General features: G+C 62.0%; 28 protein-coding genes and 3 pseudogenes (1 of these 31 cut by a window edge). 15 read left to right on the forward strand and 16 right to left on the reverse strand.

Annotated features, from left to right (window positions below; genetic code table 11):
* Together LJX92_RS14740 and LJX92_RS14745 are read right to left on the reverse strand one after the other, a co-directional pair.
* Nucleotides 1-392, reverse strand: partial view of a mechanosensitive ion channel family protein gene (locus LJX92_RS14740; protein ID WP_032880754.1) — the 5' portion only. It extends 1,054 nt beyond the left edge of the window; only the first 392 of its 1,446 coding nucleotides appear in the window; the start codon lies at nucleotides 390-392; the stop codon falls past the left edge of the window.
* A gap of 180 nt (nucleotides 393-572) precedes the next feature.
* Nucleotides 573-1,439, reverse strand: a complete 867-nt coding sequence (locus LJX92_RS14745) for a pirin family protein (protein WP_032880753.1) — start codon at nucleotides 1,437-1,439, stop codon at nucleotides 573-575.
* A gap of 722 nt (nucleotides 1,440-2,161) precedes the next feature.
* Between LJX92_RS14745 and LJX92_RS14750 the strand changes: the two genes are divergently transcribed.
* The 6 genes from LJX92_RS14750 (at nucleotide 2,162) to LJX92_RS14775 (ending at nucleotide 12,379) form a co-directional block, all read left to right on the forward strand.
* Nucleotides 2,162-3,265, forward strand: a complete 1,104-nt coding sequence (locus tag LJX92_RS14750) for an efflux RND transporter periplasmic adaptor subunit (protein WP_103734944.1) — start codon at nucleotides 2,162-2,164, stop codon at nucleotides 3,263-3,265.
* Nucleotides 3,266-3,267: 2 nt separating this feature from the next.
* Nucleotides 3,268-6,342: an efflux RND transporter permease subunit gene (locus tag LJX92_RS14755; protein ID WP_228308488.1), complete on the forward strand. Its 3,075-nt coding sequence runs from the start codon at nucleotides 3,268-3,270 to the stop codon at nucleotides 6,340-6,342.
* Nucleotides 6,343-6,452: 110 nt separating this feature from the next.
* The gene (locus LJX92_RS14760) at nucleotides 6,453-11,279 is read left to right on the forward strand and encodes an RHS repeat-associated core domain-containing protein (RefSeq protein WP_416309117.1); all 4,827 of its coding nucleotides are present in this window, start codon (nucleotides 6,453-6,455) and stop codon (nucleotides 11,277-11,279) included.
* A gap of 23 nt (nucleotides 11,280-11,302) precedes the next feature.
* A complete protein-coding gene (locus tag LJX92_RS14765; protein WP_228309908.1) occupies nucleotides 11,303-11,641 on the forward strand; it encodes a hypothetical protein in 339 nt (112 codons plus the stop codon).
* Nucleotides 11,631-11,969 (forward strand): hypothetical protein, encoded by a 339-nt coding sequence (locus LJX92_RS14770; protein ID WP_228308489.1) that lies wholly within the window; start codon nucleotides 11,631-11,633, stop codon nucleotides 11,967-11,969. Before LJX92_RS14765 ends, LJX92_RS14770 begins: the two co-directional genes overlap by 11 nt.
* Nucleotides 11,963-12,379, forward strand: a complete 417-nt coding sequence (locus LJX92_RS14775) for a hypothetical protein (RefSeq protein ID WP_032880747.1) — start codon at nucleotides 11,963-11,965, stop codon at nucleotides 12,377-12,379. Before LJX92_RS14770 ends, LJX92_RS14775 begins: the two co-directional genes overlap by 7 nt.
* 155 nt (nucleotides 12,380-12,534) lie before the next feature.
* On the opposite strand, the gene LJX92_RS14780 is transcribed toward LJX92_RS14775, so the two are convergent.
* The 3 genes from LJX92_RS14780 to LJX92_RS14790 form a co-directional block, all read right to left on the reverse strand.
* Nucleotides 12,535-13,764 (reverse strand): M20/M25/M40 family metallo-hydrolase, encoded by a 1,230-nt coding sequence (locus LJX92_RS14780; protein WP_032880746.1) that lies wholly within the window; start codon nucleotides 13,762-13,764, stop codon nucleotides 12,535-12,537.
* Between the two features lie 46 nt (nucleotides 13,765-13,810).
* Nucleotides 13,811-14,869 (reverse strand): diguanylate cyclase, encoded by a 1,059-nt coding sequence (locus tag LJX92_RS14785; RefSeq protein ID WP_103734597.1) that lies wholly within the window; start codon nucleotides 14,867-14,869, stop codon nucleotides 13,811-13,813.
* A gap of 80 nt (nucleotides 14,870-14,949) precedes the next feature.
* Nucleotides 14,950-15,582 (reverse strand): LysE family translocator, encoded by a 633-nt coding sequence (locus LJX92_RS14790; protein ID WP_228308490.1) that lies wholly within the window; start codon nucleotides 15,580-15,582, stop codon nucleotides 14,950-14,952.
* Nucleotides 15,583-15,754: 172 nt separating this feature from the next.
* On the opposite strand from LJX92_RS14790, the gene LJX92_RS14795 reads away from it, so the two are divergent.
* A complete protein-coding gene (locus tag LJX92_RS14795) occupies nucleotides 15,755-17,191 on the forward strand; it encodes a PLP-dependent aminotransferase family protein (protein ID WP_228308491.1) in 1,437 nt (478 codons plus the stop codon).
* A pseudogene (locus LJX92_RS27020) lies at nucleotides 17,182-17,286 on the forward strand (outer membrane lipoprotein carrier protein LolA); the annotation flags it as partial. The gene LJX92_RS14795 and the pseudogene LJX92_RS27020, both read left to right, overlap by 10 nt.
* Nucleotides 17,287-17,315: 29 nt before the next feature.
* Here LJX92_RS27020 and LJX92_RS14800 read toward each other — a convergent pair.
* Entirely contained in the window at nucleotides 17,316-17,786 is a 471-nt protein-coding gene (locus LJX92_RS14800; protein WP_228308492.1) for an Lrp/AsnC family transcriptional regulator, read from the reverse strand.
* Between the two features lie 123 nt (nucleotides 17,787-17,909).
* Here LJX92_RS14800 and LJX92_RS14805 point away from each other — a divergent pair, with 123 nt between their 5' ends.
* Nucleotides 17,910-19,154 carry a methionine gamma-lyase gene (locus LJX92_RS14805; RefSeq protein WP_032880742.1) on the forward strand — a complete coding sequence of 415 codons (1,245 nt, stop codon included), beginning with the start codon at nucleotides 17,910-17,912 and terminating at the stop codon, nucleotides 19,152-19,154.
* Nucleotides 19,155-19,382: 228 nt separating this feature from the next.
* On the forward strand, nucleotides 19,383-20,054 hold the full coding sequence (locus LJX92_RS14810) for a helix-turn-helix transcriptional regulator (RefSeq protein WP_228309909.1): 672 nt from the start codon (nucleotides 19,383-19,385) through the stop codon (nucleotides 20,052-20,054).
* 131 nt (nucleotides 20,055-20,185) lie between these two features.
* Here LJX92_RS14810 and LJX92_RS14815 read toward each other — a convergent pair whose 3' ends face one another.
* The 4 genes from LJX92_RS14815 to LJX92_RS14830 form a co-directional block, all read right to left on the reverse strand.
* Complete coding sequence (locus LJX92_RS14815) at nucleotides 20,186-22,144, reverse strand: MacB family efflux pump subunit (protein ID WP_228308493.1); 1,959 nt, start codon at nucleotides 22,142-22,144, stop codon at nucleotides 20,186-20,188.
* A gap of 3 nt (nucleotides 22,145-22,147) precedes the next feature.
* On the reverse strand, nucleotides 22,148-23,299 hold the full coding sequence (gene macA / locus LJX92_RS14820) for a macrolide transporter subunit MacA (protein ID WP_005788987.1): 1,152 nt from the start codon (nucleotides 23,297-23,299) through the stop codon (nucleotides 22,148-22,150).
* Between the two features lie 891 nt (nucleotides 23,300-24,190).
* A complete protein-coding gene (locus LJX92_RS14825) occupies nucleotides 24,191-35,518 on the reverse strand; it encodes a non-ribosomal peptide synthetase (protein ID WP_228308494.1) in 11,328 nt (3,775 codons plus the stop codon).
* Nucleotides 35,515-48,432, reverse strand: coding sequence for a non-ribosomal peptide synthetase (locus LJX92_RS14830; RefSeq protein WP_228308495.1), 12,918 nt, complete (start codon nucleotides 48,430-48,432; stop codon nucleotides 35,515-35,517). Before LJX92_RS14830 ends, LJX92_RS14825 begins: the two co-directional genes overlap by 4 nt.
* Nucleotides 48,433-48,897: 465 nt before the next feature.
* Between LJX92_RS14830 and LJX92_RS14835 the strand changes: the two are divergent.
* The 3 genes and pseudogenes from LJX92_RS14835 to LJX92_RS14845 all read left to right on the forward strand — a co-directional run.
* A pseudogene (locus tag LJX92_RS14835) lies at nucleotides 48,898-49,044 on the forward strand (ABC transporter substrate-binding protein); the annotation flags it as partial.
* Between the two features lie 35 nt (nucleotides 49,045-49,079).
* Nucleotides 49,080-49,232 (forward strand): annotated as a pseudogene (locus LJX92_RS14840) (NAD(P)/FAD-dependent oxidoreductase); the annotation flags it as partial.
* 248 nt (nucleotides 49,233-49,480) lie between these two features.
* Nucleotides 49,481-49,702: a hypothetical protein gene (locus LJX92_RS14845; RefSeq protein WP_032880737.1), complete on the forward strand. Its 222-nt coding sequence runs from the start codon at nucleotides 49,481-49,483 to the stop codon at nucleotides 49,700-49,702.
* A 152-nt stretch (nucleotides 49,703-49,854) separates the two neighbouring features.
* Here LJX92_RS14845 and LJX92_RS14850 read toward each other — a convergent pair whose 3' ends face one another.
* From LJX92_RS14850 to LJX92_RS14860, 3 genes are all read right to left on the reverse strand, one after another.
* The gene (locus tag LJX92_RS14850) at nucleotides 49,855-51,039 is read right to left on the reverse strand and encodes a sugar transporter (RefSeq protein ID WP_228308496.1); all 1,185 of its coding nucleotides are present in this window, start codon (nucleotides 51,037-51,039) and stop codon (nucleotides 49,855-49,857) included.
* A 112-nt stretch (nucleotides 51,040-51,151) separates the two neighbouring features.
* The gene (locus LJX92_RS14855) at nucleotides 51,152-51,514 is read right to left on the reverse strand and encodes a type 1 fimbrial protein (RefSeq protein ID WP_228308497.1); all 363 of its coding nucleotides are present in this window, start codon (nucleotides 51,512-51,514) and stop codon (nucleotides 51,152-51,154) included.
* 86 nt (nucleotides 51,515-51,600) lie between these two features.
* Complete coding sequence (locus tag LJX92_RS14860) at nucleotides 51,601-52,599, reverse strand: bile acid:sodium symporter family protein (RefSeq protein WP_148853876.1); 999 nt, start codon at nucleotides 52,597-52,599, stop codon at nucleotides 51,601-51,603.
* 85 nt (nucleotides 52,600-52,684) lie between these two features.
* Between LJX92_RS14860 and LJX92_RS14865 the strand changes: the two genes are divergently transcribed.
* Together LJX92_RS14865 and LJX92_RS14870 are read left to right on the forward strand one after the other, a co-directional pair.
* On the forward strand, nucleotides 52,685-53,473 hold the full coding sequence (locus tag LJX92_RS14865) for an AraC family transcriptional regulator (RefSeq protein ID WP_228308498.1): 789 nt from the start codon (nucleotides 52,685-52,687) through the stop codon (nucleotides 53,471-53,473).
* A gap of 92 nt (nucleotides 53,474-53,565) precedes the next feature.
* Complete coding sequence (locus LJX92_RS14870) at nucleotides 53,566-53,997, forward strand: hypothetical protein (RefSeq protein WP_228308499.1); 432 nt, start codon at nucleotides 53,566-53,568, stop codon at nucleotides 53,995-53,997.
* Between the two features lie 29 nt (nucleotides 53,998-54,026).
* Here the strand turns inward: LJX92_RS14870 and LJX92_RS14875 are convergent, their stop codons facing one another.
* Genes LJX92_RS14875 through LJX92_RS14885 form a run of 3 tightly spaced genes read right to left on the reverse strand, consistent with a single transcriptional unit; the run spans nucleotide 54,027 to nucleotide 57,487 of the window.
* Nucleotides 54,027-55,145 (reverse strand): carboxylate-amine ligase, encoded by a 1,119-nt coding sequence (locus LJX92_RS14875; RefSeq protein ID WP_228308500.1) that lies wholly within the window; start codon nucleotides 55,143-55,145, stop codon nucleotides 54,027-54,029.
* 6 nt (nucleotides 55,146-55,151) lie between these two features.
* Nucleotides 55,152-56,096 carry a methyltransferase gene (locus LJX92_RS14880; RefSeq protein WP_228308501.1) on the reverse strand — a complete coding sequence of 315 codons (945 nt, stop codon included), beginning with the start codon at nucleotides 56,094-56,096 and terminating at the stop codon, nucleotides 55,152-55,154.
* An 11-nt stretch (nucleotides 56,097-56,107) separates the two neighbouring features.
* Complete coding sequence (locus tag LJX92_RS14885; protein ID WP_228308502.1) at nucleotides 56,108-57,487, reverse strand: iron-containing redox enzyme family protein; 1,380 nt, start codon at nucleotides 57,485-57,487, stop codon at nucleotides 56,108-56,110.
* Between the last annotated feature and the right edge of the window lie 184 nt (nucleotides 57,488-57,671).

The following is a 57,671-nucleotide window of genomic DNA, read 5'->3' on the forward strand; positions in this document are numbered from 1 at the left end:
GGCAGGTCGAGCACATAGGCCATGGCGGCGATGATCGCGATCAGGAAAATCACCGCGCCCAGCAGGTCCTGCAATAAACGCCCGGTATGGCCGACCCGCTGCATCATCACCGCGCCGAGCAACACCGTAAGGGTGCGCGCCGCGAACAGCCACCAGCCGATCTGCAACGCCGTGGCGGCGAGGTGCAAGGTGGTGTCGTCGGCATAGGGCGCCGCTTGCATGGGGTTCATGCCGTCGTTGAACAACACGGCACTGAATACCGCAAAGATCACCAGCCGCGCCGCCAGTTTCCAGTTGGCCAGGCTGGGGGAAATAAGGCGCCACACGGCAATGTCGATAAGGATCAACGCCACGGCGCACAACATCGGGTGATCAGCGATAAATGAGGGCATCCAGGCGACTCCAGGGCGAATGCCGAGAAGATCGCATGAAATAAGAACCCTGGGAACAAAATGTAGGAGCGAGCTTGCTCGCGAAAAACCACAACGATAACGCGTTCTGTCTGATTGAACGCAGTATGTTGAAGTTCTTCGCGAGCAAGCTCGCTCCTACAGGTTTTTTGCGGTGAACCGTCAGGCGTGCATCTGCCCGAACTTGCCCGATTGGAAGTCGGCGAACGCCTGGTGAATCTCCTGCTCGGTGTTCATCACGAACGGACCGTGGCCGACGATGGGCTCGTCGATGGGTTCACCGCTGAGCAGCAGCACCTTGGCGTCGTCATTGGACTCCAGGGTGATCTGATCACCGTCACGCTCGAACAACGCCAGTTGCCCTTGGCGCGCGACTTCTTTGCCGTTGACCAGCACAGTGCCGCTGAGGATCACCAAGGCCGTGTTGCGCCCGGCGTGCAGGTCCAGCGTGACCGCCTTACCGGCGTTGAGGCGCAAGTCCCACACGTCAATCGGCGTAAAGGTGCGGGCCGGGCCCTGAGTACCGGCGAACTCACCGGCGATCAGGCGCAATTGCCCCGCGTCGTTAGCCAATGGCAGCACCGGGATATCGCCATCCACGATGGTCTGGTAACCGGCATCCGCCATTTTGTCCTTGGCCGGCAGGTTGACCCACAGTTGCACCATTTCCAGCGCCCCGCCGCTACGAGCGAAAGCTTGGGAGTGAAATTCCTCGTGGAGAATGCCCTTGGCTGCAGTCATCCATTGCACATCGCCCGGGCCGATTTTGCCGCCGGCACCGGTGGAATCGCGGTGCTCGACTTCGCCGTCGTAGACGATGGTCACGGTTTCAAAACCGCGATGCGGGTGTTGGCCGACGCCGCGACGCTGTTCAGTCGGGGTGAATTCAGCCGGGCCTGCGTGATCCAGCAACAGGAATGGGCTGATGTGCTTGCCCATGGTGTCGTAGGAAAACAGCGTGCGTACCGGGAAACCATCGCCGACCCAGTGGGCGCGGGGGCTGGTGTAGATACCAATTAGCTTTTTCATGATGTACCTCCAAAGTGAGTACAGCTTAATTCGCCTCACCTCTGAGCACTAGAGGGCAAAACTGGCCCTGATCGTTCTACATATAGAACAATTCTTTAGCCTGTAGGCGGGCTTGCCTGCGATGGTGGCTTGCCAGCCGACACCTACCTACCTGACACCCCGCGATCCAACTGTGGGAGGGGCGGTGCGACGATTCGACTTGCTCGCGAAGGCGGCCTGACAGGCGACGCAGTTATACCGGGTGCATATCCATTCCTGCGGTAACGGCCACTTAGGGTTCCGCCCTTACGGCGGCTCCTGGGCTCGGTGTGCCCGTAATCCGACAGGGATTTGGGGGGCCGCCGCCACGCGCCATCCATGGCGCGGGGCGGCTAAACCGGCATCCCTGCCGGTTTACCCCCCAAATCCCTGTCGAATTCCGGCCAGCGTGGTTTAACGGGGCGCCTGAGAGCAAGAGCAGATCAAGATCAAGAGCGGCTCGCTTCGCATCGTGGTTACGGGGCGTGCGGCAGCTACAAAGTTGTGTAGATGCCTATGCTGCGATAGTGGTGGTTCGGTTGACTCATCAGTGACTGGCACTGCGCTTTCGCGAACAAGCCCACAGGAGATCTGCACATAGCTGACTGGGATTATCGGGGGGCTGGATTAATTTATATTTCAACCATAATATAAGCAAAAAATTACGACCGTAATTTTTTGCACAATGGTTTCCGGAGTTCGCCATGCCCCCTCTCCCCCTGCGTTTTCTCATGCCCCTGGCCCTGTTGATGTTCCTCAATGGCTGCAACAGCAAGGCCGATACCGCCCAGGTGCCAGTGCCGCGCCCGGTACTCGCCGCCAAGGTCGAAGCAGCCGGCACCCAGCAAAGCGCCTATACCGGTGTAGTGGCCGCGCGCACGGTAAGCGACCTGGGCTTTCGGGTCAGCGGCAAGGTGATCGAACGCAAGGTCGACCCCGGCCAGCACGTCTCCCGTGGCGACACCCTGTTGGTGCTGGACATTGGCGACTTCGAACTGGCGCTGCGCTCGGCAAAAAACCGCGTCAACGCCGCCCAGGCCCAACTGCGCCAGCGCCGCGATGACGAAAACCGTTACCAGCGCCTGGCCAGTACCGGCGCGGTGTCGCGGCAGATCTTCGATCAGTCGGCCACTAACCTGCGCGTCGCCCAGGCCGAACTGGCCGCGGCGCAATCGGATGCCAGCCAGATCGAAAACCGTCGCACTTATTCAGTACTCAAGGCCGATGGCGACGGCATCATCACCGACGTGCTGGCCGATCGCGGCCAGGTGGTAGCCGAAGGGCAAATCGTGGCGCGCCTGGCCCATGACGGCGCCCGCGAAGCCATCGTCAATCTGCCGGAGAACCAGCGTGACCTGGCTACGCAAAAAGCCCTGGCGCTTCCCTTTGGCGCAGCGGACCAAGCCGTGACCGCCACCCTGCGCGAACTGTCCGCCAGCGCCGACCCCGTCACCCGCACCTACCGCGCACGTTATGTGCTGCAGGGTGCGGTCGAACGTTTCGCCCTCGGTTCCACCATCACCGTGCGCCTGCAAGGCAACGGCCAGCCCCTGCAAACCCGCGTGCCCATTGGCGCCTTGCAGGATGCAGGGCAAGGCACGGGCGTATGGGTGATTGGCGACGATTTCAAACTCAGCTTCGCCCCGGTGAAGGTCGCCAGCCTCGGCCAGGAGGACGCCTTGCTCGACAGCGGCGTAACACCCGGCCAAACCATCGTCGCCCTCGGCGCTCACCTGTTGCACAGCGGCGATACGGTGCGCTTGCTGCCCTCCCAAGCGCTGGCCCTCAACCGTAAGCAGGATCAATGAGTATGCGCGGGATCAACCTCTCCGAACTGGCCGTCAAACACCGCGCTGTCACCCTGTTTTTGCTGATTGCGATCCTCGTCGCCGGGGTCTTCGCGTTCGGCAAGCTGGGCCGCGCCGAAGACCCTTCGTTCACCGTCAAGGTCATGACCATCACCGCCGCCTGGCCCGGCGCCACCGCCCAGGAGATGCAGGAGCAAGTGGCCGACCGCCTGGAAAAACGCCTGCAGGAACTGGACTACTACGACCGCGTCGAGACCATCGCCCAGCCGGGTTTCGTGTCGATGCGCATGACCTTCCTCGAATCCACACGCCCGAGCGAGATCCAGGCGCTGTTCTACCAGACACGCAAAAAGCTCAGCGACGAAGCCGCGCAACTGCCCAAGGGCGTGATCGGGCCGTTTTTCAACGATGAATATTCCGATGTGTATTTCGCCTTGTATGCCCTGGAGGCAGAACACCTGCCCCACCGCCAGCAAGTACAAATGGCCGAGGAGCTGCGCCAGGGTTTGCTCAACCTGCCGGGGGTAAAGAAGGTCAATATCCTTGGTGAACAGGCCCAGCGCGTGTTTGTGGAGTTTTCCTATGAGCGCCTGGCAACTCTGGGCATCAAGCCCGAGCAAATCTTCGCCGCCCTCGCCGCGCAAAACGCCGTGGCGCCCGCAGGCTTCGTCGAAACCGCCGGCGCCCGCGCCTACATACGCATCGACGGCGCCTTCGACAGCCTCGCGCTGATCGAAAACGTACCGCTGCAAGTCAATGGCCGCGTGCTGCGCATCGCTGATGTCGCCACGGTGAGCCGCGGATATGAAGACCCGCCCAGCTACCGCATCCGTCACCAGGGCGACCCCGCGCTGATGCTGGGTGTGATCATGGAAAAACACTGGAACGGCCTGGAACTGGACAAGAGCCTGCTGGCCCAGGAAGCCAGGATCCAGGCCGACCTGCCCTTGGGCGTGAACTTCGCCAAAGTCTCCGACCAGGCGAAAAACATCAGCCTGGCGGTCAACGAGTTCATGCTCAAATTCTTCGTCGCCCTGGCCGTGGTGATGCTGATCAGCCTGCTGGCCCTGGGCTTTCGCGTGGGGCTGGTAGTGGCGGCAGCCGTGCCGCTGACGCTCTCGATCGTGTTCGTGATCATGCTGGTCACCGGCCGTGAATTCGACCGTGTGACCCTCGGCGCACTGATCATTTCCCTGGGTTTGTTGGTGGACGACGCGATCATTGCCATCGAGATGATGGTGGTCAAACTCGAAGAAGGCTTTGATCGGATCCACGCGGCCACCTATGCCTGGAGTTCCACGGCGGCGCCGATGCTGACCGGGACCCTGGTCACCATCATCGGTTTTCTCCCGGTAGGGTTTGCGCGCTCCGGGGCGGGCGAATACGCCGGGAATATTTTCTGGATCGTAGGTTTCGCGCTGATTTCATCCTGGCTGGTGGCCGTGGTGTTTACGCCTTACCTGGGCGTGAAGTTGTTGCCGCACATCAAGCCAGTCCCCGGCGGGCATGATGCGATTTATGCCGGGCGCTACTACCAGAAACTGCGCAGCCTGGTGGAGGCCTGCGTGCGCGGGCGCTGGCTGGTAACCGGGCTGGTGGTGGCCGCGTTCGTGCTGTGCGGCCTGGGTATGGCGGTGGTGAAGAAACAGTTCTTCCCCGACTCCGACCGCTCGGAGCTGATTCTTGAAGTGTATATGCCACCCGGCAGCGCATTTAAAAGCACCGAAGCGGTGGCAGCGCAGGTGGAGAAAGCCCTGTTGCAAGAGCCGCAGACCAGCATGGTGGACACGTATGTGGGCGGCGGTGCACCGCGGTTTTTCCTGTCGTTGAACCCTGAAATGCCCGACCCGGCGTTCGCCAAGCTGATCGTGCAAACCCCCGACTCCCACGCCCGCGATGCGCTGAAACTGCGTATGCGCGAGCGCATTGCGGCAGGCGAATTTCCATCGGCGCGGGTGCGGGTCACACAGCTCGTCTTCGGCCCGCCGGTGCCGTTCCCGGTGGTGTTTCGCGTCTCCGGGCCAGACCTGAATGTGCTGCGCGAGCTGTCTGAAGACGTGCGCCAGGTCGTGGCCGGCAACAAGCTGACCAGAGACACCTTCCTCGAATGGGGCGAGCGTGCCAGCGCTTATCGCCTGGTGCTGGACCAGGACCGCCTGCGCTTGCTGGGTTTTACCCCCGACGAGGTCAAGTCCCAGTTGAACGCCCTGCTCAGCGGCAACCCGATCACCGAAGTCCGCGAAGGCAACCGCACCGTCTCAGTGGTGGCCCGCGCCCAGGGCAGCCAACGCGAAGACCTTGCCAACCTCAATAACATGACGCTGACCAACAGCGCCGGTACGTCGGTGCCGCTGGCCCAGGTCGGACATTTCAAGGCGGTGATGGAAGAACCGATCCTCAAGCGCCGTGACCGCGCCACCACCGTGGAAGTGCGCGCCGACATCATCGACGGCGTGCAACCGCCCGATGTGGAAATGGCCGTGTACAAAGACCTGCAACCGCTGATCGCCAAGCTGCCCAGTGGTTACAAAATCGACATCGGCGGCCCGGTAGAGGAAAGCGCCAAGGCCAACGTGGCCCTGGCGGCGCTGTTCCCGATCATGATCCTGCTGACCCTCACGGTGATCATGTTCCAGGTGCGCTCGTTCGGCGTGATGTTCATGGTGTTCGCTACCGCGCCTCTGGGCCTGATCGGTGCAGTGCCGACCTTGTTGCTGTTCAACCAGCCATTCGGCTTCAACGCGATTCTCGGGCTGATCGGCATCGGCGGCATCCTGATGCGCAACACACTGATCTTTACCGACCAGATCCGCCAGAACCAGGATCACGGCATGGCGATTCGCGAGGCCATCATCGAAGCCACAGTGCGCCGTGCGCGCCCGGTAATCCTCACCGCACTGGCAGCGGCGTTGGCGTTTATTCCGCTGACGCTGTCGGTGTTCTGGTCGTCGCTGGCCTATGTGCTGATTGGCGGCGTGCTGGTGGGCACGGTGTTGACGCTGTTGTTCCTGCCTGCGCTGTGCAGCCTGGTGCTGAGCGACAAGGTTGCTGAAACTTCCCACGCAAGCGCCGGATAAGCTCTACTCCCCTGCCCTGAAAACCTCTGCAAAGTCCCTCGCCTGATTGAACAGTGCGAGGGATTGCAGATGGTTGTTTTCGTTAGAGCCCTGGTTGACAGGGCTGGCTCTTGATTCCGGTGATCGCTGGCTTTGTGCTGGCCCCCATGGATCCCAAGGCGCCGGATGTCACTCGCGTTTTAGCGGATTTTCGTACCTGCCTGAACACGTTCGACGCGTGGGCCGACAGCCTGTTGGGTGGTTCGGCACTTGCCGTGGAGCAGGTGTTCAAGGTTGGGGAAGACGTCGCACTGGTCGCGCCGGCTTCTTCCGATAAACCCAGCCGTACCGTCGCTCAATGCAAAGCCCAGGGTGGGTTGACTCTGGTGCATCTGTTTGAAAGTACCCGGTTTGTACCCATCGGCAATACCCAAGTGGAACTGCAAGCCCTGGCTCGGGATGGCAGCCCAGTCGGCGCGCCGCTTCATCGGACCATCGGCCCCAGCGGCATTCTCGAAGTCAACGACTGTACCCGCGATCAGCAGTACCAAATCACCTTTTACCCCAATGTCTCCAGGGATCACGTCAAGGCGCTGTATGCCTCCTACACGTCAGTGATTGCCGGGTTGGAAGCTGATCTGCGTAAACAGTGGGACGAGCGTTTCGCGCCTCAATGGGCAGACTTTGCCAAAGATCCTGCTTACAAGCGCAGTGCGATGCAGGGCATTGCCTTCGCTACCGGACTTGGCAAGGCGCTCTACAACCTGTGGGACAGCATCACCGAGCTGTATGACCTGCTCGCGAACCTCAAATCCAACAGCGAAAAGTTGCTGAAGTACCTCTCCCGGGCCGAACTGGACGCGCTGCTCGCGCTGGGTAAAGACACGCTGGCCAAGGGATTGCTGGTGCTCAGTGATGAGCCGCTGCTGTTTATCTACGTGGCAGCGGTGGTGGCCTGGATACGGATGCTGCCGCCGCCCGAAATGTACGAGCTGCTGGGTGAAATCACCGGCGAAGTGTTGATCAATTTGCTGCTGATCTGGGCGACGCGGGGTATTGGCGTAAAGCTGCGGCTGGGTGCGCAGGTGCTGAGTGGCGTCAAGTCCGGCGGGGCGCGGGCGTTGTTGGAGTTGCTGGCCAGGCAGGTGGCGGGGCCGCGGCTGGACACGCATGTTGAGGCCGCCAAGCCTGTGTTGCTGAGCAGTTCAGCGACACCGGTCAAGGCCGTGCCGGTGGTGCCGTTGAAGGCAGGCGACACGCTGGTTTCGAACCCGGTGCCGGTGGTTCGCAACAAGACCCGACAGACCGTGTTGGTCCGGCAGGAACACGTCGATGATGTGCCTGCCGTGGCGTCGAATCCAAAAGGAGATGCGGCGGCGCCAGCGGACAAGACGGTCACCAACGGCTGCCCGGTGTCGATGGTCACCGGCGAGGAATTATTGACCCTCACTGATGGTGCGCTGGACGGTGTTTTGCCGTTTGAGTGGACGCGGTTGTATCGCACCAGTGCGGTGGGTGTGGATTGCGGGTTGGGGTTTGGCTGGAGTCATGCGCTGGCGCACAGGCTTTGTGTGTCGGGCGATTCGGTGGTGTGGATCGACCATGAGAACCGCTCGACCACCCTGCCCTTGCCTACAGCGGCTCGACCCGCGATCACCAATAGTCTTGCCGAAGCGGCAATCTACTTGGGCTCGACGCCTGATGAACTGGTGCTGGCCCAGGCGTCGCGGTTCTATCACTTTCGCGACGGTGTACTGACTGCGGTCAGCGATGCGTATGACAACCGTCTACGCATTTGCCGTGATCATTCCGGGCGAATTGAGCGGCTGGATAACGGTGCTGGTCGCTCGCTGCTGTTGCGTTATGAGCTGGGTCGTATCGTCGCGGTGGACTACCAGGTACATCGCGCCAAAGGGCGTGAGCCCTACGTGTGGGAGACCGAACAGAACGTCGTTTCCTACGCCTATGACGAAGCGGGACGACTTGTTTGCGCGACCAATGCTGTCGGAGAAAGCGAGCGTTATAGGTACGACGATCAGCACGTCATTCTTGAGCGGCAGCTGGCCGGTGGGGCGAGTTTCTTTTGGGAATGGGAGCACGCTGGCAAGGCGGCGCGTTGCGTTCGGCATTGGGCGAGTTTTTCCCAGATGGACACGCGCTATGCCTGGGACGATGACGGCCACGTCACCGTGCATAACGCCGATGGCAGCCAGGAAGTCTATGTCCACGACGACCGGGCGCGGTTGGTGCAGCGCATCGATCCGGACGGCGCGCAGCATTTCAAATCCTACGATGCCAAGGGTCGGCTGACCGTCGAGCAAGACCCGCTGGGCGCGGTGACGGCGTATCAGTACGACGAAGCCGGACGCTTGGTGGCGTTGTTTCCGGGGGATGACGAGCCGACCTCCTACGAACATGACAACGGCTTCGTACGGGTTGTAAGGCGCGGCGAGGCTGTCTGGAAATACGAGCGTAATGAGCAAGGCGATGTCATCCGCAAAACTAATCCGGATGGCAATTCGACTGACTACAGCTACAACAAACACGGGCAACTGACCGGAGTTTGGTACCCGGATCACAGTTGCCATCGGCTGGTGTGGAATGAGCGTGGGCAGTTGCTGGAAGAGCAATTGCCCAATGGCGGGATCAAGCGTTATCGCTATGACGACCTGGGGCGACAGATTGCCCGCGAGGATGAACACGGCGCGCAGACAGTCTATGAATGGGACAGCGTCGGTAGGTTGATTCGCCTCGTCTTGCCAGGCGGCACCACACGAGAATTCAGCTACAACCCCTACGGAAAAATCATCGCCGAACGCGATGAACTCGGCCACGTCACCCGCTACGAATACGCCGATGGGCTGCACCTGATCAGCCGCCGTATCAACGCCGACGGCACCCAGGTCAAATACCGCTACGACAACGTTCGGCTGCTGCTGACCGAAATCGAAAACGAAGTCGGCGAAACCTACCAACTCGACTACCACCCCAACGGCCTGATCCAGCAGGAAACCGGCTTCGACGGCCAACGCACCGCCTACGTCTACGACCTCAACGGCAATCTGCAGGAAAAGACCGAACACGGCGACGACGGCAGTCAGCTAATCACCCGTTACGAGCGCGACCACGCCGGTCGCCTCGTACGAAAAACCCTGCCCGATACCAGCGTGGTCGACTATGCCTACGACCGCCAAGGCAATCTCCTCAGCGTCGAAGACGGCCACTGGGCGTTGGCCTACGAATACGACCGCCAAAACCGCCTGACCGCCGAACACCAAGGCTGGGGCACCTTGCGCTACGGCTACGACGCCTGCGGCCAACTACAAAAACTGCGCCTGCCCGACAACAACCGCCTCACCTTCAACCATGACAAGGGAGGCCATCTCGCTACGGTCGAGCTCAATGGTGAGGTGCTCACTGCACATTTATTCAAGAGCGGCCGCGAACACCAACGCCAACAAGGTCAACTGCTCAGCCACTACCACTACGACGACCAAAACCGCCTGCACGCCCACGCCGTCACACAGCAGGAAAATTACCTTTACCAGCGCCAGTACGACTACGACAAATCCGGCAACCTCACCCGCCTGCTCGACACCCGCAAGGGCGAACACCGCTATCACTACGACCCCCTTGCCCGCCTGACCCGCGCCGATCACTCCCAAGACGTCCAGGAACGCTTCGCCCACAACCCCGCGGGCAACCTGCTGATGCAAGACCGCCCCGGCCCGGACATCGTTGCCGGCAACCGCCTGATGATCCAGGGCGACCGCCATTACGACTACGACGCCTTCGGCAACCTGATCCGCGAACGGCGCGGCAAGGGCCAGCAACTCGTCACTGAGTACCGCTACGACTGCCAACATCGGTTAATCACCATCACAAAACCGAACGGCGAAACCGCTAGTTATCGCTACGACCCGTTTGGGCGACGTGTCAGCAAAACCGTGGATGGCGAGACCACCGAGTTTTTCTGGCAAGGCGACAAGCTGATTGCCGAACACCATGCAAACTGTCATCGCAGCTACATCTACGAGCCGGACAGCTTCTGCCCGTTGGCACTGCTGGAAGGCTATGGCCCAAAGGGCACCACGCCCTACCACTACCAACTCGACCACCTTGGCACACCGCAAGAACTGACCGACACCGAAGGCGAAATCGTCTGGTCCGCCCACTACCGCGCCTACGGCCAGATCGCCCGGCTCGACATAGGCAAAATCGATAATCCGCTACGTTTTCAAGGTCAGTATTTCGACCAGGAAAGCGGCCTGCACTACAACCGCCATCGCTACTACAATCCAGATATTGGTCGCTACCTGACGCCGGATCCGGTGAAGCTGGCGGGTGGGATCAATGGTTTCCAGTACGTGCCCAATCCGACGGGATGGGTAGATCCGCTAGGCTTGAATACATGCCCAGGTGCTGACGGGTGTAAACCCAGCACCAGTGCTCCAAACCCTGCGGAGAGTGTTAACCACGGAGAGCCTGCCTTACCGCAACTGACCCGCGCGCAGCGGCAGGCGAGAATTGACGAGCTTGCAGAGGCAAACGCATATAGGCGTTTAGACGAGCTTGAAAAAGCAACACCTGGAGCACACTTCTTAGAAAAACACGGAAAGCAGACGACACTAGCGTCTCAACTAGAACGACTACAGACGGCCAAAAACCCAACAACAGGGATAGTCGAATATTTCACATCAGGACCAAGAGCGGGAGAACCAAAACGCCCACCTGCTGCTACCCACTTTCTAAGTCATAGAGATCAATTGAATGCTATATATCGCGCCCAGCTAATCTTCAGAAAAAACGGATACGCCCAGTCTCTGAAGCCAATACATATGGGGAAAATTATAGGCGAGGGATATTCTGGTACCGAAATGCAATACAGCCAACAATCTAAGGCGAGAGTAATATTGAATAGAGATGGCAAACCCAAAACGGCTTATACGGAGTTATGACAGTGAAAACCAAAGCACCTAGCATGTCAATAATTCGCGGATTGTTATTCACTTATGACATTGAGAACACTGATGATTTAGAAAGAGAGGCGCGGATTGCTTCTGCAGACGTAAATGACGAAAAGGAGCTCACCGAACTTTTTGACGATCTGACCAAGCCAGAATTTCTGATATACACCACATCAGAGCAAGATTGGTTCATTACTTCAATAGAACACTTCTTGGCGGCCAGTGATAACTTCGATGATGTATTCAAAAGAATGACAACTTATTTTAGCGCTGAGATATTTGACCAAAGAGAATTCATGCGAGTTCTACTACGCTGCTTACAGCACTACAAGATAGAGTCCGATGCGAGCTAATGCCCCTAAACAAATAAACACCTCCAGCAAAGGGAAAAATCCTATGCAGTTAAGCACACAGTTTAAAAGTCATCGAGCGCAATTCGCTGTATTAAATGATGCGACCACAAGAGCGGAACGCAATCTACCGCCTTTTACCGGGGAAGATTACTACGGCAACCCAATTGTCCGAATCGAAATGCAGGGTTGCGGAAGAGGATACATACCAAACCCTTCTGACCGAAACAATCCAATACTTGATGAAAATATGGATGCAGCGATCGCGAAATTCGATCGCAAAACCAAAGAACTTTATACCGTATTCCCTGTGAGCAATGACCAATGCTGAAACACCCTTTTCTAGATATCCCGTACGCACCGAAACTTCGACACTTACTCAGTCCGTTCGATATTTATGATCGCGAAGAGACTTTAGGTGAAGAGTTTGCACGTTACGACATCAACCTTTACACAGACAGAAGACGGCTGATCAAAAAATACATAATTGAGAAATCTTCAGATCTAAGCTATCGACATCGCAAGGTCTTATGCGACAAATTGGGGGCTGCACTTAGCGACGAAACCTATAATTTTTCGCACTTATTGAGACAGGCTCCCGGCTATTACTGCACCCTGCCTTGGGGATGGAGTGACATGGACAATCCAAAAGGTTTTTTCGAAGAAATTTATAGATTAGCTAATGAGTGGTGGAAAGAAGACCTCCAAAAAGCCAGCCTCGAAGACCCTGCCACATGGTGACCCGAATCTTGACCACACTGAATATCCAATGTGGGAGGGGGCTTGCTCCCGATAGCAGTGGGTCAGCCAAAGCATATGCAAGCTGATCCACCGCCATCGGGAGCAAGCCCCCTCCCACATTTGAATCTCTTCAGTGCTTCAATCCAACGCTCCGATCAGCGCTTGGCCAGCTCCATAATCATCCGGCTCAACAGATAAACCCGCGGCGCCACGCTCTCCACCTCGGCATATTCCTCCGCCGTGTGGATATTGCCCCCCACAATCCCAAACCCATCCAACGTCGGCGTCCCTACCCCGGCCGACAAGCTGGCATCTGCCGCGCCGCCACTGCCTTCGATGGTCAATTTGCGCCCCAACTCGCCATAAATACCTTGGGCGATCGCCACCAACTTATCCGATTCGGCCGTTTGCGGCATTGGTGGCAGGCCACGTTGCAGGCTGGTTTTCACTTCAGTGTCGGGGATCAACTTGTTGGCTGATACCCGCGCCAGATCCTTCTCGATTCGATCGAACTCTTCCGGCACCGCCGCACGTACGTCGGCCTTGGCAGTGGCCTGGTCGGGGATAACGTTAGTGCGGTCACCGGATTTGAGCACAGTGAAGTTGATGGTGGTCTTCTTCTCTTCATCACCGAGCTTGCCCAGTTGCAGGATCTGGTGCGCGGCCTCCATGGCGGCGTTGCGTCCCAGTTCCGGGGCGACGCCGGCGTGGGCGGACTTGCCTTTGACTTCGACCACCGCGGTCGCGCTGCCTTTGCGCCATACCACCAGGCCGTCCGCTGGGCGGCCGGGTTCCAGGTTGAGGGTCACGTCATGGCCCTTGGCGGTTTTACGGATCAGTTCCGAGGCAGCCTCAGAGCCGGTTTCTTCGCTGGCGTCGAGCAGGAAGGTGATCTGTGCGTAGTCCTTGAAGCCCTGGTTTTTCAGGACTTTCAGCGCGTAGATGCCGGCGACGATGCCGCCCTTGTCATCCATCACGCCGGGACCATAAGCACGACCATCCTTGATGTGGAACGGGCGCTCGGCGGCCGAGCCTTCCTTGAAGACAGTGTCCATGTGCGCCATCAGCAGGATCCTGGCCTTGCCGGTGCCTTTGAGGGTGGCAACCACGTGGCTGTTATTGGCCGCCTTGTCCGGTACCAATTCAATGCTGAACCCCAATTGCTTCAACTCATCCACGGCGATGTCACGCACTTGGGTCAGGCCCGGCTCGTAACCTGACCCCGAGTCGATATTTACCAGGCGCTCCAACAGCTTCAGGGCCTGGGCCTTGTACTGCTCGGCATCCGCCTGGATCTGCTTGTGAGGTTCGGCGCTGTAGGCCGGCATGACGAAGGACAACGCCAGGGTGGCGGCCAGCAGGGTACGCGGGAAAGTGAAGAGCATGGAGCGATCCTTTTTTGTTGGAATGGGCTCCCCACACCCTATCTCACTAGACCGACCGCAACCAACCCTCCTGCACGGCGTTTACCCGGTTGCGCCCGCTGCTCTTGGCTTCGTACAACGCCTGGTCGGCATCGTTGAGCCAACCGATGGAGTCAGCGTGGGTCGGCTGGTACGGCGCCAGGCCGATACTCAAGCTGACGCGCAATGCCGGGTCCTGGGCATAGGCCAAGGCGTTGAAGCGATCGCGCAAGGCCTCCATCACTTCGGTGGCGCGATTGAGGGGCATGTCCGGCAGGATCACGCAGAACTCATCGCCGCCATAACGCCCGGCCAGATCGGTGGCGCGCAGGTTCTGGCGCAGCACTTTGCTCAATTGGCGCAGGACGATATCGCCGGTCACATGGCCATAGGTGTCGTTGATAGTCTTGAAGTGGTCAATATCAATCAGCGCGATGGCGGCGCCCGCCTGGTTTCGGCGGCAGCGTTGGAACTCGATGTCCAGGTGGTCTTTCCAGGCACCGTGGTTGAGCAGGCCGGACAAGCTGTCGGTGCGGCTCAAGGCCAACAGCTCACGCTTGTGCCGGGCCAGGGTCACGGCCTGGCGGTAGCAGATCCAGCCCAGCACCAAGGGATACAGCATCAGGATCGGCAGGCAGGCATACAACTGGGCCTGGGTGGTCACGGCGATAAACCCAGGCGCAAAAATCAGCAGCGCCGCGCCCAGCCCCAGCGCCTGCGCCGCCCACCCCGCCAGCATAAAGCGCGTGCCACCGATGGCCACGTTGTTCATGGTCATCATCGACAGGGTGGTGACGCTGGGCAGTGGGTTGAAGTGCATCGCGCCGACCCAAAACCCGCCGCAAAAAGAATCGAACAACAGGCTACGACGCTCACTGCCCAGGGTATGGGCTGCACGCAAAGACAATTGAAACGCCACATGCGGCCACACAAAAGCGTTGATCAGCATCCAGGCCCACACCCAAAGGGAAGGACTCAGCGGATACATGGCAAACACCACGCAGATGAAGCCGAGGCTCAGCCCCAGAAGACGAGATTTGTACAAGCGCGAAGCGAGCGGAAGTCCCTTTCCTCCTACGGCTGGCATGGTGGGGTGCGATCCTGAGTGAGTGCCTGGAGTCTAACAGGGCAACGTCAAATCGCCACTACTGCTTACACGCTAATGCTTCAGTGTGAAAAGCCACGCGCCAGCATCCATGCAACGCCCAACAGCAGCACTGCGGTGACCCGCTGCAACAACACCCGCCGCTTGGGGTTTTCCAGTACATGCTTGATGCGCTGGCCGAAATAGCAATACAGGCACCCGCTGGCAAATTGCAGCAACAGGAAGGTCGCCCCGAGAATGGCGATGTCCGCCGCCGAACTGTGCTCGCCCGCACCTGCAAACTGCGGGAACACCGCACTGAACATGATGATGGTCTTGGGGTTGGAAAACCCGGTCAACAGCCCTTTGCCAAACAGGCTGCGCGAGCCTTCCACGGCGCCTGCGCTGTTGATCGACACGCCGCTGTTGGTCCACTGCTTGTAGGCCAGGTAGAGAATGTAGGCCACCCCGACAAACTGGATGGTCTGGGTAATGGCAAGGTTGCCCTTGATCAGTTCCGAGAAACCGACGGCAAAAATCAGGATGGAAATCAGGTACGACACACTGGCGCCGATCTGCGCCGGGATCGAACTGCGCAGGCCGTCCTTCAAGCCCAGGCTCAGCAACAGCAGGGTCATGGGGCCGGGGCTGAAGGTCATGGTGGTGCAAAACAGCAGGAAGTAGAGAAACGAAGACAGGGTTAATGCACTTGTCATGGCCGCGGACCTTGAATGGAGAGAAACACGCCTCAAGCGCCCGCCCCAGGGCGGCCTTGGCGGTCTGGTTACGGCGCAGTCTAGGGCAGCGGCATTGCACAAGGCAGGTAAAGTGATGCCTAATCCGGCCTGACTTCACCGGTAAAATCACCGGCAAACATAAGGTCCCGTCATGTTTGTATCCGCCATCGCTTTTGTGGAAGGCACCCCCAAGGTCCAGCAGATCGTCGAGGCGTTCAGCCAGGCCATCGAGAACGGCGAATGGGCGCCGGGCAGCAAGTTGCCGTCGGTACGGGAATTGACCCAGACCCTGGGCGTGAGCAAGTTCACCGTCAATGAGGCGCTGGACCGCCTGCGCGGGCGCCATTTGCTCACCTCCAGCCAAGGCCGTGGCTACTTCGTGGCGATGGACAGCGCCCGGCCGGCAACGGCGACCTGGGTCGACTTGCTGCCCCAGGACCTGCTCAGCATATTGCGTCGCCCGCTGGTCACCGCCAGTGGCGAACTGCGCCCCGGCGGTGGGCACTTGCCGGAGGAATGGCTCAATGGCGAAGCGATTCGCCAGGCCATGCGCAGTGTGGTGCGTGCGCCAACGCTGCGCATCGCAGGCTTGGGCACGCCAGCCGGGCTGCTGCCGTTGCGCCAGGCGCTGCAACAGAAACTGCACGGTGAAGGTTTGTCGGTGCCCGTAGAACAGATCACCACCACGCCCAACACTGTGCAGGGCCTGGACATGCTTATGCGCCTGCTGGCCCGACCTGGCGACACGGTGTTGCTCGACGCGCCGTGCTACTTCAACTTCCACGCCAACCTGGCGCTGCATGGGGTCAAGGTCGTTACCATTGAGCGCCGCCCCGACGGTTTCGATTTCGCAGCCCTCGAACAGTTGCTGGCCGAACACCGCCCCAGCCTCTACCTGACCACCAGCGTTTTGCATAACCCCACCGGGCATACCTTCAGCCCCAGCCAAGCGTTTCGCCTGCTGCAGCTGACCCAGCAATACCACTGCCATATCGTCGAGGATGATCTGTATGGCGACCTGCACCCCAACCCTCCCCCGCGCCTGGCTGCCGTCGCCGGGCTCGATCAGGTTACCTACTTGTCAGGGTTCTCCAAGATCCTCAGCGCCAACACCCGGGTCAGCTACGTCGTGGCCGCGCCGCAACTGGCCGCCAACCTCACCAATATGAAGTTGATGAGCGGCGGCGTAACCTCCGAACTGTTCGAACAGATCGTCTACCGTATGCTCACCGAAGGCAGTTATGCCAAGCATCGCAAGCGCATGGTGCAACGCCTGATGGAGGCCGGTGGACGCATCGAACAATGGCTCAAGCGCTGCGGCTGCGAACTGCCGATGGCCTATGAAGGCGGAATGTTTATCTGGGCGCGTCTGCCGAAGGGGGTGAACGGCGAATTGCTGGCCCAGGAAGCGTTGAAACGCAGCATGGTGCTGGCGCCCGGTGCGCTGTTTGGCTACGACCCGGCCCATCGCGACTCGATGCGCTTCAATGTGGCCCACAGTGATGAGCCACGGGTGCAGCGGGTGTTTGAGGCGTTGTTGCATGAAGTGGCGCAGAGCAATGCCCATGCCGGGCGCGAATCCCTGTAGGAGCGGGCTTGCCCGCGAAGGTCGTCAACGATGACGCGGGTTTACAGCCCAAGCGCGGCGCTCTCAGGTTTTTCGCGAGCAAGCTTGCTCCTACAGAAAAGCCAATTGAGGTGTTTTGAGCCGTTCACCTCGGCAACGGAATTACCCGCAACGGCCGCACCGACTTGTACGAAAAGCTCGAATAGATTTCCTTGACGCAGGGCAAGGTCTGCAAGACTTCGCGGGCAAACTCGCCAAACGATTCCAGGTCCTTGGCCACCACTTCCAGCAAAAAATCATAGCGGCCCGACACGTTATGGCACGCCACGATTTCCGGAATCTCCAACAGGCGCTGCTCGAACGCGCGGGCGATTTCCTGGGTGTGGCTGTCCATCATGATGCTGACAAACGCGGTCACCCCATAGCCCAGCGCCTTGGGCGAGAGGATCGCCTGGTAGCCGCTGATCACCCCGCTTTCCTCCAGGGTGCGCACCCGGCGCCAGCAGGGTGAGGTCGTCAAGGCGACCCGCTCGGCCAGTTCGGCCACGGTCAGGCGGGCGTTGCCCTGCAATGCGTTTAAAAGGGCTTTGTCGGTGCGGTCCAGCTTGATGGGCATAACGTGCCTCTAATCATTATTTTTATCGGTGTTTGATTCACAAACGCGGGTTTTTCCAGCAGTTTTTGCAAGGTTCGTCCGTGGTTATGAGCATAGCATTGTAGGAAATAAGGAGCGCCCGACATGACCAATAAACACCACACCTGCGGCTTTTCCACCCGTGCCATTCACCACGGCTATGACCCCAAGGACCACCACGGCGCGCTCGTACCGCCGATTTACCTGTCGGCCACCTTCGCCTTTCCCACGGTTGAATACGGCGCCGCGTGCTTTGCCGGCGAAGCCAGCGGCCACTTCTACACGCGCATTTCCAACCCGACCCTGGCGCTGCTGGAATCACGCATGGCCACCCTGGAAAACGGTGAAGCGGCGGTGGCCTTCAGCTCCGGCATGGGCGCGATTGCCGCGACGTTCTGGACCCTGCTACGCCCGGGCGACGAGGTGATCGTCAGCCAGACCCTGTATGGCTGCACCTTCGCTCTGTTGCACCACGGCATCGGCGAATTCGGCATCAAGGTGCGGCATGTTGACCTGACCGACCTGGCCGCCCTGCAAGCGGCCTTGTCCCCGGCGACCCGCATGATCTACTGCGAAACCCCGGCCAACCCCAACCTGCGCCTGATCGACATCGCCGCCGTGGCCAGGCTTGCCCATCAACAGCCGAATGTCACCCTGGTGGTCGACAACACCTACTGCACGCCCTACCTGCAACGGCCCCTGGAACTGGGTGCCGATGTGGTGGTGCACTCGGCCACCAAATACCTCAGCGGCCATGGCGACATCACCGCAGGCATTGCGGTGAGCAACCAGGCGCTGGCACAGCGCATTCGCCTGCAAGGGCTCAAGGACCTGACTGGCGCGGTGATGTCGCCCCAGGACGCGTCGTTGCTGATGCGCGGCCTCAAGACCCTGGCCCTGCGCATGGACCGCCATTGCAGCAATGCCCAGGCGCTGGCCGAAGCCTTACAGGCGCACCCGGCCGTGGAGAGTGTGATCTACCCCGGGCTGCGGTCCTTCCCACAGTACGAACTCGCGACCCGGCAAATGAAACTGCCCGGCGGCATGATTGCCTTTGAACTCAAGGGCGGGATCGAGACGGGGCGGCGCTTTATGAACGCACTGCAACTGTTCACCCGTGCGGTCAGCCTGGGGGATGCCGAATCGTTGGCGCAACATCCGGCGAGCATGACCCACTCCACCTATACCCCCGAGCAACTTGCGCAGCACGGTATCAGCGAGGGCCTGGTGCGTTTGTCGGTGGGGCTTGAAGACGTCGCCGACCTGTTGGCGGATGTGCATCAGGCCCTGGCCAAGTGCGGCCGCAACACGGTGCGTCAGGCCGCGACAGCGCCCTCTGCTGTGAGATAGCGCCTACACGTAAAGTGATTTTTATCCTGGCGGTGGTCGGACGGATCCGACTACCGTTATGCGTTTTTAATCTGAATTTTATCGATTGGATCCCCCTGCCTTTGCCAGCCTGTACTAGCATGGTGGCGGCGGGAAGGATTATCCGTGCAGGTTATTCATAGCGGTTACCTTGTTGACTCCCGCCGCTATAACGCCCAATACCTGTACCCGAAACTCATGGACGAATTGATGAACTCACACCTGTTCCCACATATAGGCAAGGTCATCGCCAGCACCGGCAGCCGCCATTTCCCACGTATGCTGCATGACCTCATCCTCACCCAACTGGCCGTGGACGCCACCCATATCACCCAGCTGCAGGTCAACAGCGAAGGCCACAGCCGCCGCAAGATCAGCCCGGTCTACACCGACTCGGTGGCAACCCTGGGGGCCGAGCAACCCGCCGCACAATTGCACCTCACCGGACACAAGGACGATGTGCGCTACGTGCTGTCGGTGTACCGCTCGCACCCCTCGCAGAGTTTTTCTGCCCAAGAGCGCAGCATGTTGCAGGACTTCTCCACGCTGTTGCTGCCCATGGTGGAAAAACACATCACCGCGATCCAGCCTGGCCGTCAGGACAGCCCGCCGGCAGTGCCACAGCACCAGGGCATCGAAACCCTGCGCCGACGCATCCAGGAGCGCCTGGTGCAATCGGGGCTGACCCTGTCCAACCGTGAACTGCAAGTGTGCGTGGGCCTGCTGGCCGGGCGCACCGCACCGGAGCTGGCCGAACAACTGGCATTGAAGGTCAACACCATCGAAAGCTACCTCAAGCGCGCGGCGATCAAGCTGGGGATCAGTGGGCGGCATTCGTTGTTGCGGTGGATGTACTCGACCCAAGACAGCACCCGTTTCTAGGCGGACGCAGATCAAACTGTGGGAGGGGGCTTGCTCCCGATAGCGGTGTATCAGCCATGACATCTTTGACTGAAAAATTGCTATCGGGAGCAAGCCCCCTCCCACATGAGGTCCTCATTAGCAGATAGGGATCAGTCCCTTGCCAATGCCTCTATCGGGTCCAACCGCGCCGCATTTCGCGCCGGCACAAAACCGAACACAATGCCGATCAGTGTCGAGCAGGCAAACGCGGTAATGATCGAGCCCACCGAAAACACCATTTCCCACTCCTTCACAAACAGCGAAAACAGATAACCGATGGCGTAGGACAACGAGATCCCGATGATCCCGCCGATCAAACACACCATCACCGCCTCCACCAGAAACTGCTGGCGAATATCCGACTGGCGCGCCCCCACCGCCATGCGGATACCAATCTCGCGGGTGCGCTCGGTGACCGACACCAGCATGATATTCATCACGCCAATGCCTCCCACCAGCAATGAAATCACCGCAATCAACGACAACAGCAGCGCCAGGGAACGGCTGGTTTTTTGCACCGTCTGCATGATGCTGTCGAGGTTGTTGGTGAAGAAGTCCTTGGTGCCGTGACGTTGCAGCATCAGCTTGTTGACGTTGTCTTCCACCACCTTGCTCGGCTGGCCGTCTTTGATGCGCACGGTGATGCTGTCCAGATGACGCTGGCCCAACAGGCGCCCCGCCGCCGTCTCATACGGCACCCACACGTTCAGCGCCTTGCTGGCGGCGAACATGTTCTTGTTGTCCACCGTCACGCCGATCACCGTACACGGCAGGTTGCCCACCAGGATCACCTGGCCCAGCGGGTCGATGTTCGGCCCGAACAGCCGCTGGCGGGTGTTGTGGTCGATCACCACCACCTGGGCCTGGCGTCGCGCATCGCTTTCACTGAAGGCAATGCCGGCTTCCAGCTTGAGGCCCTTGACCTTGAAGTAGCGATCACTGACGCCGTTGACCTGGGCATCCACATCGATGTTGCCAAAGCGCAGCAACAGGTTGCGGCCCACCACCGGCGTGGCGCTGTCGACGTAATACAGCTGGTTCAGCGCGTCCACATCCGAGGGCATCAGCGTCTGGATCGCCGAGGCGCGACTGTCGCCAAAGCTGGTGCCGGAAAAGATATCGATGGTGTTGCTGCCGATCGCCTGGATGTCCTTGAGCACATAGCGCTTGGCGCCTTCGCCGATGGCCGAGATCGACACCACCGAGGTGATCCCGATCACAATGCCGAGCATGGTCAGCAAGGTGCGCATGCGGTGCGAAATCAGCGCAACCCAGGCCATGTTGAAGGCTTCCTTGAATAGCCCCAGGCTCGCCACCAGGCGCCGCGCACCGCTGCGCCTGGACTCGATCGGCGCTTCGCTGGGCAGCTCCAGGTCAACGCTGTCATTGACCTTGTCGCTGACGATCTCACCGTCACACACCTCGACAATGCGCTGGGCATTCGCCGCGACTTTGGGGTCGTGGGTGACGATGATCACCGTGTGCCCGGCCGCGTGCAGCTCTGCGAGGATACGCATCACCTCCTTGCCGCTGTGGGTGTCGAGGGCGCCGGTGGGTTCGTCGGCGAGGATCACTTCGCCGCCGTTCATCAGGGCCCGCGCGATACTCACGCGCTGTTGTTGCCCGCCGGACAGCTGGCTGGGCCGGTGGGAGATATGCCCGGACAAGCCCAGGCGAGCGAGCAAATCCCGCGCGCGGCTGTGGCGCTGGCCTTCAGGAGTACCGGCATAAATCGCTGGCATTTCCACGTTGTGCAAGGCGCTCAGGTGAGCAAGCAAATGGTAGCGCTGGAAGATAAAGCCGAAGTAATCACGGCGCAGCTCAGCCAGTTGCTCATCGCCCAGGGAGCGGGTTTCGATGCCATTGATCTTGTAGCTGCCGGCGGTGGCGTAATCCAGGCCGCCAAGGATATTCATCAGGGTCGATTTGCCCGAGCCCGAGGCGCCGATGATCGCCAGCATTTCCCCGGCATGAATCGTCAGGTCGATGCCTTTGAGCGCGATGAATTCACGCTCGCCGGCCATGAAACTACGGGTGATGCCCTTGAGTTCCAACAGAGGCTGAGTCATGGATCAGCTCCCTGCCACGGCGGGTGTGGCGTCGCCGATCACCACCTTGTCGCCCTCGGCCAGGCCATCCAGAATCTGCACTTTGACGTTGTTATTGATGCCGGTCCTGACGTTGCGCTCTACCGCTTTGCCCTTGGCATCCAGCACCCGCACCGGGTAACTGCCGTCGGCATTGCGTGCTCCCAGCGCCGCCACCGGCACCATCAACGCGGCCTCGGCGGTGTCGAGCACAATGCGCACCTGTGCGGTCATGGCGATGCGCAGGCGGTGGTCAGGGTTGGGCACGTCGAACAGCGCGTTATAAAACACCGCGGTGTTCTGCTTGGGGGTGCCGGCGGTCTGGGTTTCGAGGAAGTTCTGCGGGGCTGGTTCAGTGCCGCGCAGTTTGGCGTAATAGCGTTTGTCCGCCTCGCCGAGGATGGTGAAGTACACCTGCTGGCCGGGGCTGATATGAATCACATCCGCTTCCGAGACTTGGGCCTTGACGGTCATGGTATCCAGGTCCGCCAGCTTGAGCAGTACCGGTGCGAGCTGGCTGGCGATCACGGTCTGGCCTTCCTGGGTGACGATGCCCACTACGTCGCCGTCGATGGGCGCGTTGATGCGGGTGTAGGCCAGGTTGACCTTGGCGGTGTCGATCTGGATGTGTGCGCTTTTGATCTGTGCGTCCAGGGACAGCAGGTTGGCCTGCTGCACCTGGAAGCTTGATTCGGCGTCTTCGAAATCCTGGCGTGACACCGATTCGTCGGCCTGCAGGCCCTTGTAGCGCTCATAGACAGACTTGGCCTGCTTGAGCTGCGCGGCGGTGGCGCGGCGTTGGGCCTGGAGGTTTTCTTCGTCGACCTGGGCTTTGCGCAGGGTGTTCTGCAGGATCAGCGGGTCGATTTCGGCTAGCCACTGGCCCTTTTTTACCTTGTCGCCGACTTTGACTTTCAGCGATTTGAGCTGGCCGGAGACTTGGGCGCCGACGTCGACCTGCTTGATGCCTTCGAGCAGGCCGGTGGCCAATACTGCGTTTTCGATATCGCCGCGTTCGGTGGTGGCGGTGAGGTATTGGGGGGCGTCGGCGGGGGCCTTTACGGTGTAGATGATCAGGCCGATGGCGACGGCCAATGCTGCCAGGAGGCCGATTTTGCGGAATTTAGACGTTTGCATGGTTGGCTTCTTGATTGAGTACAGATCCGTTGGCCGGGTAGACGCGGCATCGGGTTGCAAAAGCAGAGTGAGGTTTTATTGACTTGCACAGCTTAAAAATGTGGGAGGGGGCTTGCTCCCGATGGCGGCCTGACAGCCGACCAGGATGTTGGATCAGAACGAGTACATATCCGTTATTTAGGTAACGGCCACTATTGGTTCCGCTCTTACAGCGGCTCACTTTTGAAAAGCGCAAAAGTAAGCAAAACGCTCTTGCCCCACCACTCGGCACCTCGCTCAGGCTCGGTGTGCCCGTAATCCGACAGGGATTTGGGGGGCCGCCGCCACGCGCCATCCATGGCGCGGGGCGGCTAAACCGGCATCCCTGCCGGTTTACCCCCCAAATCCCTGTCGAATTCCGGCCAGCGTGGTTTAACGGGGCGCCTAAGATCAAAAACAGATCAAGATCAAGATCAAGGGCGGCTCGCTTCGCATCGTGGTTACCGGGGGCAAGCGCCCTCCCACATTTCTTGCGGTACTCGGCCTCACAAACCGGTCGGCTATAAGGCCGCCGCGCTGTGCTTTTGATCTGGCATCGCCCCGTTAAACCACGCTGGCCGAACGCGGACTTTGGAGCGTGGGTAACCCGGCAGGACGTCGGGTTAGCCGCGCTGGGCCATGGATGGCCCATCGCGGCGGCCCACGCTCCAAAGTTCGTGTTCGGGCACACCGAGCCTAGGCGAGGTGCCGAGTGGTGGGGCGAAGGCCTTTTGCTTACTTTTGGGCCTTTCCAAAAGTGACCCGCTGTAAGAGCGGAACCATAAGTGGCCGTTACCAAAGGAACGGATATGCACACCGACAGACCGCCATCGGGAGCAAGCCCCCTCCCACATTTGGATCGATGTGCAGCCTTCAAGACACCACCTCCCCAACCCCAACCCCTTCCACCCACCACTTGGCCAAACCCGAAACATTCGGCGCCTTGAGCAAGGTGAAGTGATTACCCCCGCCATACCAAACCTCCAACCCAGTCCCCTGCCCCTTCCACCCCTCAACCATCAACCCCTGCTCACGCTGGTTCCCCGCCGCATCCAAGGCCGGATCCTGCGCCAGCACCAGGCGCACCACCCCGTCATACCGCGCCTGCGGCCGATAAACCGTGCGCAACGCCGCCGCATAAGTACGCGCAGGCCCATCCATTGCATCCACGGCAGCACGCGCCGGCAGCAACCCGACACCGACCATCCCCGTATGCAGCCACTGTCGCTGCGCCACCTCATCGCGCCCGGCGAAGTCCACCGGATCAATCCCCAGCGACTTCCCAGCCGCCAACTGCATCGCCTCGATCAACCGCAACAGCGCCGCCGTCGAGGTATAGGGCTTGCCATCACGCCCCGGCGCCTCACTGTCGATCACTGTCAAAGAGCCCACCTCGCGCCCCATCGCCTGCAATCGCAGGGCCATTTCCAGCGCGACCCAGCCGCCAAACGAATGCCCGACCAGATGCACCGGCCCGTCCGGGCACTCCTGCTCCAACGCCGTGAGATAACACCGCGCCGCCGCTTCCACCTGGCTATGGGGCACCGCCTCGCCATCCAACCCACGGGGCTGCAGGCCATACAGCGGCCAATCACGTCCCAGCGCGTCGCTCAAGCCCACGAAACCGGTCACGCTGTCACCTGCTCCCGGCACGCAGAACACCGGGGCATAGCCGGCGCGCCCAGTCTGGATGCGCAACAACGGCTGATGGGCCGCGCAACTCACCGGCGTACTCGTCGCCAGCGCCTCGGTCATCGCCCGGCCCAGGCCCTGGATATGCGGCGCCTGCATCATGCTCTGGTGATCCCCAGGCACTTGCACCTGGCGCAGTTGCCCGGGCGCCAAAGCCGTGTCCCAGCCCAACGCCATACTGCGTTGCGACAGTTCGGTGGGGCGCTGCTCGGCGCTGAACAAGTGCACCGGAATCGGCAGCGGGAACAGGCTGTAGTGGGCCAGGGCGTGCCCGTGCCCGACTTCGCGCTGAAGAAAACTCAACAGGTCCGCGTCCGACGCCGCCGCCATTTGCGCGTATAGCAAACCTTGATCGCGACAGCGTTGCAGCAGATTCGCAAAGTCCAGCTGTCCAATCCGCGCCTCCAGCTGTTCAAGGCTTGCCAGCTCATTTACACCTCCCTGTGCTTTCCAATAAGCCGTGCATTGCAGCAACAGATGCCGCTTGAATGCATCCGGCCCGCTCCAGCGTGCTTTGCCCTGGTCAGTCAGGCGCGGCACATAGCTGTCGATCAAACCGAGGAAGGCCACGCTTTCATCCAGCCCCAGCAGTTGCATGGCGATTTCATAGGCCAGCACCCCACCAAAAGACCAGCCCGCTACCCGATAGGGACCGTGGGGCTGAATCTCGCGGATCAGCCCGACCATGCGCGCCGCCAGGCCTTCCATGCTGTTCAGGTGGGCCTCGCCCAACGCCAGCCCCGGCAGGCCGTAGATCGGATAATCACCCGGCAGGTGCTGGCCCAGCGCCGGGAAATACACGTCCATGCCGCTGAACTCATGCACCAGAAACAACGGTGCCTGCGCCCCGCTGCTGCGCACGGTAATCACGCGGGTGTCGGGCAGTACATCATCCCCGCGCTGACGCAGCATCGCCGCGACGCCGGCCACGCTGGCATGTTGGAACAGCTCGGCCAACGACACCGGCAAACCGGCCTCGTCCAGCAGGTTGACCAGGCGAATCGCCAACAACGAATGCCCGCCCAGTTCAAAGAAGCTGTCATGCCGCCCCACTTGTTCGAGTTTCAACACCTCGGCCCAGCGTTGCGCCAACGTCTGCTCCAGGGCGTCGGCCGGCGTTTCGAACGTGCGGCTGGTCGAGGCGTCCCAGGCAGGCACCGGCAAGGCGTTACGGTCGATCTTGCCGTTGGCGGTCAACGGCAATTGCTCCAGCGCGACGTAGGCGGACGGCACCATGTACTCGGGCAAGTGCGCGTGCAGGTAAGCCCGCACCGACTCGACAGCAACGGGTTCGCCCGCCCAGGTGAAATAGGCCACCAGGCGTTTGTCCCCCGGAACTTCTTCACGGGCCAGCACCACGGCATCCTGGATGCCTGCGAACGTCGCCAGTCGCGCCTGGATTTCACCCAGCTCAACACGAAAACCTCGAATCTTCACCTGATCGTCATTACGCCCGATGCACTCCAGCAGACCGTCGGCCGTCCAGCGCCCGAGATCGCCCGTACGGTAAAGCAAGGCGCCTGGGTTGAACGGGTCCTGCACAAACTTTTCAGCCGTCAGCTCGGGGCGATTCAAATAGCCCAAGGCGACGCCATCGCCGCCAATGCAGATTTCACCGACGATACCCAGCGGTACCGGCTGCTGCTGCGCATCGAGCACATACACTTGGGTGTTGGAGATCGGCCGCCCCACCGGCACGCTGTCGGCATCATCGGCAATCGTGTGCACTTCGCAGGTGGTGGCGTAAGTGGTGGTTTCGGTCGGCCCATAGCAATGCACCAGGCGCAACGCGGGTGCCTGCGCCAACAGCGTGCGGAACGCCGCCGGATCTGCCCGCTCCCCGCCGCACAAAAGGATGCGCAAGCCAGCCAGGGCCTGGGGAATCAACTGCACGTATTGGTTGAACAGCGCGGTGGTGACAAACAGCACCGTCACGTCCTGCAACGCTTGGGCGAAAGCGCTCGGATCGAGCAAGGTGGCGTGGTCAATCACCTGCACCTGGCCGCCATTGAGCAGTGGCCCCCACACGTCCATGGTGCTTGCATCGAACGCTGGGTTCGACGCAAAGGCCACGCGGTCGGCGGCATTGAAATCGGCATAGCCGTTGTTGAGCACCAGGCGCGTAATGCCGCGATGGGGCACCAGCACGCCCTTGGGCTGGCCGGTGGAGCCGGAGGTGTACATGATGTACGCCACGCTGTCCGAGGGTTGCGACAGGTCCGGGTTGTGGCTCGGTTGCGGGGCGAGACCAAGCGTGTCCAGGTCCAGGCGACGCACCCTGCTCTCTATGACGCAATCGCTGCGGGTCAGCAACCAGGCCGCTCCACAGTCTTGCAGCATGAACCCCTGGCGTTCAGCCGGTGCATTCACGTCCAACGGCACATACGCGGCGGCGCATTTGAGGATGGCCAATTGGCTGACCAGTAACTCCAGCGAACGCGGCAGCAGGATCGCCAGGTGATCGCCAGGGCGCACACCCAGGCCGAGCAGGTGATGGGCCAAGCGGTTGGCGCGGGTATTGAGTTCGCCGTAGCTCACCCGCCGCTCGTTGTGCACCAGCGCCACCGCGTCGGGACGCGCCATGGCCTGGGCTTCGAACAGGCGCTGCACCGTGTGCTCACGCGCGAATGTACGGGCAGTGGCGTTGAAGTGCTCAAGCACCCGTTGGCGTTCGGCCTGCGGCAGAATCGGCAAGCGGTTGATGGCGATATCACGATGACCTTCCAGGGCCTGCACCACCTGCGCCAGCGCGATTTCCAGGTAGTTGCACAAGCGCCGGGCGCCCTGCCCCATGACGGTCAGGCTGAACCCTTCACCGAGGTCATCCACGCTGACCGCCACGCCGTAGTGCGTGTGCTCCTCGGCCTTGAACAACTCGATCCCCTGCCACGCCTCGGCCACGCCACCGGCCTGGGGTGCGCTGTGACGATAGTTGAACAATACGCTGAACAACGGCGTCGCCACCGCCACACCACTGCAACGCTGGGCCAACGCCAGGGGCGCATGTTCATGACCGAGCAGCTGAGTCAGGCGCCCATGGGCGGTACGCAGTGCCGTCAGCACTGAGTGTTCCCCCAGGTCGACCCGCAGCGGCAAGGTATTGATAAATACGCCCATGGCCCGCTCGGCGCCTTCGCCGCCTTGCAGGCGGCCGAGCATCACCGTACCGAACACCACCTGCTCGCGGGCGCAAACCTTGCCCAGTACGTGAGCCCAGGCCAAATGCATCACGCTGGCCGCACTGACCCCCGCCTGGCGGGCCTGGCTGCGCAGGCGTCGACTCAGCGACAGGTCGAGACCCACGCGTACGTTTTCCACGGCCCCCAGATTGGGCACCTCGGTGGGTTCGTCGACCTCACCGAGCATCTCGCGGAAAAACGTCTCGTGATCCTCAGCGCACAAACGGGTCTGGGCCACGTAGTTGCGATACGGCACGGGCGCGGCCAGGGTGTCCTGAGTGCCCAGCAGAAACGCCTGCAGCTCGTGTTGCAGGATATCCAGGGCAACGTGGTCCATCACCAGGTGATGAAACAGCAACGTCGCGACCACCCGTTGCGATTGCTCGGCGTACACCAGCCGCATCAGCGGCGCCTGGCCAAGGTCCAGGCGTGGCGGCAGCGGCCCGCTCTCAACGCTTAGCCGGGCGTGGCGCCACACCACCTGCACCGGTTCTTCCAGGCCATCCCAATGCAAGGATGAACGCAGGATGTCATGACGCTGGATCACCGCCTGCAATGCGCTGGCGAAGGCATCCAGGCGTGCGCGACTGTCAAAGGCAAACTGCGCCTGTAACACATAGGCGTCATCACCTTGCGCAGCGCGATGCTGATACAGGATGCCGGCCTGCAACGGCGCCAGCGGGTAGATATCCTGCACATTCGCCGCACCGCCGGGGATGCTGGTGACGATGCGCTCGATGGCTGCTTGATCCAGGCTGACCAGCGCCAGCATGTCTGGCGTGATGCGCGCACAATCGGCCGCAATGCCATTGGCCGGCACCGCCACTTCACGCCCGCCGCCCAAAGCTGCCGCCAGGGCAGCCAAGGTCGGTTGACCAAACAGCACTTTCACGTCCGCCGACAAGCCCAGGCCGCGCATACGCCCGACCAGGCTGACCGCCAGCAACGAGTGGCCGCCCAGTTCGAAGAAGTTGTCGTGCCGGCCCACGCGTTCCACATTGAGCAACTCGGCCCACAGCGCGGCCAAGGTGATTTCCGTGTCGCCCAGCGGCGCCTCGTACTCGCGCACCACCAACGCCTCCAGGCCCGGTGCCGGCAATGCCTTGCGGTCGAGTTTGCCATTGGGGCTCAGCGGCAGCGCCTCCAGGTGCACGAAGCTGGCCGGCACCATGAACTCCGGCAGGTGCAGCAGCAAATGGGCGCGCAGGCTTTCAATTTCACTCGGCACGCCGGTGTAGTAAGCGATCAGGCGCTGCTCGCGGGCAATCACGGCGGCTTCCTGCACCGCCGGATGCTCGGTCAGGCGTGCCTGGATTTCGCCCAGCTCAATGCGCAGGCCACGGATCTTGACCTGGTCATCATTGCGCCCCAGGTACTCGATGTTGCCATCCGGCAAGTAGCGCCCGACGTCACCGGTGCGGTACATGCGCCCAGGGGCAAACGGGTCATCGAGGAAACGCTCGGCGGTCAGTTCGGCACGGTTGAGGTAACCCCGTGCGACTTGCACCCCCGCGATAAACAATTCGCCCACCACGCCCAACGGCACAGGCTGCAACTGCCCGTCCAGCACGTACATGCGCGTGTTGGCGATTGGCTTGCCGATGGGGGTGTTGTCGGGCACGTCAAAGCCTGCGCAGTGCCAGGCAGTGACATCCACCGCCGCTTCGGTGGGCCCATAGAGATTATGCAGCTGGCTGCCCGGCAACTGTTGCTTGAAGCGGCGTACCAGGCTGCCCGGCAAGGCTTCGCCGCTGCACATCACCCGCACCAGCCCGCCCGCCTGGCTGACGTCACCGTGGGCGAGGAAGACATCAAGCATCGACGGCACGAAGTGCAAGGTCGTGACCCCTTCGGCTGCGATCACCTGGCACAGGTACTCAGGGTCTTTATGCCCATCCGGGCGCGCCATCACCAGGCGTGCTCCGGTGGACAGCGGCCAGAAGAATTCCCACACCGACACATCGAAACTGAACGGGGTTTTCTGCAACACCGTATCGCCTCCCGTGAGCCGGTATTCGTCCTGCATCCACAGCAGGCGGTTGACCACCCCGGGGTGTTCGTTGATCACACCTTTGGGCTGGCCGGTGGAGCCGGAGGTGTAGATCACATAGGCGGCCACCCCGGCCACCGCTGGGTTGGTGATGGGCTGGTGCTGCCAGGTGGGCTGGTCCAGATCGACCACCGGCACCTCGCCCAGCAGCCCAAGGGTGCTGCCCTGGGCCAGTACCACCGCTGGCGCGCTGTCGTGCAGCATGTAGGCGATACGCTCCGGCGGGTACGCCGGGTCCAGCGGCACATAGGCGGCGCCGGCCTTGAGGATCGCGTACAGGCCAATGACCATGTCCAGGCCACGCTCCACGCAGATCGCCACCCGCGCCTGCGGCTGCACGCCGAGGGCTTGCAGGTGGTGGGCCAGTTGGTTGGCGCGAGCGTTCAGTTCGGCGTAGGTCAGTTGCTGCTCGCCGGCCTTTACCGCCACGGCCTGCGGCGTGCGCAGTACCTGCGCTTCGAACATCCCGTGCAGGGTCTGGTCGAGCTGGTAGTCCACAGTGGTAGCGTTGAAATCCACCAGCAACTGCTTGCGCTCACGCTCATCCACCAGCGGCACATGCGCAAGCACCGCCTGGTCGTTAGCGACCATGGCCTGCAACACGCGGGTGAAGTAGCCGAGGTAACGCCGTATCGTCGATTCATCGAACAGTGCCACGGCATATTCCAGCGCGCCGAGAATACTGCCCTGCACTTCCCCCAGGTTCAGCGACAGGTCGAACTTGGCGAAATGGCTGTTTTCGACAATGCCTTCCAGGGCCAGGTCGCCCAACGCCAGGGTCGGCGCGCTGCTGTCCTGCCAGCTCAGCAGGGTCTGAAACAGCGGGCTATGGGCCAGGCTGCGCGGCGGCCGGGTGATTTCCACCACCTGTTCGAACGGCAAATCCTGATGGGCTTGGGCCGCCAGTGTCAGCGCCTTGACCCGAGCCAGCAGGGCCTCGGTGCTCAACTCGCCCGAGGTGTCGATGCGCAGCGCCAGGGTGTTGACGAACAAACCGATCAGCCCTTCCACCTCGGTGCGCGTGCGGTTGGCCACCGGCGTGCCGATCACCAGCTCCGGCTGTCCGGACAAGCGCGCCAGCAACGAAGCCCAGGCGCTCATCAAGGTCATATAGAGGGTGGTGCCATGGCGCTGGCTCAAGGCCTTGAGCCCGGCAGTAAGGCGTTCATCCAGGCGCACTCCGACGCTGCTGCCGGCGTAGTCCTGCTGCGCCGGGCGCGGGCGGTCGGTGGGCAGGGTCAGCAACGCCGGCGCGCCGGCCAGGGTCTGCTGCCAATAGGTGCTTTGGCGGTGCAACACTTCACCGCTCAACCACAGGCGTTGCCACACGGCAAAGTCGGCGTACTGGATCGGCAAGGGCGGCAGCGGGTCGGATTGGCCGTGGCTGAAGGCTTGGTACAGCGCCATCAGTTCACGGGTCAGCACGCCCATGGACCAGCCATCGGAGACGATATGGTGCAGGGTCAGCAGCAGCACATGGTGATCGTCGGCCATCACCACCAGGCGACCGCGCAGCAACGGGCCACGCTCCAGGTCGAAGGGCGCCGAGGCTTCGCCGTGGATCAGCGCGTCCAGCGCCTGTTGCGGTTGCGCGTGGCGACGCAAGTCTTGCACCTGCAGCGGTAACACCTCCTCGGCCGGCACGATCAGCACCTGGGCCTGGTCGCCGTGTTGGGCAAAGCGGCTGCGCAGGGTTTCATGCCGCGCCACGATCCGCGCCAGCGCCCGTTGCAGTGCCTGCACATGCAACTGCCCGCGCAAACGCAGGCCGATAGGAATGTTGTAGGCGGTGTTGGCGCCCTCCATCAACGCCAGGAACCACAGGCGCTGCTGGGCAAACGACAGCGGCATCTCTTCATCACGATTGGCCGGCAGGATATCCGGCAAGGTGCTGCGCCCGGCCTGGGCCAGCAGTTCGGCGACCGCTGCCAGTTCGGCGTTGGCGAACAGGTCGCCCAGCGCCAACTCGACCCCCAGCCGCTGGCGGACCTGGGAGACCATGCGCATCGCCAGCAGCGAGTGCCCGCCCAACTCAAAGAAATGGTCACGCCGCCCGACCCGTTCCACTTGCAACACCTCGGCCCAGATCTGCGCCAGCACGGTTTCGATCTCGCCCTGGGGTGCTGCGTATTCGCGGGTAAACACTGCAGCCATGTCCGGTACTGGCAAAGCCTTGCGGTCGAGCTTGCCATTGGTGGTCAGCGGCAGCGCGTCGAGCTTCATGAAGGCGACCGGGACCATGTAGTCCGGCAACTGCGCCACCAGGTGAGCGCGGATTTCGCCTACCGTCAGCGCGTCAAGTTGCGGGTTTTCGGTGAAGTAGGCCACCAGGCGCTCTTCACGCACCAGCACCACCGCTTCCAGGATGCCAGGCAATTGGTTGAGCCGGGTTTCGATTTCGCCCAGTTCGATGCGCACGCCACGGATTTTGACCTGGTCATCGTTGCGCCCCAGGTAGTCGAGCGTGCCATCGGGCAACCAGCGCACCAGGTCGCCGGTGCGGTACATGCGCCCGGGGTTGAATGGGTCGCGCAGGAAGCGCTCGGCGGTCAGTTCCGGGCGGTTCAGGTAACCTCGCGCCACGCCCTTGCCGCCTACGTACAACTCCCCCGCCACCCCCAGTGGCACCGGGCGTTGATGTTCATCGAGCACGTAGACGGTGACATTGGCGATGGGCTTGCCGATATGCAACGGCTGGCCCGCCTCGACCTTGCCCGACGTGGCGACCACCGTGGCTTCGGTGGGGCCATAGTTGTTGATCAATTCAAAGCGCTGCGCCCGGCCGAACTGGCGCAGGCGATCGCCACCGACCAGCAGGGTGCGCAAGGTCGGGTGCTCGATAGTCTGGCTGAACGCGTACTCGGCCACCGGCGTGGGCAGGAAGCTTACGTCCAAAGGCTGTGCGCACCACCAGGCCAGCAGCGCGTCGATATCTTCAGCACCGTCATGGGCCGGCGGCAGGTGCAGGGTGGCGCCCACACACAGCGCCGGCCAGACCTCCCAGGCCATCGCATCAAAGCCGAAACCGGCGACACTGGCGGTATGCCGCCCGGCGCGCAGGTCAAAAGCGCTGCAATGCCAGTCCACCAGGTTGGCGACGGTGTGGTGCTCCACCATCACACCTTTGGGCAAGCCGGTAGAACCCGAGGTGTAGATCACATACGCGAGGTTCGTCGGGCCGACGGCGACCTTGGGGTTGCTCGCCGAGTGATGCTGCCAGGTGAAGCGATCGAGGTTGATCACCGGCACCTCGAGCTCGGGCAAACGAGCCAGCAACGCGTGTTGGGTGAGCACCGCCACCGGGGCGCTGTCGCTGAGCAAGTAGCTCAAACGCTCGGCCGGGTGGGACGGGTCTACCGGCACATAACCGGCACCCGCCTTGAGGATCGCCAGCAGCCCGGCCAATGTGTCGAGCCCGCGCCGCGCCACAATGGCCACGCGATCATCGGGCCGAACCCCCAGCGCCAGCAGATGATGGGCCAGCAGGTTGGCTTGCTGGTTGAGTTCGGCGTAGGTCAGTTGCCGCCCTTCGTGCACGGCGGCGATGGCGTCCGGCGTGAGCGCAGCCTGGGCTTCGATACGCCCGTGCAAGGTGGTGCCTTGCGGGAACACGGCCTGGGTGGCGTTGAACTGTTGCAACAGCAGGCGCTGTTCGGCGGCGGGCACTACCGAAAGTTGGTCAAGCGCAGTGTGCGGCGCCTGCTCCAGCGCGGTAACCAGGTTTTCCAGCGCGGTGTGCAAGTAGGCGCAGACGCGGTGGGGGTCGACCTGGGTGCTGGCCAACAAACGCAGGATAAAATCGTCGCCCAGATCGTCCACACTGAGTGTGAGCGGATAGTTAGTACGCTCCTCGGAACGCAGCGTTTCGATACCTTGCCAGGCCGCAATCGCCTCGCTGCGAGTACCGGTGCCACTGTGACGATAGTTGAGTAACGCACTGAATAGCGGCAACGGCGCAATGACGCCACTGCAATGCTGAGCCAGAGCCAATGGCGCATATTCATGCCGCAGCAGGCTAGTCAAGCGCATGTGAGTGGCCTTGACAGCGCTGCGCAGATCCTCACTGCCAATGTCGACGCGAAACGGTAGCGTATTGATGAAGATACCCAGGGCGCGATCCGTCGCATGCCCGCCGTGCATACGTCCCATCAATACCGTACCGAACACCACCTGGGACTTGCCTGCCACCCTGCCCAGCACTTGGGCCCACCCCAAGTGGAACAGACTGGCAACGCTCACGCCCAGCACACGAGCCTGTGCGCGCAAGCGTTGGCTGAGGGAGTTCGCTAAAGGCCAGTCGAGTTCAGCGATCCCCCTGCCGTCGCCCTGTACATCCTGTAAACCAAAGGGCAAGGTCGGTTCAACCACATCACCGAGCATCTGCTGGAAAAATGCTTTATGTTCTTGCTCGGTAACACCCAGGCGCGCTTGGGCGACATAGTCGCGAAACGGCACGGCAAGGCCCAACTGAGCGGCGTGACCGTGCAAAAACGCCTGCATCTCGTGGCGTACCACTTCCAGAGCGCTGTGGTCCATCGCCATATGGTGGAACAGCAAGGTAGCGACGATGCGCTGGTGGGTCCGGTCTTCAGCATGTACCAGGCGCAACAACGGTGCCTGGGTCACGTCGAGGCGATAATGACGGGCATTGAATAGTTCATGCAGCTGTGCGGCGATATCGCCGTCGGCCGGGTCGAGCATCAAAGCTTGCACCGGCAGGCGCGCCTGACGCCACACCACTTGCGAAGGTTGCGCCAGGCCATCCCAGACCACCCCGGTGCGTAAAATGTCGTGGCGGTCCATCACGCTTTGCAGCGCCTGGGCAAACGCCTCGAAGCGCTCCAGGCTGTCAAACGCGAACTGCGACTGCATCACGTAGGGGTCGCCCTGCTCGGCGCTGGCATGGTGAAACAGAATGCCTTCCTGCAATGGCGCCAACGGATAGATGTCCTGGATATTCGCCACACCGCCCTGCACGGTGGCGATGATGCGCTCGATCTCGTCCTGGCTCAGGGTCGAGAGGGTCAGCATGTCGGGGGTGATGCGCTCGGCGTTGGCGGGAATGCCATTGGCCGGTACGGCCACTTCGCCAACCTTGGCAGCCGAGTACTCACCGGCCTTGATCAGCTCGATCAGCGCCGGTTTGTGCTCGCGCAAGGCGGCCAATATTGCCGGGTCGCTCAAGGCTTGCCGGTTGCCGTTCACCGACAACTGTTCGCCCTTGAGCGCCAGTTGCACGTCCTTGGTTTTCAGGGTTGCCAGCAGCTCGAGGATGTTCACAGGACGATCTCCATTCGTTCGGTCATTGCGGCGTAGCCGGCCAGGGTCGGTTGTTCGAACAACGCCCGCACATCGGCTTCCATGCCTTCCTGGCGCAGGCGTCCGATCAAGCTCACAGCGAGCAGCGAGTGCCCGCCCAGTTCAAAGAAATTGTCATGCCGGCCTACCCGATCCACCTTGAGCAGCTCGGACCACAACTGGGCCAGCAGGATTTCGGTATCGCCTTGGGGTGCTTCGTACTCACGCACCGTCAGTGCGTCCATACCCGGTGCGGGTAACGCTTTGCGGTCGAGCTTGCCGTTAGGGCTCAGGGGCATGACGGGCAGGTGCACGAACAGCGCGGGCACCATAAAGTCCGGCAGGTGCTGCAACAGCTGGGCGCGCAGGCCGTCGATGTCGCTTGGCAGGCCAGTGTAATAGGCGACCAGGCGCTCATCACGAACCACCACCACCGCGTCGTTGACCGCCGGATGCTCGATCAGCCGCGCCTGGATTTCCCCCAGCTCGATGCGCAGGCCACGGATTTTCACCTGGTCATCGTTGCGCCCCAGGTATTCGATATTGCCGTCCGGCAAGTAGCGGCCCAGGTCACCGGTGCGGTACATCCGGCCAGGCGCAAACGGGTCATCGAGGAAGCGCTCGGCGGTCAGCTGCGCACGGTTCAGATAACCCCGCGCCACTTGCACGCCAGCGATGAACAGCTCACCGACCACCCCCAGAGGCACCGGCTGCAACTGCCCGTCCAGCACGTACATGCGCGTGTTGGCAATCGGCTTGCCGATGGGGGTGTTGTCCGGCACGTCCGGGCGGGCGCAGTTCCAGGCCGTCACGTCCACCGCCGCTTCCGTGGGGCCATACAGGTTGTACAAACCAATGCCTGGCAACTGCTGCTTGAACCGACGCACCAGGCTGCCCGGCAGCGCCTCGCCGCTGCACATCACGCGCACCAACCCGGCCGCCTGGCTCACATCACCATGGGCCAGGAACACGTCAAGCATCGACGGCACAAAGTGCAGGGTGGTGATGTTTTCTGCCTCGATTACTTCGCACAGGTACACAGGGTCCTTGTGCCCACCCGGGCGCGCCATCACCAGGCGTGCGCCGGTAAACAGCGGCCAGAAGAACTCCCACACCGACACGTCGAAGCTGAACGGGGTTTTCTGCAAGACCGCGTCATGGGCCTTGAGGCCATAGGCGTCCTGCATCCACAACAGACGGTTGACCACCCCGGCGTGTTCATTGATCACGCCCTTGGGCTGGCCAGTGGAACCGGAGGTGTAGATCACGTAGGCCGTGTGCCGGGCAGTGAGGTCCGCGACCTGCGGGTTGACGCAAGGCTGCTGGTGCCAAGTGCTGTGGCCGACGTCGATCACGGCCACGTCGCCCAGCAAGGCACGAGTGGAGGCTTGCGCCAGCACCACCACCGGCGCGCTGTCTTGCAGCATGTAGGCGATGCGTTCTTGCGGGTAGGCCGGGTCCAGCGGCACATAACCGCCACCGGCCTTGAGGATGGCGAACAGGCCGATCACCATGTCCAGGCCACGCTCCAGGCAAATGCCTACCCGTGAGTCCGGCTGCACGCCCCTTTCACGCAGGTGATGGGCCAGGCGGTTGGCGTGCTCGTTGAGCTGTTGGTAGGTCAGTTGTTGCTCGCCCGATTTCACCGCCACGCAATCCGGTGTGCTCGCAACTTGGGCCTCGAACATTGAATGCAGTGTCTGGTCAAGGTTGTAATCGACTACTGTCGCATTGAAGCCATTCAACAGTTGCTCGCGCTCCTGCTTACCCACTACAGATACACGGTTGACCGCCAGATGGGGCGATTGCTCCAACGCTTCGACCAACCCATGCAACGCCGTTTGCATATAACCGCAGACACGCTCTGCGCCGATGTGCGCCGCGGTCATGACAGTCAAGCGGAAACCATCGCGCTGATCGTCCACGTTCAGGGTCAACGGGTAGTTGGTACGCTCCTCGCTGCTAAGGGTCTGGATGCCTTGCCACGCTTGTGATGCGGATGCCTGCTGACTGTCACTGTGGCGATAATTGAGCATCGCGCTGAACAATGGCAGCGGTGCGGCGACACCACTGCAACGCTGCGCCAAGGCCAGTGACGCGTGTTCGTGACCGAGCAGTGCCGTCAGGCGTTCATGGGTTTGCACAAGCGCCGCACGCACGCCGATATCATCAATCTCCACACGCAGAGGCAACGTATTGATGAACATACCTAACGCACGGTCACTACCTTTTCCGCCCTGCATACGCCCCATCAGGACCGTACCGAACACCACACTGGGCTGGTTGGCGGTGCAGGCCAACACCTGAGCCCACGCCAGGTGAAACAGACTGGCGGCACTCACACCTGATAGTCGTGCCTGAGCCCTCAGACGCAGGCTCAAGGACGGCTCCAGAAACTGCTGGTGCTCTTCAATAGCGCTGCCGTCTCCCTGCACATCCTGGAGACCGAACGGCAGGGTTGGCTCATTGACGTCACGCAGCATGTTGGCGAAGAACGCTTCGTGTTCCTGCTCGCTGAGCCCCAAACGAGCCTGCGCCACGTAGTTGCGGTAAGGAATAGGTTCATCAGCATCCTGTTCCTGCCCCAGCAAACTGGCTTGCATCTCTTGCCGCACTCGCTCAAGCGCAGTGTGATCAAGAGCGATGTGATGGAAAAGCAGAATCGCGACCACCCGCTGCCGACTTGGATCATGGCTGAATACCAGACGCACCAGCGGTGCCTTGGACATCGGGACGCGGTAGTGGCGCGGGTCTAAACGCTCATGCAGGCCGGCAAGCACGTCGCCGTGCAAATGCAGCTCCTGAACGCTCAACGCCGCCTTGCGCCACACCACTTGCAACGGTTGCGCCAGCCCCTCCCACACCACCCCGGTGCGCAGAATGTCATGGCGGTCGATCACCTGTTGCAGCGCCTGCGCGAAGGCTTGCAAACGCTCGACACTGTCAAACGCCAGGTGCGATTGCAGCAGGTACGGGTCGCCCTGCGCGGCCGTGAGGTAGTGGTAGAAAATGCCTTCCTGCAACGGCGCCAGCGGGTAGATGTCCTGCACGTTGGCAGCGCCGCCTGGCACCTGGGCGACTACCTGATCAATCGCGCACTGGTCGAGGGCCACCAGCGCCAACATGTCTGGGGTGATGCGTTGGCACTCGGCACTGATCCGATTGGCCGGCACTTGCACCTCGCGACCACTGCCAACGGCAGCGGCCAGCGCGGCCAGGGTTGGCTGGCTGAACAGCACGCGCACGTCGGCGCTGAGGCCAACCTGGCGCATACGCTCGATCAGGCTGACGGCCAGCAATGAATGGCCGCCCAGTTCGAAAAAATGGTCATGACGGCCCACCTGTTCCACTTGCAGCACCTCGGCCCAGATACCCGCCAGGGTGGTTTCGACCTCGCCCTGGGGGGCCTGGTACTCGCGGCTGAGCACGGCGGCCTGATCGGGGTCGGGCAGTGCCTTGCGGTCCAGCTTGCCGTTGGCGGTCAGGGGCAACACATCGAGGCGCATGTAGGCGACCGGCACCAGCGCATCGGGAAGCTGCGCCTGCAATTGCGCGCGCAAGGTCTCGATGGGGAGTGCGCGTTGCTCGGTGAACCAGGCCAGCAGCCGGCCTTCGCGCACCAGCACCACCGCTGCGCGAATGCCGTCCAGGGCGGCCAGGCGGCTTTCGATTTCGCCCAGCTCAACCCGCACACCACGCAGTTTGACCTGGTCATCGTTGCGGCCCAGGTACTCCAGATTGCCGTCGGGCAACCAGCGCACCAGGTCGCCGGTGCGGTACATGCGCCCCGGGCTGAACGGGTTTTGCAGGAAGCGTTCGGCAGTCAAGTCCGGGCGATTCAAGTAACCCCGTGCCACACCGCTGCCGCCTACATACAGCTCACCGGCCACACCGACCGGCACCGGGCGCAACTGCGCATCCAGCACATAGCTGCCGGCATTGGCGATGGGTCGACCAATATGCAACGCCTGCCCGGCCCGCACGCGACCGGAGGTGGCAACCACCGTGGCCTCGGTGGGGCCATAGTTGTTGATCACGGCAAAGCGCCGTTCCTGGGTGAACTGGCGCAGGCGATCGCCACCAATCAGCAGGATGCGCAAGGTGGGGTGTTGCAGGTGTTGGCTGAACGCGTACTCGGCTACCGGCGTGGGCAAAAAGCTCACGTCCAGCGGCTGCGCCCGCCACCAGGCCAGCAGTTCATCGATGTTTTCATTGCCCACTTCGGCGGGCGGCAGGTGCAGGGTCGCCCCGACGCACAGGGCCGGCCAGACTTCCCAGGCCATCGCGTCAAAACCAAACCCGGCCACGCTGCTGGTGTGACTCGCAGCAGCCAGGCCAAAGGCTTCAGAGTGCCAATGCACGAGGTTTTCCACGTTGTGGTGTTCCACCATCACGCCTTTGGGCTGGCCGGTAGAGCCTGAGGTGTAAATGACGTAGGCCAGGTGCGCAGGCGTCAGTGCGGGCAGCTGTGGATTGTTGACAGGCAGGTGCTGCCAGGCGAGGTCATGCAAGTCGACCACCCTGACTGTGCCCAGCAGGTCGCGGGTACTGGCCTCAGCCAGTACCGCCAACGGGGCGCTGTCCTGCAACAAATAAGCGATGCGTTCGGCGGGATACGCCGGGTCAATCGGCACATAGCCGGCACCGGCCTTGAGAATGCCCAATAGCCCCACCAGCATCTGCGGGCCACGGCGGCAGCACAGCGCCACGCGGTCATCCGGTTGCACGCCGAGTGCCAACAGGTGATGGGCCAGTTGGTTGGCACGCTGATTGAGCTGCTGATAGGTCAGCGCCTCGCCGCCCTGCTGCACGGCAATGGCGTGGGGTTGGCGCTCAGCCTGTACCTCAAATGCGCCGTGCACGGTGTGGCCACGGGGGAAATCCTGGGCCGTGGCATTGAATTCGCGCAGCAGGGTTTCACACTCCGCCGCAGGCAGGATCGGCAGGCGATTGAGTGCCGTGTCCGGCGTGCACTCCAAGGCTGTGAGCAACTGCGCCACAGCGTTGTGCATGTAGTCGCACAGGCGTTGCGCACCGATCTGTGGCACCGCCAGCACGCTCAGCCCGAAGCCGTCACCCAGGTCATCCACGCTCAGGGTCAATGGGTAATTACTGCGCTCCTCACCGCCCAGCAGCTGCACGCCCTCCCAGATGCCGTGGCCGTCGCGGGCCATCTCGGCGGGGTTGCTGTGACGGTAATTGAGCAAGGCACTGAACAATGGCGTGCTGGTCGGCACACCGCTGCAACGCTGAGCCAGGGCCAGCGAGGCATGTTCATGCCCGAGCACGGCGCTCAGGCGTGCATGGGTGGCCTTGACCGCCGCTGACGCCCCGGCGGCAACATCAACCCGCAGCGGCAGGGTGTTGATAAACATCCCCAGCGCGCGGTCTGCACCCTCACCGGCTTGCATACGGCCCATCAGCACCGTGCCGAACACCACGTCATCGCGGCCCGACACCAGCCCCACCACCTGGGCCCAGGCCAGGTGCATCAGGCTCGCGGCGCTCACACCCAGCTGTCGCGCCTGCTGGCGGACCCGCTGCGCCAGCACGGCGTCCAATGGCAGCCCGGCCTCCTCGATGGCACGGCCATCGCCCTGCACATCCTGCAAACCAAACGGCAAGGTTGGTTCATCCACATCGGCGAGCATGTCGCGAAAGAACTGCTCATGCTCGGCCACACTGACACCCAGGCGCGCCTGGGCCACATAGTTGCGAAATGGCGCGGCAGCGGGCAAGTCCTGGGCCTGGGTGAACATGAAGGCGCGCATTTCCTGGCCGACCACCTCCATGGCTGTGTGGTCCAGCGCCAGGTGGTGAAACAGCAGGATCGCCGCAACACGGTTGTGCGTCGGGTCCTGGGCATAGACCATGCGCAGCAACGGCGCCTGGGTGATGTCCAGCCGATAGTGCCGGGCATCGAAGCGAGCGTGCAGTTGTTCGATGATGCCGCCGTCGGCCGGGTCCAGATGAACCTCCTGCACCCCCAGTTGCGCCTTGCGCCACACCACTTGCACCGGGCTGTCCAGGCCCTCCCAGACTACGCCCGTGCGCAGGATATCGTGGCGGGCAACCACCTGTTGCAGCGCCGCCATGAACCCGTGCAAGCGGTCGAGATTGTCGAACGCCATGCGCGATTGCAGCAGGTACGGGTCGCCCTGTTCGGCGCTGAGGTGGTGGTAGAGAATGCCTTCCTGCAACGGCGCCAGCGGGTAGATGTCCTGCACATTCTCCGCGCCACCCGGCACGCTGGCGACGATACGCTCGATGGCATCCGGAGTGAGCTGCACCAGGCTCAGCATGGACGGTGTGATCTGTGTGCAACCGGCCGGGATGCCATTGGCCGGCACCACGATTTCGCGACCACTGCCCACCGCCGCCGCCAACGCTGCCAGGCTCGGCTGGTTGAACAGCACGCGCACATCGGCACTGAGGCCCACTTGGCGCATACGTTCGATCAAGCTCACCGCCAGCAGCGAATGCCCGCCCAACTCGAAGAAATGATCGTGACGCCCGACGCGTTCGAGCTTGAGCACGTCTTGCCAGATCTGCGCCAGTAGGGTTTCCACCTCGCCTTGCGGGGCTTCGTAGCCACGACTGAGCAAGGCCGACGGGTCCGGTGCCGGCAAGGCTTTGCGGTCGAGCTTGCCATTGTTGGTCAGGGGCAGACTGGCCAGCGGCATATAGGCCGACGGCAGCATATAGTCCGGCAACTGCCCTTGCAGGTAGGCGTGGACCAGCTCAATGCCCAGGTCTGCCCCGGCCCAGGTGAAGTAGGCGACCAGGCGCTTTTCACCTGGCATATCTTCCCTGGCCAACACGGCGACGTCCTGGATGCCCGGGCAACTGGCCAGGCGCGCCTCGATCTCACCCAGCTCGATACGAAAGCCACGGATTTTCACCTGGTCGTCGTTGCGACCCAGGCATTCGAGCAAGCCGTCTTGCGTCCAGCGCCCGAGGTCGCCGGTGCGGTACAGCAAGGCGCCCGGGTTGAAGGGGTCCTGCACAAACTTTTCAGCCGTCAGCTCGGGGCGATTCAAATAGCCCAGGGCGACGCCATCGCCGCCGATGCAGATTTCACCGGTGATGCCCAGCGGCACCGGTTGCATCTGTGCATCGAGCACATAGATCTGTGTATTGGAAATGGGCCGCCCCACCGGCACGCTGTCGGTATCCGTACCGACCTCGCGCACTTCGTGGGTGGTGGCGTAGGTGGTGGTTTCGGTCGGCCCGTAGCAATGCACCAGGCGCAGCGTCGGTGCACGCGCCAACAGGCTGCGAAATGCCGCCGGGTCAGCACGCTCACCGCCGCACAGCAGGATGCGCAAACCGGCCAACGCCTCGGGGATCAATTGCACGTACTGGTTGAACAGTGCGGTGGTCACGAACAACACCGTCGCGCCCTTAAGCTCGGCGCCGAACGCCAACGGGTCGAGCAAGGTGGCATGGTCGATCACCTGCACTTGCCCACCATTGAGCAATGCGCCCCACACATCCATGGTGCTCGCATCGAACGCCGGGTTGGAGGCGAAGGCCACGCGGTCGCTGGCGTTGAAGTCGGCATAGCCATTATTGATGACCAGGCGCGTGATACCGCGATGGGGCACCAGCACGCCCTTGGGCGTGCCCGTGGAGCCGGAGGTGTACATGATGTACGCCACGTCCTGCGCAGACCGGGCCAGCCCCGGGTTGTCCGCCGGCAGGTCGGCCAGGTCCAGTTCGGCAAGGTTGTCCAGCACCTGGCGGGCGCCGCTGTCCTGCACCATGAAGGTTCGACGTTCGAGCGGCGCGTTGACATCCAGCGGTACGTACACCGCCGCACACTTGAGCACCGCCAACTGGCTGACGACCAGGTCGATGGAGCGCGGCAGCGCCAGGGCCACCGCCTCACCTGGCCGCACGCCACGGCCAATCAAATGATGGGCCAGGCGATTGGCGCGGCGATTGAGGTCACGGTAGCTCAGCGACAGCGGGCCATGCACCACCGCCACGGCTTCAGGCCGGGCCAGTGCCTGGGCTTCGAACAGTTGAGCTACGGTGAGCTGCGACGGGTATTCCCGGGCGCTGGCATTGAAGTCTTCAAGCAGTAAGCGCCGCTCGGCGGGCGGCACAATCGACACCTTGTGCATGGCGGTGGTGGGCGCGTGTTGCAGCGCGCTCACCACATGGCGCAACGCGGTGAGCATGTACTCACCCACACGTTGCACATCCAGATGGGCGACACCTTGCACCGTCAGGGCCAACCCCGTGCCCAGGTCATCGACGTTGAGTACCAGCGGGTAGTTGCTGCGCTCTTCGGAGCTGAGGATCTGGATACCGAACGCGGCAAAGGGGTTGTCCCCCGGCGCTTCATCGGGTGCGCTGTGCCGGTAGTTGAGCAAGGTGCTGAACAACGGCAACGAACCCGGCACGCCGCTGCAGCGCTGGGCCAGGGACAGCGCTGCATGTTCATGCGCGAGCAACTGCGCCAGGCGCGCATGGGTGGCGCGCACGCCGGCTTGCACGCCGACGCTGCCAAGGCTGACCCGCAGCGGCAAGGTATTGATGAACATCCCCAGCGCGCGGTCGGCGCCCTCGCCGCCCTGCATACGCCCCAGCAAGACCGTCCCGAACACCACGTCCTGCTGGCCCGACACCTGGCCCAGCACCTGGGCCCATGCCAGATGCACCAGGCTCGCCGTGCTGACGCCCAGTTGCCGCGCCTGTTCGCGCAGGGCCAGGCTGAGGGCCGGTTCCAGCGGCAGATGGGCCTCATGGATGCCGCTGCCGTCGCCGTTCACATCCTGCAAGCCGAAGGCCAGGGTGGGCTCGTCGATATCGCCGAGCATCTGGCTGAAGAAGGCCTCGTGCTGCGCCTGGCTCAGGCCCAGCCGCGCCTGGGCCACGTAGTTGCGGTACTGCACCGCATCAGGCAGTTGCACGCGGTTGCCGTGCAGGCTGGCGCTCATTTCTTCGACCAGCACTTGCAGCGCCGTGTGATCGAGCAGGATATGGTGCAGCAGCAGGATGCCGACCAAGCCGTCCGCCTCTTCAGCGTAGGCCAGGCGCATCAGCGAAGCGCGAGACAGATCCAGGCGGTAGTGGCGAGGGTCGAAACGCTGTTGCAACTGCGCCAAGGCATCGGTGCCCTGGGTGTCCAAGCGCTCAACGGCCAGCGGCGCCTGGCGCAACACCACTTGCACCGGTTCCTCCAGGCCCTCCCAGAGAACCGCAGTGCGCAGGATATCGTTGCGTTCGATGACACTGTGCAGCGCCTGAATAAAGCCATCCACCGCGCCCTGGTCGTTAAAGCGCAACTGCACCTGCAACACGTAGGGGTCGCCCTCGCTGGTTGCCAGGTGGTGGTAGAGAATACCGGCCTGCAAAGGCGCGAGAGCGTAGATATCCTGCACGTTGGCCACGCCACCGGGCACGGCCTGGAGGATGTGATCGATGGCGGCCTGGTCCAGCTCGACCAAGGGCAGCATGTCCGGCGTGATGTGCTCACTGTGTTCCTGAATCAGATTGGCCGGGACCTGCACCTCATGGTGCCCGCCCACCGCCGCTGCGAGGGCTGCCAGGGTCGGCTGGCCGAACAGCACGCGTACATCGGCACTCAGCTCTACCTGGCGCATGCGTTCGATCAGCTTGACCGCCAGCAGCGAATGCCCACCCAACTCGAAGAAGTTGTCATCACGCCCCACCCGGTCGAGCTTGAGCAGGTCCTGCCAGATCATCGCAATGGCGTTTTCCACCGCACCTTGGGGCGCGGCATAACTGCGCCGGGCCAACGCCTCGGCATCGGGTGCGGGCAAGGCTTTGCGGTCGAGCTTGCCGTTGGTGGTCAGGGGGAACGCCTCCAGGCGCACGAAGGCGCTGGGCACCATATGTTCGGCAAGGCTCTGTAGCAAGTGATCGCGCAAGGCGGCAACGCTGGGCTCACCCTCGGTGATCACATAGGCCACAAGGCGTTTGTCACCCGGCTCATCCTCACGGGCGATCACCACCGCATCGCGCACGCCGTGGGCGGTTGCCAGGTGTGCCTGGATTTCGCCCAGCTCGATACGGAAACCGCGAATCTTGACCTGGTCATCGTTACGCCCCAGGTACTCGACACTGCCGTCGGCCAGCAGGCGGCCGAGGTCACCGGTCTTGTACATGCGCAGGCCGGTGGCCGGGTCCGCGAGGAAGCGTTCGGCGTTGAGTGCCTCGCGGTTCAGGTAACCGCGCGCCACCCCGGCGCCGCCCACGTACAGCTCGCCCACCACACCGTATGGCAACGGCTCGTGTTGTTCATCCAACACATACAGCTGCAAGTCGGGGATGCGTACGCCAATCGGGCTGACGCCCACCAGTTGGGCATCCGCCGCCTCCAGCGCACGATAGGTCACGTGCACGGTGGTTTCGGTAATACCGTACATGTTTACCAGCTGCGTACCGGCATTCACCGCCCGCGCATACCATGGCTTGAGCATGGCCGGTTCAAGGGCCTCACCGCCAAAGATCACCTGCCGCAACGAATGCGCCTGGGTGCTGTGGCCCTGGGCCGCGATCAATTGGCGGAACGCGCTCGGCGTCTGGTTGAGGATGCTCACTTCGGCTTCGCAGAGCAGCGTGTAGCACTCATCCGGCGAGCGGCTGACCAGTTGCGGCACGATCAGCAACTGGCCGCCGTGCATCAGCGCGCCCCAGATTTCCCACACAGAAAAATCGAATGCGAAGGAGTGGAACAGTGCCCATACATCGTGCGGGTTGAACCCGAACCAGTGTTGAGTGGCACTGAACAGGCGCGCCACCTGACGATGCTCGATCATTACCCCCTTGGGTTGGCCGGTGGAACCAGAGGTGTAAATTACATAGGCCAGATTGGCCGGGCTCAGGTGCAGCCGTGGATCGGTGATGGGCAACTGGCCCAGGCTGTCGAGGTCAAGCTGCGCCAGTTCGCCTACCCGGTGACGAGTGCCGGCCTGTACCAGCACAACCACCGGTTGACTGTCGGCCAGGGTGTAGGCAATGCGTTCCTGCGGGTAAGCCGGGTCTATCGGCACGTAGCCGGCACCGGCCTTGAGGATACCGAGCAGGCCGATAATCATCTGCGGGCCGCGCTCCACGCAGATCGCCACGCGGCTGTCAGGCTCCACGCCCTGGGCCAGCAGTGCATGGGCGACCTGGTTGGCGCGTTCGTTGAGTTGACGATAGGTGAGGCGCTGCTGCTCAAAGCGCAAGGCAATGGCTTCAGGCTGGGCGGCGGCGTGGGTTTCGACTTGCTGGTGGATCAACGCGGTATCGGCGTAGTGCGTGGGGCTGTGGTTCAAGGTATGCAGCAGGGCGTGGCGTTCAGCGTCGGGCAGGATGTTCAGGCCGCAGAGCGGCTTGTCCGGTCGCTGCTCAAGGGCGTCGGCCAGGCTTTGCAGCGCGGTGTGCAGATAGCCGGCAACCCGCTGTGCACCGATGGCCGCATCCACCATCACCGTCAGCGCGAAGTCTTGCCCCAGGTCGTCGACGTTGACCGTCAGCGGGTAGTTGGTGCGCTCCTCGGCGCCCAGGACCTGGATGCCTTCGGCAACCTCGATCACGGCGGCCATGTCGGTGGCCGCACTATGGCGATAGTTGAGGATCGCGCTGAACAACGGTGTGGGTGCTGCCACCCCGCTGCAGCGCTGGGCCAGTGCCAGGGACGCATGTTCGTGATCGAGCAGGCGCGTAAGACGCTCGTGGGTGACTTGCACCGCAGCGCGCACGCTTTGCGCGCCAACGTCAACCCGCAACGGCAAGGTGTTGATGAACATGCCCAAGGCCCGTTCACCGCCCTCGCCTGCGCCCATGCGCCCGAGCATCACGGTGCCGAACACCACCGCCTCGCGACCGGAAACCACGCCCAACACCCGCGCCAACGCCAGGTGCATCAGGCTCGCCACGCTCACCCCCAACGGCCGCGCCACACTGCGCAGGCGACGACCAAGGGCGCTATCGACGGGAATGCGCGCTTCATCAATGCCCTGACCATCGCCCTGCACATCTTGCAGGCCGAACGGCAGCGTCGGTTCATCGATATCGGCGAGCATGTCGCGAAAGAACGCCTCATGGGCCTGTTCGCTCACACCCTGGCGCACTTGGGCGATGTAGCTGCGAAACGCTACCGGCGTGCCCGCTTGCGCGTGCTCACCGGCCAGGTACAGCTGGATTTCATGGCGCACCACGTCCAGGGCGGTGTGATCGAGAATGGTGTGGTGGAACAACAGCATCGCAACCACGCGCTGGTTGGCCGGGTCCTCGGCGAACACCAGACGCAGCAGCGGCGCCTGGCCAAGGTCCATGCGATAGGCACGGGCGTCATAGCGCGCGAGCAATTGAGCGAGACGGTCGCCGCCATCAAAATGCGCTTCTTCACACGCCAGATGCGCCTTGCGCCACACCACTTGCAGCGGCTCGTCGAGGCGCTCCCACACCATGGAGGTGCGCAGGATATCGTGGCGGTCAATCACCCATTGCAGCGCCTCGGCAAAGGTTTGCAGGCGTGCACGGCTGTCGAACACAAACTGCGCGTGCAGCACGTAGGGGTCGCCCTGCGCGGCAGAAAGATGGTGGTAAAGCATGCCTTCCTGGAGCGGCGCCAGGGGGTAGATATCTTGCACATTCGCCGCGCCGCCTGGGATGGACGCGACGATACGGTCGATGGCCGGCTGGTCGAGGTTGACCAGCGCCAGCATGTCCGGGGTGATGCGATAAGCCGGGCTCAGCCAGTCACCGCCATGCTCGGCGACCAGGGCCAGCAACTGGGGTTTATGCGCGATCAATTGATCCCAGAGCGCGTCATCCAACGCCTCGTCATCGCCCAGGACGATCAGGTCGCCTTCTTCAGTTTGCAGACGGATCGCATGGGTGGAGATCGCTGCCAGTAAGTCGCTGAACTGCATGGGGTAACCTGCCTGATAAGTCACGGTTTAAGAGAATGTCCGTATTCAGTTTTGCCGCTAGGCGCGGCGCCCTTGAAAAACAACGGGCGCAGCCGGGGGCCTGGAGAGGCTTCCGGCAGGCTTGAAAAATTAAGGGATTTGCGCGGCGGGGGGTGACATGGGAAGCGGGGACACGTGTCGGGTGGGAGGGTTCCCGTGTTTGCTCGCGGCTCTTCAACTTTGCTGAGTTTTACCAGTACTGCGGCGATGATCGTCCATGTCACACCTGTGGGAGGGGGCTTGCTCCCTCCCACATTTTGGCCTGTGTCGCCTCAACGAATGATTGCTCATGGCCCGATCTGGCAGATGCACAGTCAGTCAATGGAGAATGCCCCAAGTGTCCTTAAGCTCAGATCGAAAGGGTATTTATCAACCGGTTTTCAGAACCTTATGCTTCGGCTCATTCCGTTGAATATCGAGCCGCTCATGACCCTTCGCCGCCCGTTTGCTGCTGTATTAGGATCGCTGGTTTTCTCCATCGCCGTGAGCGCCGACGCCCAGGAGACCCTGCGTATCGGCTATCAGAAATCCTCAACCCTGATCACCCTGCTGAAAACCCAGGGCACCCTGGAATAAGCCCTCAACGCCGACCACATCGACGTCAGCTGGCCGATATTCGGGTAATCGTGGTGGACCGCGGCCCGCAAATCGCAGCATCCATGGGCGATGGCACACGCCCGTCAATCATCGAAGCCAGCCGGGAATTGGGACTGCAATGGATACTGAATACTTCGGTGGCCTCGGTGGATGCCGGCGGGGTGAAGCATTATGTTCCGCCGAGAGACCGCGCCGGACTCTAATCCCGGCTCGGCCCCTTTGCAGCCGTATAGTCGCCTGTGTATGAATAACCCTAATATAGCTAAACCATCTAAAAAACTGTCAATTATGACAGTACCCAACCACACTTACTCCCTCTACCTTTAAATCACTTCAATACTTCACTACCTATTGAAGATTTATAACTGAATAGCCGTTCACTTCAGCCAAGCCTTATACAAGGAGTACTGACATGGCATTTGTAAAAAACTATAAAGGATATGACATACATAAAGATCTAACAGGAGGGCGTTATGAAGGCGACAAATTAGTCGACCAATCAGAAGCTTACCGCTTTGAAAAAGATGGGGAAGCTAGCACCCTAACTTACGATTCCCTAAGCCGCATCGAGCAAGTCATTGACGATTGGGAAGCTCAAGACGACGACGAACCAAGAGATAGAGACGAATATTGATACACCAAGCAAAGTGGTCCTTACCCCAAAAACAACCACAGGGGATTTTATCTATTGATAAATCCCCTGTGGTATTTGTATGCACCGCGCTTACTTCACTGCCCTCTAGGTGCCTCACTACATGAGGAATGCCTGGCTACACTCGAATCCCACTATTGCGTCACCACACCCGTCCCAAACCGCCGAATCGCCAGGCAATATCCCACCAACGCCAGCGCCGCCAGCAACCCGCCCGCCGCGCCGATCCAGGCGAAGCCGAAGTGGCTGCCGACCCAACTGCCCATCAACGCGCCACCGCCGATGCCGATGTTGTAGATACCGGAGAACATCGCCATGGCCACGTCGGTGGCGTCCGGTGCAAGCACCAGCACTTTGGACTGCATGGCCAGGCCAAAGCCCATGATCGCCATGCCCCAGAAAATGCTCAACACCACCAGGTAGGATTCAGCACCGCTCAACGGCAGCATCAGCGCCAGGCACGCGGCGAGGATGAACACTGCGCCGATCACGAACAGGTGCGGGTTGAAGCGGTGCACCAGGCTGAACAACAACGAGCCGATAATGCCGGCACCACCAAACACCAAGAGAATCAACGTCACCGCACTGCCACCCAGCCCGGCGACGCCTTCGACGAAGGGTTCGATGTAGCTGTAAGCGGTAAATTGCGCGGTGACGGTCATCGCGGTCAGCACGTAGAGCGCCACCAGTGCAGGGCGCTTGAACAGCAGCGGCAGGCTACGCAGGGAGCCGGAGTTCTGGCTCGGCAACGGCGGCAGGGTGCGCGCCAGCCAGAACACCAGGGCCGCGGCGAACGCGGCGATCACCAGAAACGTGGTACGCCAGCCCATGGCCTCGCCAAGCAGGCGGCCTAAGGGAATGCCCAGCACCATCGCCAGGGACGTGCCCGTGGCCAACAGGCCAAGGGCCTGCACCTGCTTGCCCTCCGGCGCCAGGCGCACGGCCAGCGAGGCGGTGATCGACCAGAACAGGGCATGGGCCAGGGCGATGCCGACGCGACTGACCATCAGCAGGCCGAAGCTGGTGGCGACGCTGGAGAGGATATGGCTGGCGATAAACAGGCCAAACAATACGATCAGCAGCTTGCGCCGTTCGACGTTGCGGGTCAGCAGCATCACCGGCAGCGAGGTCAGGGACACGATCCACGCATAGATGGTGAGCATCAGACCGACGCTGGCCACGGGCATGTCGAAGCTGGCGCCAATGGCGCTGAGCAACCCGACAGGCACGAATTCGGTGGTATTGAACACAAACGCGGCCAGCGCGAGGGCGATGACCGGTTGCCAATTGGCTTGGGGGGTTGAGGCTGAAAGGCTCATTGACGGGCGGGGTACTCTGGCGATGATCAAGCGGCCACCCAGGACAAGCGCCGCCGCCGAGCATTCTATAGGTTTCTCGCACGGCTGTTGATGCGGATCGTCGCCCGATGGCTTATGGCGACGTCATGGTAATGATGTAGTTGCCGGACTCAATGGGCTTGCCGGCAGCGTCTACCAGCAGATAGCGCTGGTCGTAATAGCGCCCCTCGCCGCTGTCTGCCACCAGCCGCACATGGGCCGCATTGACGCTGGCCACCGGCGCCACATGGCGCACCTCGAAGCGGCTGCCGCGACTCAGTCTGGCACAGCCGCGCAGTTCCATCACCGACCCGCTGCGCGCATTTGTCGCACACCCCGGCTCGACGATGGCGCCAGTGAACCTGATCGTGCCCTGCCCGACTGTCTGCGCCGCGCCGCAGGTGCTTGCCCATAGGCAAAGAAGGCCTGTCACTACCGCAAATCGACGAACGTTCATGCCGAGACTCCTTCTTGGGTTAGTAAGAAGTTAGTCGTCGGCGCAGCGGTTAACTTGAGCTTATTTGTCTGGGAATGAGAGGTGCATCACGGATCCACCTGCCCCATCAACTCAGGGATGGTTTCCGGGCGCTGGGCATAACGCTGAGCCAGCGCCGCGCACACCATCAGCTGGATCTGGTGAAACAGCATCAACGGTAAAATCAGCACGCCCATGCTCGCCCCGGCGAACAGCACCTGCGCCATGGGCACGCCGGTCGCCAGGCTTTTCTTCGAGCCGCAGAACAGGATGGTGATGCGGTCTTCCTGGCTGAAACCGAATGCCTTGCCCAACAACGTGGACGCTACCAGCACCAACGCGAGCAATACGCAGCAGGCAACTACCAGACCGCCCAGTTGCCACAGAGGGATCTGGTGCCAGATGCCCTCATTGACCGCTTCGCTGAATGCGCCATAGACCACCAGCAGGATCGAGCCCTGGTCGACAAATTTCAGCCAGGATTTGTTGCGCCCGACCCAGTCGCCGATCCAGCGGCGGGCGATTTGCCCGGCAATGAATGGCAGCAGCAACTGCACGCTGATCTTCAGGATCGCGTCGACGGTGGAGCCGCCATCGCCGTGTACGTTCAGCAGCAGCGCCACCAGCAGCGGGGTCAGGAAGATACCGAACAGGCTGGAAGCCGCCGCACTGCAAATCGCCGCCGGGATATTGCCGCGGGCCAGGGACGTGAAGGCAATCGCTGATTGCACAGTGGCCGGCAACGCGCACAGATAGAGCATGCCCATGTACAGCTCAGTGCCGATCAGCGGCGACAGCACCGGCTTGAGCGCCAGGCCCAGCAACGGGAACAGCACAAAGGTCAGGCTGAACACCAACAGATGCAGGCGCCAGTGGCCGGCGCCGGCGACGATGGCCTGGCGCGACAGCTTGGCGCCGTGCAGGAAAAACAGCAGCGCGATGGCCAGGTTGGTCACCCAGCCGAAGGCCACGGCGGTCTGGCCGCTGGCCGGCAGCAGGGAGGCAAGGATCACTGTGGCGATCAGGGTCAGGGTGAAGTTGTCGGGCAGAAAGCGCGGGCGGGTCATAAGCAAATCTTCCAGGGGTTGCCAAGAGCGTCCCGGCGACTCTAACGTAACGATCCTTTACCGACTAACGCCAATGAGCCAGTAAATGCCGCCAAAAGGACATGAAAAAACCGTGCGGCGCAGTGTGCCCGGGCTTTCCAGCCTGCCACGGCCGGTGTATGGGCGTACCGAATCCTTGCCCAATCGTGCGCTGACAAGACGGCACAGCCACCCGTGGGTGCAGTTGTCCTACGCGATTTCCGGGGTGCTGGAGATCCACACCAGCGTCGGCCGTTTCGTCGCGCCCCCGCAGCGCGCCGTCTGGATTCCGGCAGGCATGCCCCATCGTGTGTTCAGTTCGCCCCATACCGAAATGCGCAGCTTGTACCTCGATTGCAGCGTCACTGCCTGGGCGGCCGAACGGTGTCAGGTGCTGGAAGTGAGCAGTTTGTTGCGCGAGTTGATCCGTAATTTCAGCCAAGTGCCGGTGGAATATGCTGAAGATGGGCCGGATGGGCGCCTGGCCCAGGTGCTGCTCGACCAACTTGCAGCCGCCCCCCAGGTGGATTTGATGCTGCCGCTACCCCATGACCCGCGGCTACGGCAGATTTACCGCAGCTTGAACCTGCACCCCGAGCAGCAGACCACCCTGGGGGATTGGAGCCCCAGTCTGGGCGTCAGCGAAAAGACCCTCAGCCGCTTGTTCCTCAAGGACACTGGGCTGACGTTTCGCGCGTGGCGCCAGCGCCTGCGACTGCTGAGCGCCCTGCCCGCCCTGGAGCGAGGCGAGCGGGTGACAGATGTGGCGTTGGGGTGTGGCTATGAATCGACCTCAGCGTTTATCAATGCATTTCGTCAGCAGTTCGATTCCACCCCCGGTGAGTTCTTCCGCTGACCCTCCCACGACGCAAATAATCCCCAAACCCACGCTCGGCTGGTATTGTGCCGCGCTTTGAAACACAGCAACCGACTGCGAGGAAATGGACGTTGAACACTGACGAAAAAATGACCGGGGACCTGTTCGAGGTCGATAAGCGCCTGTCACTCAAGCCCGTGGTGGACTTCAACGCCTACCTGCGCAGCGCCTTCGGCGATGGCCCCTGCACGTGCGTGCGTTGCGCTGCCAGTGGCGGTGACGAAAGCGACTATGAGTTCCAGCACACCTTCACTTTCGACGCCAAGCCGGTGCATCGCCGTTTCGCTTCGACGGCGGGCAGCGATGTGTTGATGGCGTTGAAAAAGGCATGGCTGTCGTACACCAAGGCCGAGTTGCCGCTCAGTGGCGTGCTGGTGCTGGACACGGTCAAGGAGTTTGTCGAGCCGCAGTTGCACAAGCGCCTGGCGCCGTTGTTCGTGGCCAGTGGCTTGGTCAAGGATGTGGACGGCGAGTTGCGTATTCAGCCGCAAGCCATGGCCTGACACATCAAAAGGCGCCTGTGCGCAGCCCATCAATGGTCGCCGCGACTCTGAGCGAGCAAATGGTCGACCACGCTGCCCAGGCTGCCCACCTCATCGGCACCGTCGGCGCGGGCCTGGGCGTACCAACGTAACTGTTCGGTGGCACTGTTGCCGCGCCGCAGCAGCGCTTGCAGCGTATCGAACAGCCGCGGCTCGCTCAGGGCCTCTGCGGTGGCACCGAACGTCTGGCGCGCGCAGTGCAACCATTGTTCGGCGCTGCCCATGGCGCCTGTGTCGTCCAACGCAAAGTGGCCGCCCGCGCCGTAGCGTTTGGCCTGCCAGCGATTTTCCTTGAGCAGCCAGCGCGTTTGCGCACAGAACCCGGCGCCGGGTCGCTCAAGGCCGCAGGCATGGGTGACCATGACGCGAAACAGCGTGGCCAGGGCCAGGGCATCCGCCAACCGCGGGCAGGCGTCGGTCATGCGCAGTTCAAGGGTTGGGTAACGCGCCGCCGGGCGGATGCCCCACCAGCCGTTGCCATCGGCCTTGATTGCACCCATGCGATGCAGCAACGCGAGGTAGCGCAGGTATTCGTTCCAGTCGGCGAAATGTTCCGGCACGCCCATGCGCGGCCATTCATCACAAGCGCCCTGGCGGTAGCTCATAAAGCCGCTGGGCGCGCCATCCCACAATGGCGAGGAGCAACTGAGCAGCAACAGCAGCGGCAGCCACGGTGACACCTGGTTCATCACGGCGATGCGGTCATGGGTGTGCGGCACCTGCACGTGCACATGCAGCCCGCACAATACGCTGCGCCGCGCTACGTATTGAATATCGTCGAACAACTGCTGGAAATGGGCTTGGTCAGTAGGCCGCTGTTCGCGCCAGTCGGCCAACGGATGGCTGCCGGCACACACCACGCCGAGGCCAAATTCACCCAGGCGCTGCGCCAGATTGCGGCGCACTGTCGCCAGGTAATCCGCGGCTTCAGCGCTGGCACTGAATACCGGTGACGCGACCTCGATCTGGCCCTGGAACATTTCATACGCAAAGCCCGCGCCGATCGCCTCACGACACGCCGCCAGCACCGCTGTCGAAGGCTCGCCGAGCATCCGGCGAGTGTGCAGATTGGTGATGAAGTATTCTTCTTCGATGCCGAAAGTGAGCATCAAGGGTCAACGCAGTCGGGTAACGGTGAGCGCAACCACCGCGATGCGCTCCACACGTTCATAGCCAGGTTTTTCCAGCTCCTCGCCGAAGACATCAGGATCCAGTTCGCGGTAGGTCCAGCCGTAGGCATCACTGCCCAGCAACGGCTTGACCGCGCCAAGGAAAGGATCGCCACCCGCCACCATCGCCACTCCGGTATACAGCAACAGGCTGCCGCCCAGGGCCAGGCGTGCGAGGGATTCGCTGACGATTCGCACCGACAGCTGCTCCCCCAACGCCCCGCCACCATGGCGATAGGCACGCTGGCGGTCATCATTCATGTACGGCGGGTTGGCGACGATCAGGTCGAACTGCCCTTCGACGCTGGCCAGCACGTCACTGTGGTACACGCTGACATTATTCAACCCGGCCAGCTCGGCGTTCACGGCGGTCAGGCGCAGGGCACGCGGGTTGATGTCCACCGCCAGCACCTGGGCGTCATGCCTGGCCCGGGCAACCACCAAGGCACCCACACCGGCGCCACAGCCAATGTCCACCGCACGCTTGAGCGGTTCGAAACGCTGCTGCAAATGGGCTTCGATCACCTGGGCAAAACGGTAGCTGTCGGGGCCGAAGAACACCGCATCCGCTTGTACCGTGGGATACGGCGAATGGGCGAACAGCAGATCGTCGAGGCTCGACCAACGCACCGTGCTGCGCCATAAGGCATCGTGCTTTTCGATCACATCGGCTTGCTGCAACTCTTCGCGAAACGCCTCGGGCAACAGGTCGTGGTCGAACGGCATCGACCAGCCGAATACGTCGCGCAGCGTCATCGCCAGCGGCGTCGCCAAACGCCGGTAGACGCGCTCATGGGTCAAGGGCGTCGGCGTAATGAAGCGGTAACCGCTTTCCTTCAACCCCCGGCCCAGGTTCAGCAAGGCACGATCAGCGAGTTGTTGGGCAGACATAGGCACATTCCTTAGCGCAAACGCGCACGCAGTTGGATAAAGCGGCGGGTGGCGTACAAGCCTGCGGGGCTGCTGTGGCGCCGCGCTGACATCCATGGGATCAGCGCACTGAGCTGTTGCTCGTCGGGCAGGTTCCACAGTGAATCGGCCAGGGCCTGGGTGTCGGGGTCCGCCGGGCATTGCTGCTCGCGGGCAAGTCGACTGCCGCGCCCCGGTCGAACCGGCGGCACGCGCTGGCCGCTGGCCCAGTCACCGGCGATCCAGTCATGCAGCAGCTGTTTTTCCGCCGCGCTGAATACCCCGAACATCGCCGCGCCGGCCCCCTCGATCAACTGCCAGAAACGGCTGTCGGCGGGGTCCTGGTTGCGCTTGATCCAGCCCTTGTCCTGCAAGGCTGTGAGGAAATCGCCGATCTGCCCCGGCTTGGCCAGCCATTGGTTGACGGTCTTGCCTTCGAAGCGGCAGTAGTCCGAATGCATGTGCTGGCCGAAAGTGCGTTTGCGCTCAAGCATCGCGACCACTTCGTCGTGCAGGTTGAACTGCTGGATGACAGCCGTGGTACCCGGGCCAAGATCGTTGAGGCGATACCCAGCGGCGACGCGGCGGTAGAACGCGGCCCTGCCCTCGCCCAGCGGCAGCAGGCCCAACACCGATTGCGCGGCCTTGCTGGCGTGGCCGCTGCTGGCGTTATCGATGGTCACGTGGAGGGTGAAGTAATAGGGGTCGATGCCCAGTTCGCTGAGTTCGTAAGCGGTGATCAGCAGGTGCAGCGGCAACTGTTCGTAGCCCAGGTTGTAGCCGATGACTTCCGGCAGGAATTGGTCGGCGCACAGGCCCAGGGCCAGCTGCAGCGCACCTTGCAGGTAGTGCTCGTCCTCAAGGCCGGCTTCGCTGTCGGCATCGTGGTCGCTGAGCAACTTGCGATAGATCACCACGTGGTTCTGCGCGGCTTCACCGTCGCCCAATTCCTCCAGATAGGTAGTGAGCAAGCCGTCGAAGCGCTGGTCTTGCCAATAGTGCAGCAGGCCGTAGAGCCAGGCGCCATCCACCTGTTTGGTCGGTGCCACACGCTGCAGGACATACAACGCGTGGGCTTTGTTGTGAAAATAACGCCGTGGCCGGCCTTGCTGGCGCTGCTCAAGGTAGTCGGCATAGGCCTGGGCCACGACGGCGCAGCGCTGTTCGACCCAGGCCGCCAGGTGTTCGGGCGCTTCAGGCAAGTCGCAGTCGGTTTCCTCTACCTGGGCCAATTGATCCTGCAGGTAGTCACGCGCCAGTTCGGCGGCGTCTGGCGTTTCGCCGTACAGCTGTCGATACACCCGTTGATGGTGGCCTTGGGCCGAGTCGGTGAGAGAGGCCGGCTGGCCTGACAGCGCTGTAAGGAGTGTCATGATGGCAGTTTCCGCAAAGTCCGTTACAACGGGCCTTCCACAAGGTGGCCCCGCAAGAGCGCTCAACTTCACGCGCTTCTAGAATGCAGAGCGTCGGGGCGTGCGGAAAATTCAAATGAGGTTATGAAGGGGCGGATAAGCGGTCGCAGTGAAGGCGCTCGCTGATGAAATACGAAGGCGGGAG

Source organism: Pseudomonas sp. HN8-3, from assembly GCF_020790195.1.
Lineage (GTDB): Bacteria > Pseudomonadota > Gammaproteobacteria > Pseudomonadales > Pseudomonadaceae > Aquipseudomonas > Aquipseudomonas synxantha_A.

Bases quoted from the DNA above. Each gene is read 5' to 3' on its own strand.
- LJX92_RS14745 (WP_032880753.1), bottom strand. From the start codon at position 1,439: ATGAAAAAGCTAATTGGTATCTACACCAGCCCCCGCGCCCACTGGGTC.
- LJX92_RS14750 (WP_103734944.1), top strand. From the start codon at position 2,162: ATGCCCCCTCTCCCCCTGCGTTTTCTCATGCCCCTGGCCCTGTTGATG.
- LJX92_RS14755 (WP_228308488.1), top strand. From the start codon at position 3,268: ATGCGCGGGATCAACCTCTCCGAACTGGCCGTCAAACACCGCGCTGTC.
- LJX92_RS14765 (WP_228309908.1), top strand. From the start codon at position 11,303: ATGTCAATAATTCGCGGATTGTTATTCACTTATGACATTGAGAACACT.
- LJX92_RS14770 (WP_228308489.1), top strand. From the start codon at position 11,631: ATGCGAGCTAATGCCCCTAAACAAATAAACACCTCCAGCAAAGGGAAA.
- LJX92_RS14775 (WP_032880747.1), top strand. From the start codon at position 11,963: ATGCTGAAACACCCTTTTCTAGATATCCCGTACGCACCGAAACTTCGA.
- LJX92_RS14780 (WP_032880746.1), bottom strand. From the start codon at position 13,764: ATGCTCTTCACTTTCCCGCGTACCCTGCTGGCCGCCACCCTGGCGTTG.
- LJX92_RS14785 (WP_103734597.1), bottom strand. From the start codon at position 14,869: ATGCCAGCCGTAGGAGGAAAGGGACTTCCGCTCGCTTCGCGCTTGTAC.
- LJX92_RS14790 (WP_228308490.1), bottom strand. From the start codon at position 15,582: ATGACAAGTGCATTAACCCTGTCTTCGTTTCTCTACTTCCTGCTGTTT.
- LJX92_RS14795 (WP_228308491.1), top strand. From the start codon at position 15,755: ATGTTTGTATCCGCCATCGCTTTTGTGGAAGGCACCCCCAAGGTCCAG.
- LJX92_RS14800 (WP_228308492.1), bottom strand. From the start codon at position 17,786: ATGCCCATCAAGCTGGACCGCACCGACAAAGCCCTTTTAAACGCATTG.
- LJX92_RS14805 (WP_032880742.1), top strand. From the start codon at position 17,910: ATGACCAATAAACACCACACCTGCGGCTTTTCCACCCGTGCCATTCAC.
- LJX92_RS14810 (WP_228309909.1), top strand. From the start codon at position 19,383: ATGAACTCACACCTGTTCCCACATATAGGCAAGGTCATCGCCAGCACC.
- LJX92_RS14815 (WP_228308493.1), bottom strand. From the start codon at position 22,144: ATGACTCAGCCTCTGTTGGAACTCAAGGGCATCACCCGTAGTTTCATG.
- macA (WP_005788987.1), bottom strand. From the start codon at position 23,299: ATGCAAACGTCTAAATTCCGCAAAATCGGCCTCCTGGCAGCATTGGCC.
- LJX92_RS14830 (WP_228308495.1), bottom strand. From the start codon at position 48,432: ATGCAGTTCAGCGACTTACTGGCAGCGATCTCCACCCATGCGATCCGT.
- LJX92_RS14845 (WP_032880737.1), top strand. From the start codon at position 49,481: ATGGCATTTGTAAAAAACTATAAAGGATATGACATACATAAAGATCTA.
- LJX92_RS14850 (WP_228308496.1), bottom strand. From the start codon at position 51,039: ATGAGCCTTTCAGCCTCAACCCCCCAAGCCAATTGGCAACCGGTCATC.
- LJX92_RS14855 (WP_228308497.1), bottom strand. From the start codon at position 51,514: ATGAACGTTCGTCGATTTGCGGTAGTGACAGGCCTTCTTTGCCTATGG.
- LJX92_RS14860 (WP_148853876.1), bottom strand. From the start codon at position 52,599: ATGACCCGCCCGCGCTTTCTGCCCGACAACTTCACCCTGACCCTGATC.
- LJX92_RS14865 (WP_228308498.1), top strand. From the start codon at position 52,685: ATGCCGCCAAAAGGACATGAAAAAACCGTGCGGCGCAGTGTGCCCGGG.
- LJX92_RS14875 (WP_228308500.1), bottom strand. From the start codon at position 55,145: ATGCTCACTTTCGGCATCGAAGAAGAATACTTCATCACCAATCTGCAC.
- LJX92_RS14880 (WP_228308501.1), bottom strand. From the start codon at position 56,096: ATGTCTGCCCAACAACTCGCTGATCGTGCCTTGCTGAACCTGGGCCGG.
- LJX92_RS14885 (WP_228308502.1), bottom strand. From the start codon at position 57,487: ATGACACTCCTTACAGCGCTGTCAGGCCAGCCGGCCTCTCTCACCGAC.